The 57,671-nt window shown below is 42.6% G+C and carries 57 protein-coding genes (2 of these 57 running past the window's edge); 14 read left to right on the top strand and 43 right to left on the bottom strand.

The window, feature by feature from the left end; genetic code table 11:
• Both IYN84_RS01995 and IYN84_RS01990 read right to left on the bottom strand, forming a co-directional pair.
• Nucleotides 1-296, bottom strand: the beginning of a protein-coding gene (locus IYN84_RS01995; RefSeq protein ID WP_196137491.1) for an ATP-NAD kinase family protein. It extends 823 nt beyond the left edge of the window; the window shows 296 of its 1,119 coding nt (coding positions 1-296); it begins with the start codon at nucleotides 294-296; its stop codon lies beyond the left edge, outside the window.
• A complete protein-coding gene (locus IYN84_RS01990) occupies nucleotides 289-828 on the bottom strand; it encodes an elongation factor P hydroxylase (RefSeq protein ID WP_196137490.1) in 540 nt (179 codons plus the stop codon). The genes IYN84_RS01995 and IYN84_RS01990 overlap by 8 nt, the downstream gene beginning before the upstream one ends.
• A 149-nt stretch (nucleotides 829-977) precedes the next feature.
• Between IYN84_RS01990 and IYN84_RS01985 the strand changes: the two genes are divergently transcribed.
• Nucleotides 978-1,226, top strand: a complete 249-nt coding sequence (locus IYN84_RS01985) for a hypothetical protein (RefSeq protein ID WP_196137489.1) — start codon at nucleotides 978-980, stop codon at nucleotides 1,224-1,226.
• Between the two features lie 31 nt (nucleotides 1,227-1,257).
• On the opposite strand, the gene fabR is transcribed toward IYN84_RS01985, so the two are convergent.
• Nucleotides 1,258-1,878 carry an HTH-type transcriptional repressor FabR gene (gene fabR / locus IYN84_RS01980; RefSeq protein ID WP_196137488.1) on the bottom strand — a complete coding sequence of 207 codons (621 nt, stop codon included), beginning with the start codon at nucleotides 1,876-1,878 and terminating at the stop codon, nucleotides 1,258-1,260.
• A gap of 243 nt (nucleotides 1,879-2,121) precedes the next feature.
• On the opposite strand from fabR, the gene IYN84_RS01975 reads away from it, so the two are divergent.
• Nucleotides 2,122-3,306 (top strand): fatty acid desaturase, encoded by a 1,185-nt coding sequence (locus IYN84_RS01975; protein ID WP_196137487.1) that lies wholly within the window; start codon nucleotides 2,122-2,124, stop codon nucleotides 3,304-3,306.
• Between the two features lie 61 nt (nucleotides 3,307-3,367).
• On the opposite strand, the gene IYN84_RS01970 is transcribed toward IYN84_RS01975, so the two are convergent.
• From IYN84_RS01970 to IYN84_RS01880, 19 genes are all read right to left on the bottom strand, one after another.
• Entirely contained in the window at nucleotides 3,368-4,000 is a 633-nt protein-coding gene (locus IYN84_RS01970) for a PepSY-associated TM helix domain-containing protein (protein ID WP_196137486.1), read from the bottom strand.
• 51 nt (nucleotides 4,001-4,051) lie between these two features.
• On the bottom strand, nucleotides 4,052-4,522 hold the full coding sequence (locus tag IYN84_RS01965) for a DUF4920 domain-containing protein (RefSeq protein ID WP_196137485.1): 471 nt from the start codon (nucleotides 4,520-4,522) through the stop codon (nucleotides 4,052-4,054).
• A gap of 317 nt (nucleotides 4,523-4,839) precedes the next feature.
• Nucleotides 4,840-6,582 carry a hypothetical protein gene (locus IYN84_RS01960; RefSeq protein ID WP_196137484.1) on the bottom strand — a complete coding sequence of 581 codons (1,743 nt, stop codon included), beginning with the start codon at nucleotides 6,580-6,582 and terminating at the stop codon, nucleotides 4,840-4,842.
• The gene (locus tag IYN84_RS01955) at nucleotides 6,582-7,646 is read right to left on the bottom strand and encodes a hypothetical protein (protein WP_196137483.1); all 1,065 of its coding nucleotides are present in this window, start codon (nucleotides 7,644-7,646) and stop codon (nucleotides 6,582-6,584) included. The genes IYN84_RS01960 and IYN84_RS01955 overlap by 1 nt, the downstream gene beginning before the upstream one ends.
• Nucleotides 7,647-7,680: 34 nt before the next feature.
• Nucleotides 7,681-8,916, bottom strand: a complete 1,236-nt coding sequence (locus IYN84_RS01950) for a hypothetical protein (RefSeq protein WP_196137482.1) — start codon at nucleotides 8,914-8,916, stop codon at nucleotides 7,681-7,683.
• A 74-nt stretch (nucleotides 8,917-8,990) separates the two neighbouring features.
• Nucleotides 8,991-10,355: a hypothetical protein gene (locus IYN84_RS01945; RefSeq protein ID WP_210330264.1), complete on the bottom strand. Its 1,365-nt coding sequence runs from the start codon at nucleotides 10,353-10,355 to the stop codon at nucleotides 8,991-8,993.
• Between the two features lie 14 nt (nucleotides 10,356-10,369).
• Complete coding sequence (locus tag IYN84_RS01940) at nucleotides 10,370-11,425, bottom strand: hypothetical protein (protein WP_196137481.1); 1,056 nt, start codon at nucleotides 11,423-11,425, stop codon at nucleotides 10,370-10,372.
• Between the two features lie 34 nt (nucleotides 11,426-11,459).
• Nucleotides 11,460-13,193 carry a hypothetical protein gene (locus IYN84_RS01935; protein ID WP_196137480.1) on the bottom strand — a complete coding sequence of 578 codons (1,734 nt, stop codon included), beginning with the start codon at nucleotides 13,191-13,193 and terminating at the stop codon, nucleotides 11,460-11,462.
• Nucleotides 13,194-13,320: 127 nt separating this feature from the next.
• The gene (locus IYN84_RS01930; RefSeq protein ID WP_196137479.1) at nucleotides 13,321-14,757 is read right to left on the bottom strand and encodes a S8 family serine peptidase; all 1,437 of its coding nucleotides are present in this window, start codon (nucleotides 14,755-14,757) and stop codon (nucleotides 13,321-13,323) included.
• Entirely contained in the window at nucleotides 14,754-15,845 is a 1,092-nt protein-coding gene (locus IYN84_RS01925) for a hypothetical protein (RefSeq protein ID WP_196137478.1), read from the bottom strand. The genes IYN84_RS01930 and IYN84_RS01925 overlap by 4 nt, the downstream gene beginning before the upstream one ends.
• Complete coding sequence (locus IYN84_RS01920) at nucleotides 15,835-16,185, bottom strand: hypothetical protein (RefSeq protein WP_196137477.1); 351 nt, start codon at nucleotides 16,183-16,185, stop codon at nucleotides 15,835-15,837. The genes IYN84_RS01925 and IYN84_RS01920 overlap by 11 nt, the downstream gene beginning before the upstream one ends.
• Nucleotides 16,185-17,348 (bottom strand): hypothetical protein, encoded by a 1,164-nt coding sequence (locus IYN84_RS01915; protein ID WP_196137476.1) that lies wholly within the window; start codon nucleotides 17,346-17,348, stop codon nucleotides 16,185-16,187. Before IYN84_RS01915 ends, IYN84_RS01920 begins: the two co-directional genes overlap by 1 nt.
• Nucleotides 17,349-17,361: 13 nt before the next feature.
• Nucleotides 17,362-20,985 (bottom strand): papain-like cysteine protease family protein, encoded by a 3,624-nt coding sequence (locus IYN84_RS01910; protein WP_196137475.1) that lies wholly within the window; start codon nucleotides 20,983-20,985, stop codon nucleotides 17,362-17,364.
• 14 nt (nucleotides 20,986-20,999) lie between these two features.
• Nucleotides 21,000-21,323 carry a hypothetical protein gene (locus tag IYN84_RS01905; protein ID WP_196137474.1) on the bottom strand — a complete coding sequence of 108 codons (324 nt, stop codon included), beginning with the start codon at nucleotides 21,321-21,323 and terminating at the stop codon, nucleotides 21,000-21,002.
• Nucleotides 21,324-21,692: 369 nt separating this feature from the next.
• Nucleotides 21,693-22,736 (bottom strand): BTAD domain-containing putative transcriptional regulator, encoded by a 1,044-nt coding sequence (locus IYN84_RS01900; protein ID WP_196137473.1) that lies wholly within the window; start codon nucleotides 22,734-22,736, stop codon nucleotides 21,693-21,695.
• A 723-nt stretch (nucleotides 22,737-23,459) separates the two neighbouring features.
• Nucleotides 23,460-24,389: a 50S ribosomal protein L3 N(5)-glutamine methyltransferase gene (gene prmB / locus IYN84_RS01895; RefSeq protein WP_196137472.1), complete on the bottom strand. Its 930-nt coding sequence runs from the start codon at nucleotides 24,387-24,389 to the stop codon at nucleotides 23,460-23,462.
• Nucleotides 24,386-25,141 carry a 1-acyl-sn-glycerol-3-phosphate acyltransferase gene (locus IYN84_RS01890; RefSeq protein ID WP_196137471.1) on the bottom strand — a complete coding sequence of 252 codons (756 nt, stop codon included), beginning with the start codon at nucleotides 25,139-25,141 and terminating at the stop codon, nucleotides 24,386-24,388. The genes prmB and IYN84_RS01890 overlap by 4 nt, the downstream gene beginning before the upstream one ends.
• A gap of 44 nt (nucleotides 25,142-25,185) precedes the next feature.
• Nucleotides 25,186-25,656: a phosphohistidine phosphatase SixA gene (sixA, locus tag IYN84_RS01885; RefSeq protein WP_196137470.1), complete on the bottom strand. Its 471-nt coding sequence runs from the start codon at nucleotides 25,654-25,656 to the stop codon at nucleotides 25,186-25,188.
• 97 nt (nucleotides 25,657-25,753) lie between these two features.
• On the bottom strand, nucleotides 25,754-26,764 hold the full coding sequence (locus IYN84_RS01880) for an adenosine kinase (RefSeq protein ID WP_196137469.1): 1,011 nt from the start codon (nucleotides 26,762-26,764) through the stop codon (nucleotides 25,754-25,756).
• 126 nt (nucleotides 26,765-26,890) lie between these two features.
• Here IYN84_RS01880 and IYN84_RS01875 point away from each other — a divergent pair, with 126 nt between their 5' ends.
• Complete coding sequence (locus tag IYN84_RS01875) at nucleotides 26,891-27,742, top strand: 6-carboxytetrahydropterin synthase (protein WP_196137468.1); 852 nt, start codon at nucleotides 26,891-26,893, stop codon at nucleotides 27,740-27,742.
• Nucleotides 27,743-28,067: 325 nt separating this feature from the next.
• Here IYN84_RS01875 and IYN84_RS01870 read toward each other — a convergent pair whose 3' ends face one another.
• The 5 genes from IYN84_RS01870 to IYN84_RS01850 form a co-directional block, all read right to left on the bottom strand.
• Nucleotides 28,068-28,661 carry a hypothetical protein gene (locus IYN84_RS01870; protein WP_196137467.1) on the bottom strand — a complete coding sequence of 198 codons (594 nt, stop codon included), beginning with the start codon at nucleotides 28,659-28,661 and terminating at the stop codon, nucleotides 28,068-28,070.
• 31 nt (nucleotides 28,662-28,692) lie between these two features.
• Nucleotides 28,693-29,520, bottom strand: a complete 828-nt coding sequence (rluB, locus tag IYN84_RS01865; protein WP_196137466.1) for a 23S rRNA pseudouridine(2605) synthase RluB — start codon at nucleotides 29,518-29,520, stop codon at nucleotides 28,693-28,695.
• Nucleotides 29,521-29,609: 89 nt separating this feature from the next.
• Nucleotides 29,610-30,743 (bottom strand): SMC-Scp complex subunit ScpB, encoded by a 1,134-nt coding sequence (gene scpB, locus IYN84_RS01860; RefSeq protein ID WP_196137465.1) that lies wholly within the window; start codon nucleotides 30,741-30,743, stop codon nucleotides 29,610-29,612.
• Nucleotides 30,744-30,820: 77 nt separating this feature from the next.
• Nucleotides 30,821-31,912 carry a ScpA family protein gene (locus IYN84_RS01855; RefSeq protein ID WP_196137464.1) on the bottom strand — a complete coding sequence of 364 codons (1,092 nt, stop codon included), beginning with the start codon at nucleotides 31,910-31,912 and terminating at the stop codon, nucleotides 30,821-30,823.
• A 94-nt stretch (nucleotides 31,913-32,006) separates the two neighbouring features.
• Entirely contained in the window at nucleotides 32,007-33,224 is a 1,218-nt protein-coding gene (locus tag IYN84_RS01850) for a tryptophan--tRNA ligase (RefSeq protein WP_196137463.1), read from the bottom strand.
• Between the two features lie 415 nt (nucleotides 33,225-33,639).
• Between IYN84_RS01850 and IYN84_RS01845 the strand changes: the two genes are divergently transcribed.
• From IYN84_RS01845 to IYN84_RS01815, 7 genes are all read left to right on the top strand, one after another.
• On the top strand, nucleotides 33,640-35,787 hold the full coding sequence (locus tag IYN84_RS01845; protein WP_196137462.1) for a bifunctional 3-deoxy-7-phosphoheptulonate synthase/chorismate mutase: 2,148 nt from the start codon (nucleotides 33,640-33,642) through the stop codon (nucleotides 35,785-35,787).
• 129 nt (nucleotides 35,788-35,916) lie between these two features.
• Nucleotides 35,917-36,426: an RDD family protein gene (locus IYN84_RS01840; RefSeq protein WP_196137461.1), complete on the top strand. Its 510-nt coding sequence runs from the start codon at nucleotides 35,917-35,919 to the stop codon at nucleotides 36,424-36,426.
• Nucleotides 36,427-36,515: 89 nt separating this feature from the next.
• Nucleotides 36,516-37,331: an LOG family protein gene (locus tag IYN84_RS01835; protein WP_196137460.1), complete on the top strand. Its 816-nt coding sequence runs from the start codon at nucleotides 36,516-36,518 to the stop codon at nucleotides 37,329-37,331.
• A gap of 164 nt (nucleotides 37,332-37,495) precedes the next feature.
• A complete protein-coding gene (locus IYN84_RS01830) occupies nucleotides 37,496-38,740 on the top strand; it encodes an HD-GYP domain-containing protein (RefSeq protein ID WP_196137459.1) in 1,245 nt (414 codons plus the stop codon).
• Between the two features lie 141 nt (nucleotides 38,741-38,881).
• Nucleotides 38,882-40,237 (top strand): M20/M25/M40 family metallo-hydrolase, encoded by a 1,356-nt coding sequence (locus IYN84_RS01825; protein WP_196137458.1) that lies wholly within the window; start codon nucleotides 38,882-38,884, stop codon nucleotides 40,235-40,237.
• Nucleotides 40,238-40,313: 76 nt separating this feature from the next.
• A complete protein-coding gene (locus IYN84_RS01820; RefSeq protein WP_196137457.1) occupies nucleotides 40,314-41,666 on the top strand; it encodes a Trm112 family protein in 1,353 nt (450 codons plus the stop codon).
• 157 nt (nucleotides 41,667-41,823) lie between these two features.
• Nucleotides 41,824-42,852 (top strand): GGDEF domain-containing protein, encoded by a 1,029-nt coding sequence (locus tag IYN84_RS01815; protein ID WP_196137456.1) that lies wholly within the window; start codon nucleotides 41,824-41,826, stop codon nucleotides 42,850-42,852.
• 34 nt (nucleotides 42,853-42,886) lie between these two features.
• On the opposite strand, the gene IYN84_RS01810 is transcribed toward IYN84_RS01815, so the two are convergent.
• Nucleotides 42,887-43,873: a GlxA family transcriptional regulator gene (locus IYN84_RS01810; protein ID WP_196137455.1), complete on the bottom strand. Its 987-nt coding sequence runs from the start codon at nucleotides 43,871-43,873 to the stop codon at nucleotides 42,887-42,889.
• A gap of 124 nt (nucleotides 43,874-43,997) precedes the next feature.
• On the opposite strand from IYN84_RS01810, the gene IYN84_RS01805 reads away from it, so the two are divergent.
• Complete coding sequence (locus IYN84_RS01805; RefSeq protein WP_196137454.1) at nucleotides 43,998-44,369, top strand: hypothetical protein; 372 nt, start codon at nucleotides 43,998-44,000, stop codon at nucleotides 44,367-44,369.
• 38 nt (nucleotides 44,370-44,407) lie between these two features.
• Here the strand turns inward: IYN84_RS01805 and IYN84_RS01800 are convergent, their stop codons facing one another.
• From IYN84_RS01800 to ffh, 12 genes are all read right to left on the bottom strand, one after another.
• On the bottom strand, nucleotides 44,408-44,698 hold the full coding sequence (locus IYN84_RS01800; RefSeq protein WP_196137453.1) for an antibiotic biosynthesis monooxygenase family protein: 291 nt from the start codon (nucleotides 44,696-44,698) through the stop codon (nucleotides 44,408-44,410).
• Nucleotides 44,699-44,816: 118 nt separating this feature from the next.
• Nucleotides 44,817-45,080, bottom strand: a complete 264-nt coding sequence (locus IYN84_RS01795; RefSeq protein ID WP_196137452.1) for a hypothetical protein — start codon at nucleotides 45,078-45,080, stop codon at nucleotides 44,817-44,819.
• Nucleotides 45,081-45,223: 143 nt separating this feature from the next.
• Complete coding sequence (locus tag IYN84_RS01790; RefSeq protein ID WP_196137451.1) at nucleotides 45,224-45,526, bottom strand: hypothetical protein; 303 nt, start codon at nucleotides 45,524-45,526, stop codon at nucleotides 45,224-45,226.
• Between the two features lie 91 nt (nucleotides 45,527-45,617).
• Complete coding sequence (locus IYN84_RS01785; RefSeq protein WP_196137450.1) at nucleotides 45,618-46,607, bottom strand: SMI1/KNR4 family protein; 990 nt, start codon at nucleotides 46,605-46,607, stop codon at nucleotides 45,618-45,620.
• A gap of 108 nt (nucleotides 46,608-46,715) precedes the next feature.
• A complete protein-coding gene (locus tag IYN84_RS01780; RefSeq protein ID WP_196137449.1) occupies nucleotides 46,716-47,750 on the bottom strand; it encodes a DUF2157 domain-containing protein in 1,035 nt (344 codons plus the stop codon).
• A gap of 285 nt (nucleotides 47,751-48,035) precedes the next feature.
• A complete protein-coding gene (locus tag IYN84_RS01775) occupies nucleotides 48,036-48,362 on the bottom strand; it encodes a hypothetical protein (RefSeq protein ID WP_210330263.1) in 327 nt (108 codons plus the stop codon).
• 539 nt (nucleotides 48,363-48,901) lie between these two features.
• Nucleotides 48,902-49,222, bottom strand: a complete 321-nt coding sequence (locus IYN84_RS01770; RefSeq protein ID WP_196137447.1) for a hypothetical protein — start codon at nucleotides 49,220-49,222, stop codon at nucleotides 48,902-48,904.
• 248 nt (nucleotides 49,223-49,470) lie between these two features.
• Complete coding sequence (gene rplS / locus IYN84_RS01765) at nucleotides 49,471-49,827, bottom strand: 50S ribosomal protein L19 (RefSeq protein ID WP_196137446.1); 357 nt, start codon at nucleotides 49,825-49,827, stop codon at nucleotides 49,471-49,473.
• A 43-nt stretch (nucleotides 49,828-49,870) separates the two neighbouring features.
• Nucleotides 49,871-50,611 carry a tRNA (guanosine(37)-N1)-methyltransferase TrmD gene (gene trmD / locus IYN84_RS01760; RefSeq protein ID WP_196138533.1) on the bottom strand — a complete coding sequence of 247 codons (741 nt, stop codon included), beginning with the start codon at nucleotides 50,609-50,611 and terminating at the stop codon, nucleotides 49,871-49,873.
• Between the two features lie 7 nt (nucleotides 50,612-50,618).
• On the bottom strand, nucleotides 50,619-51,146 hold the full coding sequence (gene rimM, locus IYN84_RS01755) for a ribosome maturation factor RimM (protein ID WP_196137445.1): 528 nt from the start codon (nucleotides 51,144-51,146) through the stop codon (nucleotides 50,619-50,621).
• Nucleotides 51,147-51,165: 19 nt separating this feature from the next.
• A complete protein-coding gene (rpsP, locus tag IYN84_RS01750) occupies nucleotides 51,166-51,411 on the bottom strand; it encodes a 30S ribosomal protein S16 (protein WP_196137444.1) in 246 nt (81 codons plus the stop codon).
• A gap of 219 nt (nucleotides 51,412-51,630) precedes the next feature.
• Entirely contained in the window at nucleotides 51,631-53,004 is a 1,374-nt protein-coding gene (ffh, locus tag IYN84_RS01745; RefSeq protein ID WP_196137443.1) for a signal recognition particle protein, read from the bottom strand.
• A 270-nt stretch (nucleotides 53,005-53,274) separates the two neighbouring features.
• Between ffh and IYN84_RS01740 the strand changes: the two genes are divergently transcribed.
• The 3 genes from IYN84_RS01740 to IYN84_RS01730 all read left to right on the top strand — a co-directional run bounded on the left by IYN84_RS01740 (nucleotide 53,275) and on the right by IYN84_RS01730 (nucleotide 55,928).
• The gene (locus tag IYN84_RS01740; protein ID WP_196137442.1) at nucleotides 53,275-54,063 is read left to right on the top strand and encodes an inner membrane protein YpjD; all 789 of its coding nucleotides are present in this window, start codon (nucleotides 53,275-53,277) and stop codon (nucleotides 54,061-54,063) included.
• A gap of 93 nt (nucleotides 54,064-54,156) precedes the next feature.
• Nucleotides 54,157-55,440, top strand: coding sequence for an HlyC/CorC family transporter (locus IYN84_RS01735; RefSeq protein WP_196137441.1), 1,284 nt, complete (start codon nucleotides 54,157-54,159; stop codon nucleotides 55,438-55,440).
• A 212-nt stretch (nucleotides 55,441-55,652) separates the two neighbouring features.
• Complete coding sequence (locus tag IYN84_RS01730) at nucleotides 55,653-55,928, top strand: DUF6316 family protein (RefSeq protein ID WP_196137440.1); 276 nt, start codon at nucleotides 55,653-55,655, stop codon at nucleotides 55,926-55,928.
• A 90-nt stretch (nucleotides 55,929-56,018) separates the two neighbouring features.
• Here IYN84_RS01730 and IYN84_RS01725 read toward each other — a convergent pair whose 3' ends face one another.
• The 3 genes in view from IYN84_RS01725 to IYN84_RS01715 are tightly spaced (at most 8 nt apart) and all read right to left on the bottom strand, a layout consistent with a single transcriptional unit that may run on beyond the window.
• Entirely contained in the window at nucleotides 56,019-57,167 is a 1,149-nt protein-coding gene (locus IYN84_RS01725; RefSeq protein ID WP_371734721.1) for a DUF3570 domain-containing protein, read from the bottom strand.
• Nucleotides 57,154-57,387 carry a DUF4266 domain-containing protein gene (locus tag IYN84_RS01720; RefSeq protein ID WP_196137438.1) on the bottom strand — a complete coding sequence of 78 codons (234 nt, stop codon included), beginning with the start codon at nucleotides 57,385-57,387 and terminating at the stop codon, nucleotides 57,154-57,156. Before IYN84_RS01720 ends, IYN84_RS01725 begins: the two co-directional genes overlap by 14 nt.
• 8 nt (nucleotides 57,388-57,395) lie before the next feature.
• Nucleotides 57,396-57,671: the 3' portion of a TlpA disulfide reductase family protein gene (locus IYN84_RS01715; protein ID WP_196137437.1), read on the bottom strand. 222 nt of this gene lie beyond the right edge of the window; the window shows 276 of its 498 coding nt (coding positions 223-498); its start codon lies off the right edge, out of view — the gene reads right to left on this strand; it ends in the stop codon at nucleotides 57,396-57,398.

The raw sequence follows: 57,671 nt of genomic DNA, 5'->3' as shown, positions 1-57,671 counted from the left end.
ACTGCGCCAAGCGTATCGTCTTCATTAGATGGTGATTTCGCTTGATAGACAACCTTGTGGTTGAGGGCCATTCGCTGGCAGAGCGACTCCCCCATATCCCCAGATACAGTCAGTATCTGATATTTTCCTTGCAGTTCAGCTAAATGCTCAAGACAAATTCTGGTTTTGGGCTCGGCCAATTGCGGTGCTCCCATAGCCAGAGCTTTAGCACGAATGTCAGCTCCGTCACTTCCTTTAAAGCCCACTCTTCCGCCGATACCGGCAAAAGGGTTGATAATCAATCCTAGTTTAAACATTAGCATTCACCTGCATGGTCGATACTTCCCGTCCAGCACAGAAATATGAATTGAGTGCTTCAAACAATATTTGCCCTCTCCGGGGTAAGCCGTTAGCAAGATAGATATTTAACTGGTTACTAACATTGAGTTTGAAAGAGTCTGAAGCTTCTATTGCCTGACTCAAATTGTCAGCGGAAAAATGGAATGGATGATCACATGCCATATGGAACGCCCACTCTATAGCTTGAGGTTTTACTTCCACTTGTTCAAAAGCCAGCTGCTCTTCAATACTTCGCCCTTCAGGCTTATACCAATATCCGAAGTCATCAATTTTACGGCGTTCATTACCGGCAATGCACCAATGCGCTATCTCATGTAGAGCACTGGAAAAGTAATCTTCTCTTGAGTAAATAACCGCCCCTTTATTGTTACTGGGAGCCTGATAAAAAGGTTCATCGGCACCGGGTTGCAAAACGGTATTTTCAGTGTTCTGGAATAGTTTATTAAAAATTTCTACCAGCGTATTCAGCTTATTTACTTCATTTAACATATTTTTTGGAAATATTGTCGGCTTTTGCCTTCTAAATAGGACTATTTTCGCTGCCGATGTCAGCTAAATTGACTATAATTATATCGGTAATCAGGGGATTATACTGGTTACCCTGAAGCTTTATCTACACCCTGTTATTAGAATTTGATATGAGTGAACAAATCGTTAAAGTGGAATCCGATCCTAAAGATGAGGGATGTATCCAGATTACTTTGCGACATCTGCCTAAAAAATATCAATTCTGGCGCACCAACAAGCCCAGACTGGTTGTATACAAGGGGCATGGCGATCATTGGTACAGACTTCCATCATTTGCTCCGGCGCCTCAGAGAGTTGTTTCACTGTTGAAAGCCATTTCCTATTCACCACAATACAAACATCTGCGTTACAAGCTCTAAAGCTACCAATAAGACAGAGCTAGGCCAGGTATTATTGATCTTTTCCTTTAAAAGGTTTTAACTGCTGTGCCGCCCCCGATGCAATGAAGCGTAGCTGCATTTTCGCTCTTCTTGCAATCTCCTTGCGCTGAGCAGGCTTGGCATCCAGAGACTCTGCTCCAGCGTTAAAAACGATTGCAACCATTGCTTCAGCTTGAGCATACGCGGACTCGGCTTCATAGCCGACAGTTTCGATATAATCGCTGAGTTCCACAATAAAATACTGTATTTCACGGGCTACTGCAGTCCGCAACCCATGGCTTGTTCCTGAGCGTTCATGAAACAGCAAGCGAAATATATTAGGGTTTGCCTCGGTAAACTCCATAAAAGTATCCACTGAAGTACCAATTACACTACCTGCATTTTCAATTCGCTTTCTGCCTTTACGCATTATTTGCCTGAGTGCCAAACCACACTCATCTACCAGTGTCAGCCCCAACTCCTCCATATCTTTAAAATGACGATAAAAAGAGGTTGGAGCGATATCTGCTTCTCGTGCGACTTCTCGCAAACTTAGGGCATCAAAGGACTTGCCGGCACTTAATTGCCTGAGAGCAGCGTCAATAATGGCTCTTCTGGTCTTTTCTTTTTGCTCTGCTCTGGACAGGGTCATAGAGAATATTTTCTAGTAACTCATTGAATATAGGGAGTTTACACAAAAACTCATTAAAATTCAGTTTTAGCTAACATATGTTTTGGGCATTGCCTTGTTGTGACTGACTCGATATACTTGCGCGACAAATAAGCGTACACTTGTACGCTGAAATAAAATTTGATTAGCTATAATCAAAAAGCGAATTCAGATTTTAATCGAATCGCATTTTCGAATTAAAAATAGATAGTAACGGTTTTATCAATGCAGAAAGATCATTCAGATACAAAGTCCCAGCAAAACTCTTTTAATCATTCTCCACACAATACCCGGCCACCGATCATTTGGCTAAATGTTGCGGTATTCAGTTTAACTTTCTTGATTGCGATAGTTGGTCTGCCAGTCTATCTTGCATTTTATGATCTTGACTGGCAAACCTGGCTGATTTTCATACTGGCAACAGGGTTTTGTGGTATGTCCATAACTGCAGGCTATCATCGCCTATGGTCTCACCGAGCTTATGAAACGCAGAGCTGGATTAGGATAATTTATGCGATTGGTGGCGCATTTGCTATTCAAAACAGCGCACTGCACTGGAGTTCAGATCATCGAATACATCACCGCTATGTCGATGATAATGACAAAGATCCCTACTCAGCCAAGATGGGATTCTGGTATTCACATATTGGCTGGATGCTAAGGGAGTATCAGGCGCACCGTTACACTGATTACAGCAACGTCAAAGATCTTCAGAGAGATCCAGTCGTAATGTGGCAGCACCGTAATTATCTATTGCTGGTACTTCTGACAAACTTTGGTTTTCCGCTTCTTTTCGGGCTAATCAATGGCAATGTTCTGGGTAGCATAATTCTTGTTGGCTTTGTGCGACTCGTAATCAGCCACCATGTCACTTTTTTTATTAACTCGCTTGCTCATATGTGGGGCTCACAACCTTATAATGCTGAAAATACTGCAAAGGATAATCCCCTTGTTGCACTACTTACTTACGGCGAGGGGTATCACAATTTTCATCATGCGTTTCAATATGATTATCGAAATGCGATTAAATGGTGGCAGTTCGATCCAACCAAGTGGTTTATCCGATGTCTCGCTTTTCTTGGCCTGGCTAAAAATCTGAAACGTATTCCGGAAGCAAAGATCGCCAAGGCTATTGCAGCACAACAACTAGCAAAGACCACTAAAAAACTAACACAACTTAGCTTGCCCGAAAAAGAAGAGCTGATTGAAAGATTACAAATAGAATACGAGTCATTGATTTTGAAAATGAATGACTACTATAAAATAAAAAAGGACTGGCTCGAATCAACCAGGACACAGCTAATGGAAAAAGCAGAGTTAAGCCAACTTAATCAACGCTATAAGGAATTTAAACTAAACCTGCTACAACAACAAAGAGTATGGAAAAACCTTGTTCACCAATATGCTTGATTAGCAAACTAACTGGAGCCCTTACCTGGGCTCCCGATTGTTCTGTCTCTATTAAGATAGTCTAGATAAAGAAAAATATACCCGGCACCATCAACCCTGCCAACACCCAAAGTCCTTTTGGCCCCTGTACGCCTTTTTTGCCTTTTAGCATAAAGAACGAAGAAATGGCTAAAAACAATAAAAGGACAGCAAAAATATCGGAAAAAATAACCCATGCTTTGTGAGCATCATTAAGGTGTAGTCGATTAAAAAGGCTTAACACTGGTCGAGGTTTTACAGACTCGATAACCGCAAGCTGCTTCGAAAAATCTACGTCTATAGTCATATCTTTCTGGGCAAAAAGCTTATATCGATTTTCCGACTCCCAGAACTCTGCTCGCAACTCAATATCCAGTTCTAATTGCTTCAACAGGATCGAATTAAGTTGTTCACTTTCTTTCAACTGAGGCAATATTTCTATTGATTTGGTTAGACGGCTAACTTCGTAATTTGGATTCCAGTCGTCAATATGATTCACTGCCAATCCAGAAATGGCAAACACAATAGTCATTCCGACGCAGAAATAACCAATATCTCTGTGTAAGGCTCTGATAATCCTGCGAGCGTTTCCCTTACTCTTATTCACGCCCAATCGTATTTTTGTAAATTCGATTGAACGAGAATCGCCTTGTTGTATAATTTCTGATTGATTCATGGTGGATTCTACTGGACGTAATGAAAAAATGCTGGCCACGTCAATAAACAATTAATTAGCGTACTTGATAGTCACACCATTAGGCGAAAGCTGGTAGATGGTCATTCCACCGGTGACACTCTCAGGATCAAACTTCTCTTTAGCTTCTTGTGCCAGATGAGACAAATAGGCAATAGCCTTTTCTTTCGTTAATTCAATCGGCTTTAATATGCCAGTTGCGTATGCTGTCTGTCCTTTTGCATTAAATGGAAACACCATATCACCATCTCTGACCTTAATTCTCATTGTCTGAAACTTTTTATCTGATGCCAGTTTCATCCAACATCCTCTTTTACTACATACAGAAACAATTGTTCCTGCCACTGTAATTTCTTTCTCTAAATAATTATTCGGGGACGCCAGAACTGTTGAAATAGGTACGAGCTTGTCCATCTTGGCTCCTTCGCCAAAAGAACGCTCTTCCTGAGCGTAAACCGATGAGCAAAAAAGTATTAACAGGATCAAGTTAAGAGTTTTCTTCATTATTCATTTCCCTTAGTTGGTAGTTTACAGCTGAGATGAGCAGGTTAATCATCTAATTGCATACTTATTCAAGCTTCAAACTTACTCATTCTTATTCTCCAGGCGCGATATTTTGCTCCTGTTTTTGTATAAGTATCTTAAATCATTTTCAATGATGGATATAGTCGTAAGCAAGAAATGAGTATTTCAACTGCACCGACTGAAAGATAAGTTTAAGGTGCAAAATAGTTTTCGGTTTAGATAGTAAAGGTAAAGAGAAAAATTAAAAGTCAACCGCGATCAACCTATCATTTTTGGGACAGGCAGGCTTACATCAATCAACGTCGACTGGATGTTCTGCCACTTGATGTACTGCCACTGGATGTACTGCCACTGGATGTACTGCCACTTGATGTACTGCCACTTGATGTACTGCCACTTGATGTACTGCCGCTGGATGTACTGCCGCTGGATGTACTGCCACTTGATGTACTGCCACTTGATGTACTGCCGCTGGATGTACTGCCGCTGGATGTACTGCCGCTGGATGTACTGCCACTTGATGTACTGCCGCTGGATGTACTGCCGCTGGATGTACTGCCGCTGGATGTACTGCCGCTGGATGTACTGCCGCTGGATGTACTGCCGCTGGATGTACTGCCGCTGGATGTACTGCCGCTGGATGTACTGCCGCCAGACGCATTTCTGGGTGAAGAACGGCTACTGCTAGAAGTACCACTGCTGGCGGACTGCCTGTTTTGGCTTTGGTTATTAGAGCTAACAGAACCTGAGGCAGGAGGGGTGAGTGGAGTGGAGGCAGTATTAGGCTGATTAAGTTGCATTCGATTCGCCCTTTCTCTCTCAGCAGCTCTCTGTTCTCTTTGCCTCGTTGCTCTGTCTCCAGCACTCGTATCATTGGCGGCTGAAGGATTTAGAGATGCCCGACGTATTCTGTCCGCTTGCGCTTCAGCCGCCATCTCATTTAGCGGCAAATAATCAGTTCTAAAATTCAATTCAACTGACGAATTTAACTCCAGATCAGTATTAATTTCTTCGGTACGTTGGCTCCTCTGAGTTGAAACATAACTGATATTATTTTCAACTTCGGCCGATGCTCCCCAGGGTCCCATGCCAAATCTTCCGGCAGCCTTAACTCTGTTCTGCATGCCAAACTCTCTGCCGCGATCCTGATTTGCAGCGCTACGCGTATCAATGTGAAAACGCATCGAGGCATTAATTTTACCGCTATCAATAACAATGCGCTGCATTCCCATTTGCACCATTGTGGCGAGCATCTGCTGGCGCTGTCGAGCAACCTGTCTTCTAGCATAGGGAACCAGCTGCTCAGGATTGCTAGCTGAAATATTTTCTCCCGGAGTCAAGCCAAAGACAGCCCTCATAGCATCCTGACTCGGCATACTACCACCATTGCGCAGAGCAAGCCTTGGTGGTTCGGCATCCTCGTCAGGCTCATCATCCTCATCGTCAAAACCGAAATCGTCATCCCCCCCTTGCAATACAAAGGCATCAGGAAACTGTTCAGTAAGCCACACTCGAATACCATGTGCCGAAAATTGGGTCTGCTCAAACCCTTCTACTGATGCAGAAACATTGTTAAGCAGCTCAACATACATTTGCATTTGTTGTGATGTCGAATTTAACATTGCTTCGAATACCCCGTTTACCAGGTCGGTTACAAACCTTGGAAAGGACACAGCATTTAGCACGTTTCTCGTTACGCCGGCAATTCGATTAGCGGATTCACCAAACTCAGGTTGACTTTGAGCGTAAGCCAATACCGGTGCATCTTTTAGCTCTGACAGCCCTGACTCAAAAGTTCCATCGCGCGAAATTTCCGATTGATTGACTTTTTGTTCAGCCAGGCTTTCCTCTGCGATTAACTTTGCTGCCATTGAAGAAACCTTGACCATGGCTTGCGCCAGGCTTCTCTTCTTCTCAGGTTCTAACTGATGAAAACCATCTGACTTGTCAAGCACTTCGCGAACAGCTGAACGCAACCATATTGGAGGAGCCCCCTGCTCTTCACTATAAAGCTTCTGCGCTCTGGCTAGTTGACCCATTAACTTATCCAGCTTGACAACATTTGACTGTTTGCCTGATCTCGAGCTGCACGGCTATAGGTCACAGATTCATATTCAGTCGACTCAAATGTTGAAGTGCTAAAAGGAGTCGCCCCTAATTGATTTCGAGAATTTTGACCAAGACTTTTGTGCTGAATAGACTCCAGAGCTGAGAATGCCAAAAGCCAGCGATGGGCTGCTGAAAAAATTCGCTGCGAAATATCCTTATTCTGAAGTTGTAGCTGACCAGCCTGCGGAGATGAAACCCAGTTTATTAAATACATTCCTGCACTCGCCATTTCTGCGTATTGTCGTATCTTATACTGGTTTTCACTTGTACTGACCGAAAGTAATTCCCATAGACTTCTTACATGAAATGCTCCTAGAACATGAGGTTGTTTGAGAAAAGTCAGTGCGGATGTAATGGCAGAGAGAATATCTTCCGCAACATAAGTGACCATACCAAACGAACGAGAAAACAAGTATTCTCGTAAATTTTGCAATGCGAAATCCAGCTGTACCTCCTCTTGAATATCCCTGTGAGTATTATCCGCTAATGCGACGATAGCCTGACACAGTCGACTAAATTGAGGGTAAAAATATCGATATTCAAAAGTCTGTTGAAATAGGGATTCTCTCTCTTGCCTGTTCAAACGTTGACGCCTGTTTTGCCAGAACTCTCTAATCAATGATTCAGCTTCCCCAAGAGGCTGGGTTATCGCACCGCTAAAAAACAAACCAGAAATTCTCTCTGCAGTCTTGAGTACCCCAGCCTGCTCTAACTCGAAGGCCAGATATAGTGGTGACAATGTTTTGAGTGCGGAATAGTCACGCGCGGCAGAGTTGCCATCAATATTAAGGTCTGGCAATGCTACGTCACCGACTTCTTGCATGCTCATTGCAAGACTCGATGCGTTGTCAATCACCAGGCCATGAGCAAAGCTCACCGCCAGTTGTAGCTGCTCAACATTAATTGGGGGAGTACTACGGATAGTAGAATCACTGAAACCAGAATCAGCAGCTTCAATTGCTGAAAATTCTTTGAATGCTAATTTATTATCCATAGTCATCAACTCCTTATCTAACAACCCCTAAACTTTAAGACGAACTGGTATCGCCACTATTGGAAGTTTGAGCCTCTCTTTTACCCGGCAAATAATTAGGATCATAAGGAGTAGCATTGCCTTGAATTGCAGAAATCATACCCGGGGACGCAAGTTTTTCCATCGGGAAATAATCCGATTTAAAATTAACGTTCACTTCGCCGGTAAGCTTACTTTTTAATTCTGCTTTTGATTCTGAGTCTTCATCTACTGCCGAAGAAACTGCAGTCATATGACTTTGAACATTAGTATTTTTTGAAGCTGCGCCTCCCCAGCCAAAATGCGCGCCAGCGTAAGAAGTATTTCTGTTGTAGCTTGAATCTCTGTCATAGAGTGACGCTTTGGCTTCGCGTTTCGCGCTGTCTTTTGCTTTTAGCTGAAAAACCACCTTTGCTTTTATTGCACCGTCAGTAACGACAATCCTGTTTATGCCTAGAACAACCATAGAAGCGAGCATTTGTTGTCTCGACTTGGCCATTTGAAGACGAGCAGCCTGAACCAGGCGAGATTCTTCTTCAGGATCTGACAAATCACTCACCGGACGAGCCAGCTCCATTTCCTGATTAATTTGCGAATAAAAGGCATCTTCATCTTCTGTTGCAACAGCAAGTTGTGGACTGCCTGTATCTTCGATATTTTCTTCGCTTAATGTGAGCTGTCCCGGAAATTTATCCGTTAACCAATCTCGCGCATTATTCAGGCTAATATTTTCCTGTGCAAATTGATCAACAGTTTGCGCGACAGCTTTTAGCATTTCAGCATAAGCTTCCATTTGCTGAATCGATGCATTAACTATCGCCTGAAAGACATTCTCTATTAAGCCTCCAACGAACATTGGAAAGTCAACAGCACCTATCAGTTCTTTGTATTGTTCAACTCCTTGCTTTAACGCCCCCGCTTCAAAGTCTGACCCAGCAAAAGTTCCAATTTTATCGGAAGCCTTATTTTTGGCTTGTTTAACACCGTCCGCTTGCGCGTGAGATAGTATACTTTGCCCCGGCGTCAGTTCCTGTTCCGCTAATCCCTGAGGATTACTCATATATGCAGCAACATGAACCATATTTTTTGCAATCTCACGTTGTTTATCCGGAGCCAGCTCTCTAAATCCAGGAGATTGTTGAAGCAACCGTTTAACATGTGGACGTACGGCAGACAAAGTTGAATCAGCTAACCAAGCAGGTTCATTCTCATCATTTTTTTGAGCGGCTAGCGCCAGGTTATTCTGTGACATCTGCAAAGTCCTATCGAAAAAATTTCTCTAACCTAAGGTTTTGTAAATCGACTTAATCTAGTCTGATTAAAGCCTTAAGAACCGGAACTCCCGCTTGAATTTTGTGGCCGATTTGCCAGATTTTTTACCATTCCTGGTTGAGCATTCATTTGGATCGCCGCAATAGACTCAGGGTTGGCTAACTTTTCGAGTGGCAGGTAGTCACTTTTGAAATTAACTTCCACTGTCCCGGATAATGAAGCTTTGGTAGACAAGTCCGCGTCAATATCGGTTTGTGAAGCTGATGCAAGCTTAAGTACCGGCTGAGACGTATTTTTATACTGCCCTTTCGAGTAATAGCTACCACTTCGCCTGCCGCCATTGTAGTCACCATCGGAACTCATACTTGCCCCTTGACTATTGTAGGCACTATCCGATTCGTAAGCTCCTTCACTTGTTGTGATTCGCTGATCACCGTAATCAAACTGTTGAGCGCTATTACGATATTTCATGTTATCTCTTGCTCGGAAGTCATACATAACCTTGGCAGCAATTCTACCATCAGTTACGACCACCCGATTAATTCCCATCATTATCGTTGTAGCCAATAGCTGTTGTCTGCTGGTTGCCAGCTGGGTTCTGGCCGCAGGAACAAGTAAAGCCTCCACTAAATTATCATCAATTCTTGTTAACGGCTCTTCCAACGGCAGTTCGTTATTAATTCTTTCAACTGCATCTCTTTGATTAACTCCATCCCGTAAAACTACGCGAGGCCCCGGTCTTTGACTTTCACCCTCACCGTCAAAATTTCCAAAATCTGAACCAAACTCTCCGGTATCAACGCTGAGTTCAAATATATCTGGAAAGCTGTCTACCAGATGATCTCTCCCTTGATTCTGAGTAGTGTTTTCATCTCTAAACTGGTTGATACTTTTGGAAACATCGGCGACCAGTTTTGCGTAAGCTTCCATCTGTTCGATTGAACTGGAAACGATCGAATGAAAAACTCCGTCAATTAATCCGGAAACAAACTCAGGAAAATTTACAGCTTCTAATAGAGCACCCGCTACAGCGGCACCTTCTCGCGCAGCTTGCGCATTGAATGTACCGTCACCCGACTGTTGGCTATTCCTTCTTACGCCATCCTCTGCCATTGCTCTTACTGGTTCACTCTGTTTATTCGGATTAATCCGCATTCCATCCGGCTCTGCCAGATAAGTGCCAATATGAACCAAGTCATTCGCTAGTGCTCGACGTTTATTTTCGTCTAGCGCATTAAATGCTTCGCTTTTATTCAGCAGTTTATGAACAGCATGCCGAGTTGAATCAATATTCTCCTGGCTCGCTACAGGTCGCAAATTTCCCTGATTGGAACCTCCCTGGTTGTGGCTACCGCTTTGTATGTTGTTACCATTAAGCGCAGAATGACCACCTGGCAAATTTGACACATTAGCAGACATTGGCTTCTCCTCTATCAGGCTAGCGCCCTGGCTTCTTCAATTGTATCTTTAAGTTCGAACTCTATCGGACGAACGTAAAGACTTATGCTCGCTTCCCTCTTTGGACTAACTCTCACACTTAACACTGAGAAATGTCCTTGTTCAGAAGCATTATCGACACCAAAAGCTGCAAGCCATCTATCCATTGCGCTGAGTTGCCGTGGTCGTTCGGCTAAACCAAGTCGTAACAATTCAATAAATCGACCAGGCAAATCGGGTAAAGATGCCAATAAGATTTCAAGCTTTAACTCGACTCCCTCAGGCGTATGACGTAAACCGATCAATGCACCACCTTGCGGTAACTCAAACCGCCCCCCCAAAGCCAAACCAACGACTCGCATTAAGCTCGGCAACCGATGGCCGATTCCCAACCGGTTCATCAAAGGTCCTAAATTACTCACATTGAGTGGACCCCTGTGCATAAATGTAAGTCGTTGACTTGCCAAGTCACGCTTACAACCTATCGAAGTAAAAATGGGATACAAAGTTGGCATTTCAGCCATTACCAGTTTGCTGGTTTGAGCCAGTTGTGGTGACAAAGCATCAATCTGTGAAGGCAATAATTCATAATAGATTTTGGTGGCATATAACCCGTCTTCGTCAAACGCGCTACCAAACCATGCACCGTAAGACATCCAGCCCAAGCCATTAAAGCCTCGCCATTCTTCACTTAGCGCGTCAAACCAATGCAAGGTATCTCGACCAAAAGTCGGTAGAATCATCCTTCGCATTTCACGGGTGGCATCATCACGCCTTGCGATAGGTGGCGCCCCTGGCCCTAATGGCTGAATAGTGAACCTTAATTTGTTGGGCTCGGTTTCCGAAAATGACGGTTCGTAAGGAACCGCGCCAGGTGCTAGTTCATTGTTTGCATAGGCAATGTCATTTTCGGGCAAACTGAAAGACCTATTAATAAAGTCATCCATATAATCGGTTGGCGACTTGATTCCTAGTACTCGCGAAGCAGAATTCAGTGAGTGCTTCACATAATCAGACATAGGTCGAGTTGTTCTTTTATGATGGTGTTGCATAACAAACTCCGTCCTCTAAAAAGTTGTACCAGTTCTACATTCCGGGAAGCTCAATACCGACACTATCTAAAACATCTCTCGCTACTCTGGGCATAGATGTTGGCCTTGTAGATATTGCTGGAGATTCAATTGGTTGCGAATATAAATCAACTCTATCATCATGCACTCCACCAACAGCAAGCCATTGCTCACAAGCATTAATAAAATCCCAATCAGTTGGATTAACCAGTGGACGATGAGTATGTAAACTGCGCAAATTAGGATTCGACAATATTTCAGTTGAAATGACATCTAGTCCTGTGCGTCCAACAAGTTTTTGATGATTGTTGGCTAGCCATCGAATAATAATTGCACCAGAATGCGCCTGGATTCGATATCGATAGGTATTACGCAATCCATTCAGATAATTTGCATTTACCTGATCAACAACTTGCCACATATCCCTCGCTCCGAAAGCTCGCAAAATTTCAGGATCAGAAAGAAGGTCTCGATACTCAAGGATCGTCTGTTGCAATTCAATTGCTGTATAGTGAGCCATACCATAGCCATGTACAGATAAGTTGGCAGCAAGTTCTCGACAAGCTTTTCTGATTCCTTCCTGAGATAGAAAAACATTGTGAGTAGAAAACTCTCTAAAGTATTGCGACACTGAAGACGTTGTTCTTAACATCAGCTCATGAAACATAGAGTTTTCTTTACCGTACTCAGGATCACCTCCAGGAGTTCCAAAAGTCCCCATAAAGAAGTTTCGCCTTTCAATTTCACTTAGCCTTTCATTCGCCTGACGGTGATGTTCGTATAAAGCATCGCCAGCAGGGCCTTTACCTAAAGTGATAGCGCCACGTCGCCATGCCTCAGAAATATACTCAACAACTTGAGGCAAGCGCGCTTCTTCAAGCATCATAAAAAAGTACATCGATTGTACCGCGTACAAATTATCTTTAATGATTTCTATATCAACTGCATCTTCTAAATCTGGCAGCATTATTTCCATTGAAGAAAGCGGTCCACCATCCTGATATCCTGCGGTATTTTCAAAGGTTGCTTCGATTTTAGTATCAAGAAAAGCGTCATTCGCAGAAACTCTGTCTGCCACCAGTTTTCTAACGACGCTCGCGGCAAGTTTAGTTGAAATTACGTTTATTTCATCGGCTCTTACCAGAACAGATTTATTCGTTTTTTTATCATCTCCATAAGTTTCTCTCATCTCTCCAGTTTCGGGATCTCGACGAGAACTTATTGCGCCTCCCGGGCGGACACACCCAACAATTCCTTCATATATCAGATTCTGCTTAATTTGACTCTCGACAGTAACTTTGTGACGTTCTGCCAGCCATTTGAAAACCTTTAAGAATACCTCAGGATTAGTTCGATACTCTCCCTGAGCCTCACTTACTTTTTTCTGAAAGTGGGCTCTTTTAGGATCAGTAATCCCATCAAGTTGCATAAGACCGCAAATCGATGCCACCTCTATTTCTCGCGGAGACAAGTCGTTACCTACAGCACTTTTTTGCGTTCCCATCAAGCCATATTCATGCAAATATTTTTTGATTTGGTCTTCATCTTTTTGCAGATAAGTAGAAAGAACTTCTCTGTAAAAAGGATCAATTACGACATCTCGGTCTAGAGCACGCTCAATAGTTTCCAACTCCTTGAGTTGCTGAGCTGTCGGTTTATCTAACACCCGAATATTTTGGGCTTTTTCTTCCAGTTCAATCCGAACACGGTAGTCCCGTTCGCCCAGATCCACTAACACTTTGCGGGTCATGATGTTACCTCCTCTAAGGCATTTAGTTTAACTGTATCTATCGTTTACGGTTTCTACCGTGCTTTGAGTTACTTGATAAAAGCTTCTCGACTTACTTCTCAATTTCTTTCCAAAAATTTACAACTAGCTAAAAACCGATTGACTGTTGCAAATATCGGTGACTATTCAATTTACCTGATAAGGTTTGCAACGCACTCAGTGCATCCAGTACACCAGCGCCATAACCTTGAACTTTCGGCTGTGCAAAAGGTCTCGCTGATTCTCTCAGGACTTGTGCCGCATCAAACGAATTAAACGGCAAAGCCCTTTTTAACGCGAAAGAGGCCATCAGCGCACAAACGCCTGCGACAAAAGGTGCTGCGAAACTTGTCCCTGAAACTTGTTGATATCCGTCGATGCCTGATGTCCAGATCTTTTTCCCTGGAGCAGACAAAGTTACGTGTTTTCCTCGAGTACTAAACTGGCATGGATTTCCTAAATCATCGACAGCACCTACAGCGATCACGCCGGGATGGGCAGCTGGAAAATATTCTTCTTCAATGCCCGAATTTCCACTTGCGGCGACTAAAATCACATCTCGTGACAATGCATAATCAACGACTTCTTTATGTGGTGTAGGTGCGTTGTCATGTAGGGAAGATTTGGCAGTACCAAAACTCATATTGATAACTTTTACATTGAGATCGATTAAACGCTTCATACCAGCATCAATATTCGATAAAGCCCCTATCCCAATACGTCGACGATTAGATAGACCTGCGCCTAAAACTCTCACCGGTGTTAATCCACAGTTGCCTCCGACACCGGGCGGAAGTTGAAATCCGTATGCACTTAAAATTCCGGCACAACCGGTACCATGCCCCACTTCGTCTGCAGGCGACTCATCGAAGCGGCGGTTATCTCCTACCAGCTGCAAACTACCAACCATCGCCTGGGTTAAATCAACTGTATCAAAGCCACGACGTAATCCTTGCGTAAACTCATTGTGGGTTGAAAAAACTCCGGTATCAGCCAGGCCGATTACAACCGATGGATCACCGGGTTCAAATCCCAGTGCTTGAGGTAGGCGGACTAATTCACGAGAGCGCCAGGACTGAACTTCGTTAACCCTGTTATCGACACTCTCAAGTGGAGTTAAATCTTCCGAATAAAATGGTGAAATACAAATTTGATCCGGACTCACGCTTTCAACAATTGGCACTTGCTCCAAAGCATTCAGTAAATGCTGTAATTTGCTTGAATCCTGAATTTCAATTCTTAAAACACGCGCTACCCCTGAAATTTGCTCTGCCTCGTCATAACGTCTTGCGCCACACACATGTGGCCTTTCGCTCACTCGAGTTCTCGAGTTATGTAATCGACATGCTCTGGCTCCTCCAGCAAAAGATCGGAGAATTCGATCAATAGGTCCGCCATCAATGTTTGCGCATTGATGTACTCCATATTTTTTGCATGCTCGTAAGCTAGGTATAGCTTCTGGCATCTCTCCCAGACTAAGCGTTAACAGCAAACGATTAGGTATCGTAGAAGTTAAAGCATAACCAGAAGACAAAGGAGCAATCATTTTGAACTCTCCTCGGCATTATGAATATCATTTGATGCTCCATCAGGCTTGATGGGGTTGCCATTAGCGACAAAATGGCGAGTTCCATCGTAGCCATCAACCAGGGTCAGATTCACCTTTTCGCCACCAACTAACTCAAGTGTTGCCTCACAACCCAACTGAGAAGCCAACGGCTCTAACAATAGTTCACCAGTCTTAAGCTTAACAATTGGGACAGGTCGTCCATCAGCAATCACTTTAGGCATTCTTTTATGACTAATCAGCGGAGTCTTTACTCTCAATCTAGTGGGTAACTGTTGCTGACTTGCACCCGATTGATTCTGACGAGATGAATTTGCTTGTAAATCGATATTGCTCGTTCGCAAGCTATCCTTCAAATTTCGTGTGGGGTGACTCGGACCTGAAGGAAGTTTTCCTGGAGATAAATTTTCTCTAAGCCCTGGCTGTATATATTGACCATTTTGCAAATGAGAATCTTGTTCAAAGCCATTTGGCCTAACGGAGTCAAATTTATTTTGTGACGGATTTTCAAAGTTATCTGGTTGAAAACCAGAATAGTCAACGCGATCAACTTTCGGTGCATCAGCGACTTGCAAAAGACGCTGCATTCGATTTTGAGGTAGTCGAGCCAATCTTGCGATAACATCAGAGCCTGCAGTTTTTCGTAATTCAACTAGCTGATTAACACTTCTTACGCCTATTTTTTCCAGGCGTCTTTGCAAATCCTCACTTTCCTGATCCCCTCCTAAAGCATCTCTCAATGATACTTCTGGCTCTTCTGCTTCAAAGTCGATGGCATTCTCTTCGATCATTGGTTTGGTAATAGTTGTCAAACCAAGCTTAATTGTACTTGCATTGGAAACCCCGGGTCTCGCAGGTTGGATATAAACTTCATCATCCATCATTTGAATATCAGCCTTTAGGTCCAACTCGATATTTTTAACGGCAAATGTCAACGGAAGTTTTCCAACTCTGGACTTAAGTGCCATTGCCGCCTGGGCACGATCCAATTGATCTGTCAGAGACTGAATAAACAGGTCAAATGGAACACCGTTCTCCTGAATAAAAGGAGGTATATCAGAAGCCATTATTTTCCTCCTGAGAACTTGTTGAAGCATTTTCTCGAGTTAGAACTGGTTCGTCATCTGCTCTAATATTTTTCGAATTTCTAGTACAAGCTTGCTCCGACATATCTGTTTGCTGCCAACAGATTTTCAAACTAGAAAGCTCGTCAAACCAATTGGCATCTTCAATCGAGCGAGGAACATCTCCTAACAACACAGCTTCGCCATCTCTGAAAATTACGCGCATATCAATTGGAATTTTCATTTCAGCATCTAGTACGGAAATCATTCCTTTCGATTTTTCACTAGCTTCAACCAAAGCCTGTTGAAGATCGATCAGAACTGTCGAAAAATCTCTAAGCATTAGTTCTGTCCTCCATTAACAATGGAGGGCTGTTGATTTATCGACTGAGAATTTTGCGGTGCGTTTTGCTGAGTCAGATTTTGACGACTTATGGCAGGGGTTAAACCTTGTATTAATGCAATAGTTTCAGCACCGGTCAATTGATCTATTGGCAACGCTTCGCTTACGAAGTTGAGCTTAACTTCGCCAAATAAGTCGGCTCTTACGCTCGACTCATTTTGCGCATTTACCGCCAGCGTCGATACCATCGTACTGGCCTGGTTGTAGGTTCTGCTCCCTCTTTGTCCCCAGTCCTGGGTAAGTGCTTGTTGCGGATCGCTTCCTGTAGCGTAGTCAACCTTCGCCGTATCTTGAGCGTTCGCTCTAAACATTACTTTGGCGGTAATCGAGCCATCTTTAACGGCTATACGATTTATCCCCAGCATCACCATACTGGCTAGCAGCTGTTGTCTTTCGGCACCAACTTTATTTCTAACTCTAGGCAATAGTTCTCTTTCCAAAATTTCGCTGGTAAGCTCCTCTCCCTGCATATCAAAATCAGCAAGCCAGTCAGGACTTAAGCCGTCACTTTTGGGAAAAAGTTGCGGTTGACCACTTCCAGGTGTAGAAGGTAAAACCAAAGAAACGTCACCTGTATATTTTTGTGCGAGCCAGTCCCTTGCTTGATTGTCCGTTACATTTTCAGCAGTAAACTGGTCAACACTTTTACTGATCGCTGCCACTAAATCACTGTAGCTTTCGAGCTGGCGGATAGAGGCATCCACTACAGCATCAAATGTTCCATTGACTAATGAAGAGACAAACCCGGGAAAGTCTAATTCATTAACCATGGCTCCAGCTTTCGCTGCGATTGTATCGGTCGCCTGCTTCTTAACTTTGGGTACCTGCTGTTGTTCTACTTCTTCTGCCAGCGCTCTTGCTCTGACGGGCTGACTGACATTCTTTTGGTTATTCATTTGAGAACTGCCAACATTTGCGGAACCTGTATTTCGATACTCGATCTCATTGTTGGCGCTATGATTGATACCATCATTACCTAACCCATTTGAACGGCTCTCCAGGTTCTGGTGACTCCCTTCGCTCAATGAAGAGTTGTCTGCCGAAATCGTATTGGCAAACCCGACAATGGGCGGAGGTGGAGCAGAAAGGCGAACGTCATTCATGTCTGGTTCCTACTTAAAGCGTATCAGCCTGTTCCCATCGACCGCTAATGTTATATCGTCCGTTACCAAACAGGTGCACGTCTCTAATTGCGATGTGGTCACTACCAATAGCTCGGGTAAACCGATACTCGAATCTGATCCGCAATGCTGCAAATTCAGGCGCGTTTTGTGGATAAACAATGTTGTCATCCATAATTTTGGCCTTAACGGTTAAACCCCAACCTATCGCATCATTAGTTGCTACATTGCTAATCAAAACGTTACCGACACTTTTTCCGTTGTATTGCCAGTTAATTTCGAAACCAGCACTAATTTGATCTCCAGCAAGGTTTACAACTTCCGGCCAATCCGTCAGACGAATAACTTCTCCATTATGTGCTCCAGGCATTGGCGTTGGGGCTGTATCATTTGGATGTTTCATTCCGCGAAGCTGATCTAATTCCCAGGTAATATCTCCCTGGTTGTTCACGATCCTTTCCATCGCTGCACCAGCAACTACAGAAGCTATTGCGACCGTCGCACCACCATCCATCGCTTTAACAATTTGCCCTTGGATTGGCTGCTGGCTAATTGGCTCAGGTGATGGAGCGAGCACAGGCTCTTGTTGCTGTAGTTGACTATTATTTTTTGGCGCGAGAGAGCTCGATGAATTTTGGTTTTGATGTGCTGCTTGCTCGAGATTTGGACTGTAATTCTGTGATAGCTCTTGATTGGACTGGATGTTTTGTCCGTTTGTCTGACCATCAGACTGAGCGCTAAATGCTGAAGCTAGAGCCGGCTGTAATCCACCGGGAATTGCTGCAGCGTGAAGAATTTGATACTCAAGATATCCTCCGGAATTATCAGTACGCCCTTCGTAAAGGTTTAGGAAATCTGCAAAACTGAGTTTAAGTTTACCTTTAGAGCCCGGCCAGGGATCATACATAAACATGGTGGTATCCGATCCATCGGCCGCACCATCACTCTCCATACCGACTAACACGCGAGCATGTCCACCACTATTGGGAGAAAAATTCATATCTACATAAAGCGGGCCATATGATTCCAACATATGGCGCCACGCCTCAATAGTGTACGATGCAGGAGCTTCAGCAACCAGATTCCAACTATCCGCAAGTACTTGCCGCTCTCTCGGCCAAAGTCCATTTTTATAAGCATCAATAACAGGAACCTTGGCAGCAATTTCACTGTCAGGAATTGATATGCTGTCACGCCAACCTACAATCATTGCAGCACAGGCAGCCCAACAGGAGCGATTACTACTTTGTGCCTGGAATGGAACCGTATCCCAATGAACGGCAAAGCTGGAATTTGAAAAAGATTGAGCTTGATAGTTTTGTCCGCGCGCAGAAAAGCGGCTCGACTCTTGTCCTAGCGACAACGGAATACCAAAGGGTACATCCGCCGCTAGAAGATGCCCAACGTAGTTCAGTTTATCCTGAAACAAATCGACAATATCGTCGGGTGTACTTGTTGATGGTCTTACGCCAAGCGAAACATTCGCCTGTTCGTATGCATCAAAAACCAGCTCAGAACAATAGGTTGCCCCCGCTTGACCAATTCGAATACCCAGCCTGTCCGCTATAGCATTTATTAATGCTGATTTTCCGGGGTTGAGAATGCTATAGCCAACATAGGCAACACCTGCATAATTATAAGGATTTCCGACTCGAGTCCGCGCATAGTTCGCAATCTGTGAAGCAATGCCTGGGTTAACTCTGGGATCACGATAGGCAACGGCAATAAGTGCGCCTTCAATCGCTTGCGCAAGCGGAATTTCTCTTACGCCATCTCCGACCGCTTCTATAATGTTTCCATTGCCGACATACAGCATAGCGTGGCTAACAGCTGATAGTGTACCTACTCGGATAGCGTAGGACACCGGATGTCGCGCAGTGGTAACAATAATATCGCCTTGTTGCAATGCATCGAGACCAATTGAGCGCCCGCCCTGCCCGGGATCTAGAGGAATGGCCATGGCCTGACTATGACCAGCTCCCTGAGGAACTCGTTGTCCACAAGGCAGGTTCATATCATTACGAAAGCTCGTGTTGCTGCTTGCTTCGGCACCTAGAGAGAATGACTGAGCTCGTCCCTCAATCCAGTCAATTTTAGAAGGCGTTAAAAAACAGCCTCTATTCAATCCATCACTCGCCGGCTCACCAGTAACATGAACTGCAGTAATTAATGCTTTGGGTTGACCGCTTGCATGATCAATTTTGTAAACAGGCGAGCCACTTGCGCCCCTTAAAGTCAGGATTGGATATTCAATCACTTGTGGCGCACTTTGCCCATGAACCAGTCCACCATGTAAATGTTGCTTATGACCATCAATGGCACGTCTCATTTCGGGAAGCACACGTGAACTTGATGAGTAGCCACAGACAATAACTCGCATTCTGTTGGAGGGTGTCTGGTGTAAGAACTCAAAATAATGACCATTTGGTGCTGTTAGTGGAACATTATCAATAACTGCCAAATCATTTGCCCAGTCCCCAGAACCACTGTAATTTGGAGCTATTCTCCAAGAGGATGATTGGACTGTAGTTTCCCCGAATGGCTTGCTGGATTCACCATTTCTGCCAGGTATTATGGTGACCGAAGACATTCCATTAAGATTGTGCGCACAAGTTAAAATTCTGTTGTTACTAATATAAAAGCCAGTGCCACGATAACGCTTACCATCCGGTGCCGTCATTCTTAACTGACAAATGGCTGAATGGGGAAACAACTGCGTATTAGGTACCCCGGCAAACCACTCTTCAGCCTCCGCACTGAACGCATTATCCTGACAGGTGAGTGCCGAAATTGGATCTTGCGGGTCATAAAAGGGCTCTATCAACTCTAAGGGCTGACTGGTATTAGCGGAGCCGGCAATGCCTTCTGAGTTGGCTCCATTTTGAACTGATGAGTTCGGAAGAGTGGTATCGACATTTGAAGCGTCCACACTAGCTGAGTTGTTCACTTCAATAGGGTTTACAACGGCCGAGCCGTTACCACCGTTTGAATTTGCAGCATTGTTTACCTCTGGTGAAGCAGGTTCAACCGAAGGAAGTGGTCCAAAACCATCATCATATACTGGCGCTTCAACATTTCCTCGCACTCTTATCTGATCATCTCTGGATGCAGAGGCTTGTCCGCCATTGGTTGGCACTCCAGAAAGGGCTCTATCCCCCCCCCATTCAAGGCCTGTATGCCCATTACCGCCCTGTCCATTAGGATGTATATATCCAGGTGGTGAGTATTTGTTAACTAGCCTTTGAAGACCTTTTCCAGTAAGCCCTGCAATTCCCACATACATATTTCCGCTAGTTGGAACTTGTATATGAGAGGGCCGCTCCTGAGTGTTTTCGGAATAGGTAGCCAATCCAAAATACAGCCGCTGGTTTCCAATGAAATTGGACATAACCTTGGGAGGTAGCAGGTAGACCGCCTCACCGCGATTCGCTCTTAAAATCCCGGCGGCACGACTCGAATAGAAATTATTACGATTTCTAAGCGCTCTGTTTTCCGGGTTGAATAAAATAGGATCGGTGGCTACTCCAACTTCGAATAAGGGATTTTCAGTTCTTACGGTAAAACCGAGAACGCTAAACCGGTCATCGATAGACTCACGGTTTGGTCGAATCTGTGGCATGATTCCTCCCGCCATTACTTTTGGCTACTTTTATTTAAATTCGGTTTATCTAACTGAGAATATTTACCGGCATCAGCCTGCAGCTCTTCTTCAGTCAAAATATTCATATCTGAATCAGTAATTACTTCCCAGAAGCTTTCCGGAGTGGATATTCCAATCGCTTCAATAAAAGGTTTCATAAACTTTGGGATTTTTCCTAATTCACAAAAATAACTTTTCTCACCTGTTTCTATCTGTTCGATGGAGCCTCGCCATTCAGCTTTCTCTCCAGAGGACTGTCCACCTTCGCGCCAAACTCGAATGATAAAAGAGGCTGATTTTTCGTCGGTTAATGCCATCGTTTTGGATCTCTTGGTTATCTTTAGTATCCTCCCTGGACATCACACGATAGTCACATGGGCATCACACGAGCATCACAAAATCAGCTAAGTGATAAATTAGTGCGTGATTCTATTGAGATGAGAGATAAAAATGGCGAAGCAGACACCCCATGTAGCTGAGGGCTAGGTCTATTTCAAAGTCTTCTTTTTTGAAATAAAGTTGGTAGCAAAAGGATTCAAAACTATGAAAGTCGTAGCAATGTCCGGAGAGTAGTTCGACGAAAACGGCTAGTTATCTGCTGGTTAGAAGCCAGAAGAAAGATGGTTTTTAATTTTAAAATCAAGGAGTTGAATATAATATTCAAATTTCTTACAGATCAATTTCAGTTAGTTGAAATCGACATCTAAAAGCTCAAGACCTGATTTCAATTGCTCATCTGCGATAGCCAGGTGCTCACGAGCACTCTGCATAAGCTTTCTGGATTGTGATTTAGTTTGAGAGTTAAACTGAGAGTTGAATTGAGAATAACCTTCGCTTTGTTCTGCAGTGTTTACGCTGAGCACATCAAATTTTTCTAGCGCAGAATCTTCGCGCTCAAGACAGGTACTAAAACTATTTAACAGTTTAGAAGTGTGACTCGAGTTAGCATTAACTTCCGGGTGCAATGCTGTGTTGGTAATTGATTGATATAATTTCATTGTTTGCTGCATTGGAGGGATCGCAAGTTCCTTGCGCAATAAATTCCGGCAAGTTTCAAATTGCTTTAAAGCAAGTGCCCGCTGACCACTCAATTCATATAATTCCATAAGTTCACGATGAACATCTTCTCTTAAAGGCTCGCTGTCCAAAACCATTTGCGCATAACTAATGCTTAGATCGAAGTCACCACATAATCTGGAGTATTCAATAAGCCTTGCTAAAACACTAAAATATATTCTGCGCAACTTTTCTCGCTCACGAATTGCCCACTCAGCGGTAAAGTTACCGAGTATATCGGCTTGATATAAAGTAATAGCCCTGTTTAGACTCGCAATATCTTGCTCAGTTAATTGATTAACAGGTCGTCCACTAGCGGCTTTGGCCTTTTGCTTGAATTCTTCAATATCAAGGTAAACATTCGCTTCTTTTCGGAAACAGATAAACCCTCTGCCATCGCGCTCAAATAATTCACCATTTCTAAAATGCTGTTTTTCAATATTTTTTCTTAAACGCCACAAGATAGTATTGAAGGCACCCTGACTGACTGTATTACCACATAAATCATCCCATAACTCGGCGACAAGTTCGTCCCGGCTGAAATAACGACCACGATAAAGAGATAAAAATGCGAACATATTAGCCAGTTTACTAGTTAACAGTAGTGCTTGATGACTTCCATCTGCGCGAGCATATTGGATGGAAAGAGTTCCGAATAATTGTATTTGAAGCATTTTTCAGTCCATTTAATTTTCATGATATAACTGACTACTACTACAATCTTCTTCCCCTGAAAGCTTATTTCGTTGCGATAAAAAAATACTTCCTCCGCCAGAACGAAAACTCGGGCGTCACCTTAAAACCGCTTGCAACTACTTAATTCTGATAATTATTCTGGTAATTTGATTACGGTAACTTTTTCTGAAAAGGAGATAAACTGCTCCAAGAGGACTTGTGTAACTTATCTTCCTTGATAAACACCATATTCCATAATTATTCTAACGAACTCAATAATGGCTCCGAACATCTTACTCCAAGATACATGGTGCAATTGCATTATCTTTGATGCAGTGCCTGGCTGCTTTAGAAAGTGTACACTTTATGATTTTTATTTTGCTCTTTTATTACAAGCTGATGTGACTAATACAAAGTCTAAAGACAGAACAATTTTTATAACAAAGAGTTCTGGAGAAAACAAGCCATAAACATTCAATATCTCAGCAGGATAATAATTAATTTCAATTACATCTCATTTTACTTTTAAGCTGCTCTTTTATCAGTTGTTATCTCTATCTGCCTTTTATTATTCTAAATAGATATTCCATCATTGTTATTAGATGATAACAAGCCTCGCAATTTATATAGGATACAAAAATTCATGTCGAAAAAAGAGCGAGGTTCGAATATGCAATAGTGAGATTAGAACTGTTTCTTAGTGATTATAGTAATCACTATATCTAAAAATATTCCTCAAGTTGTTCTTTTGTTAGCAAGAAAACGCCCAGCCCGCCTCTTTCAAACTCCAGCCAGGTAAAGGGTACTTCGGGATAGGCTGCATCCAGAGCTGCAGCACTATTTCCGACTTCCACTATCAAGATGCCCCCATCAGTTAGGTAATTTTTGGCCTCGGAAAGAATATTTCGGGTAATATCTAATCCATCAAAGCCAGAAACAAGCCCAAGTTTTGGCTCAGCAATGAATTCTTCAGGTATTTCGTCATAATCTTCTTCATCAACATAGGGTGGGTTGGAAACTATGATGTCATATTTTTTTTCAGGAATATTCTCAAAAAGGTCAGATTGATAAAAAGCGACATTGTCCTGCTCAAATCTTTGACGATTTATTTCTGCGACTTGCAAACAATCAGCAGAAATATCGCTGCCATCGACAATTGCGTCGGGGAAGTGCTGCGCACAAGCAATAGCAATACAACCAGACCCCGTACAAAGATCAAGAATACTTTGGACTTTCTCGGGTAATACAAAGGGTGTAAAGTGACGTTCTATCAATTCAGCGATCGGCGACCGAGGAACCAGAACACGTTCATCGACGTAGTATTCATTTCCACAAAAATAAGCTTTATTGGTAATATAGGCCAGAGGCTTTTTCTCATTAATCCGCTTAGCAATTCGATTAGCCAACTCACGTTTTTCACTAGTGGTCAATCGCGACTGTAAAATCGCATCCGGTGTGTCATCCGGCAATTCCAGAGTTTGTAAAACCAGAGAAACAGCTTCGTCCCAAGGATTATCAGTACCGTGCCCATAAAAAAGCTCGGCCTGGTTAAATCTCGCATACCCCCAACGGATAAAATCTTGAATACTGGACAAGTCTGCAATAGCTTCATTAACCAGAATTTCTTCTAAACCGCTTACTTCTTTCGTCATTGTTCGTTCTCCAGTTTTGAATGGCTCAAAGCATCCAACATTCGGGTTCTAACTGTTTCAACCAGCTCAGCTCTGGAATCTTTATTATAGTCAGCGACATCTACCGGTTCACAAACTTCAACCTCGATAGTTTGATTTAGATAAAGGGTTAAATCATTTCCCGCTTGAACCTTATGAATATCTTTGACAACTATTGGCACAATTAAAGCGCGAGTTTCTAACGCTAAATGAAATCCCCCTTTTTTAAATTCTGCGAGTTGACCATCTTTAGATCTGGTTCCTTCAGGGGCTACCCATAGAATAATACCATCTAGCATTTTTTGTTTTGCATTAGCCAGATCTTTTAGTGATTGCTCACGGTTGTGTCGGTCAATAGATACAAACTCTCCCCGGCGTAAAGCTGCCGAGAAAACAGGAATCTTGAAGAGCTCTTTCTTGGCCAACATTCTAATATTGGTATTTAAAGCAACCGCGCTAATGGGTATATCATATAGACTACTATGATTGCACATAACAATAATCGGTCGCTCAAGGTTTTCCTTCAGATTATCTCTTCCAAAAACCTTAACTCTCACTTGAATCAAGCCGAGCAAGTGCTTTGACCAGGCAATCATTTGACGCGTTACAAAAGGGCGAAAATTTTTTAATATAAATGAACCGGTAACTACTTTGGAACAATACCAAAAAGTATAAACACCGGTCATAAACGCGATCCAGTAAAATCTGAGTTTACTCGCTTTCTTAGCTCTCATTCTTTCTAAGCCTTAAACTTCTATGGCAACTTATAAATTCTCGTTTAATCTTTTGGTAGATAGACTCGGGCAACTCGACTTTCGCCGGTGCTATCAAAATCAATACGCACCAACTGAGCAGTTTGAAAGCCGAAAATATCACAGCCAGGAACCAAATATTGGGTCAAACGAGCAACAATAGGCATATGGCTCACAATCATCACATTAGTCTCTTCAAGTGTCAGCAGATAGTCGCCCAGAACTTGATGGTCTGCGAAATGAACAAGCATTTCTTCTGTTTCAAAAGCTTGTTCCAGACCAATTTTTTTATGAATGATAGTCGCCGTTTCCTGGGTTCGTCTAAATGGACTTACCAACATTCTTTCTGGTAGATTTTCTCCATTAGCCAAAAACTGTTGCCCGATATCTTCCGCCTGCTTTTCTCCGACAGGAGACAAGGCACGATTAAAATCAGATTCAAATTCTGAAGCGGCCAAACCATGCCGCATAATCCACAATGTATTCAGCCCAGACATTTTTATCCTCCAGGAAAAGAATTTTCAATCAGCATGCCAAACGGTTCGTGTCCCTGCCTGTTTCAGATGCTATTTGCCAATGGTAATCCGGTAATAGTTAACTCTGTTGAAGTTCTTTGGCAAATGCTTTAACGATCGCCAGCTTACTATCCGTTAACCTCGGTCCAAACTGGGTAACCAGTTGGGATGAAGCGAAACTAGCCAATTTGCCGGCAGATTCCAGAGGCATTCTCTGACCAATCGCATGTAAAAAACTTCCTGCGAACAAGTCTCCAGCCCCATTGGTGTCAATCGCTTCTACGGGATTCCCTTCAACTTTGATATGACTTTCCCCGTCAACAATCATGGCTCCGTCTGGCCCCAGAGTTATTACCACTGTTTTGGCTAATAGGCTGAGCACTTTGACTGCTTCCTCAAGACTTTCGGTACCAGAATATTGAGTAGCTTCATCATAATTACAGAATAGAATATCGACGCCTTCACCAATCATTTTCTCCAGCCCTTCACGACAAAACTTTACCATATTGGGATCAGACAATGAAAAAGCTACTTTAACCTGATTCGCCTTAGCCAAAGATTTGGCTTTTAATACCGCGTCAACAGCTACCGGAGAGCTAGCTAGATATCCTTCTACGTACAGATAGTCGGAATTCACCAAGGCATCTTCGTTGATTTGCTCGAAACCAATATCTCCGGTAATGCCTAGAAAGGTATTCATTGTTCGATCAGCATCAGCGGTAATCATCACCAGGCACTTCCCGGTTTTACCTTCCGCCAGGGATTCGGTGGAGAGGTTGCTGTGAACCCCATGTTGAATCAAGTCGTCCCGATAAAAATTCCCTGTTTCGTCATTTGCTACTTTACATGAGTAGAAGCACTGTGAGCCCAGAGTTTGAGCACCAATGATGGTATTGGCTGCCGAACCGCCACAAGCCCGGGAGTGGTGTTTTCCATGGAAAGCCCTGGATAACTCTTGTTGACGCTCTTCTTCGATTAAGGTCATTACTCCTTTTTCAACACCTAACTCGGCCAATTCATCTGGAGTCGTCTCTATTTCAAAATCAACCAGCGCGTTGCCTATGCCATAAATGTGGTATTTTCTGCTCATAAATTCCTCTGTAACCCGGTTAGTCCATTTACCAACAATAATTCATCTATTTTAGAAGTGGGAGAATTCTACCAGAATAGTGTGCTAAAATTGCACAAACCAGTAGAAATTTAATCAAAACCTTTCATGCAAGCCCTTTTTGTCGATAATTTAACCGTTATAGATTTCGCATACTTTCATCCGCTGCGAGGAATAGTTGGAGAAAGCCTTATTTTGGACGTCGAGCTTTTCGGCGAGTTAAATGACGAGGGTATGCTATTTGATTTTAGCTATGTCAAGAAGCGTATCAAATCATGTGTAGATGAGCTGGTTGATCATAAATTTTTAGTACCTATTCAGCATCCGCACGTTTCTCAAATAGCTACTCCACAAGAGCTGACCTTACAATTAAGGACCGAAAATGATGATCACTATGGACATATTAGCCCGCATCAAGCGGTTTGTCTGATTGATGACGAGCAGATTACTCCGCAGTCAATCGCTGACACCATCAAAACGGACATAATGAAAATTCTTCCTAGTAATGTAACCGAGTTAAAGCTCAATCTTCGAGAGGAAAACATTAACCGAGCCTATTATCACTATGCTCACGGACTCAAAAAGCACTTTGGCGATTGCCAAAGAATTGCTCATGGTCATCGGTCAAAAATACAGGTTTGGGAAAATGGCAATTACTCTGAGAAGTGGAGCCAACATATCGCGGATATGTGGCGGGATATCTACCTGGCTACCGAGGAAGATGTAGTTGAAAAACAACAAATCGATAGTAAGGAATATTATGTTTTTCAGTACCATGCTAATCAGGGAATGTTTCAACTCACCATTCCGCAAGAGCGCTGTCACCTAATTCAATCAGATACGACTGTAGAGTTGATTGCGGACTATCTGGGCAGTTACTTAAAGTCTCAAGCACCGAAATCAACTTTTACAGTTAAGGCCTATGAAGGCGTGGACAAAGGCGCTATTGCAGAGCGCTAAGCAATTAAAATAGTTTGACGCTGACGGTATCAAATAGTCCTTTGAATCGTCCTTTGTCAGGAGTTTTGCAGAGAATACCCTGGAGAATTACTTAGCTAAATCCAGGGTAGGCAGATACAGTAAACAAGTTCATGTCAAAAAAATGAAATTTGCCTTGATAAGAGACAAATACGTTAATCGTAGCAATTCACTCCCCAGCTTTCGTTTTACTCCAGGTTCTCTTTTAACTTCCATAACTATTAGCATTATTTATCCAGCCTTAAAATTTAAATGTTTATATCAATGGAGAGTTAATCGTCAGTTATGATTCAGATTATTTTTATCATCATTTTTCGGATTCTTGCTTATTGTCGCTAGCACGCTGCTCGATAAGAGTCTTTATATCTTCATCAGACAACAACCTATTCACGCAAGCTCGAAAAGGCGCATCATCGCTGTCGAAAAAGAAATTATAGATTTCTGTTTCATATTGAGCGCCGACTTCAAGACGGCCATAAATAGTCAAGTCATAGCCTTCTCTCAATGCGGCATAAATTTCTTCTGTTTGTTCCGAGTTAAAAGTAAATGCTGGCCCCCAATACTGCAACTCGGCTTGAAGATAATTACGATGGAATTCAGGGTGATATTTCTTATCCGCAATCTCTACCGTATGGACACTACCAGGCTCAAGCTCAATATGTGAAGGTTCACCAATAAAGATCGACATCATTGGATCTGAATCCAGATACTGAAGAGTGGAAGTAATATTAAAATAACCCACGTATTTGCGGTCAAAAATTCCTCCCGCAAATGGAAAGCTAAGTACACAGTATTCCTGAGATTGATCGTAACGGTAATCGGGGAAATCTCCACAACTTGATAACGCAACGCACAAAACTGCAGTAAATAATCCCTTTAATATACGAGCTTTCTTAAACATAGTTTACCAATTTTCAATATCAATTCATTATCTATTTACGACGAATCTTTCTCGCCTTTAATCTTTTCTTGACCTGTCGCTTCTGAGCATTCTGATTAAGTGTTTTTGCGACAACGGTTTTCTTCAGACCAACCAATTCCTCAAAAACGCCCAACTCTTTCGGTTCTAATTCTTTCCATCGCCCACGTTTGAGTGAACGCTCCAGTTCAAAAGGACCATATTGAATTCTATGTAATCTCGAAACCTGAATTCCTTCAGACTCCCAAATCCGTCTCACTTCTCGGTTTCTGCCTTCTCGTATGGAAACATGATACCAGTGGTTGCTGCCTTCTCCACCTGCATCATGGATCGTTTCAAACTTTGCTATACCGTCTTCCAGCTCAACACCTCGAGAAAGTCTTTTCAATACTGCGTCGTCAATTTCGCCTCTGACTCTTGAAGCATACTTACGAATCAACTGATTTGAAGGATGCATCAATCGATTAGCCAGCTCACCGTCATTGGTAAAAAAAATCAAGCCGCTGGTATTAATATCCAGTCGTCCTACATTAATCCAGCGACCATTTTTAATGCTGGGTAAATTATCAAAAATTGTAGGTCTGCCTTCTGGATCTTTCCGCGAACAGATTTCTCCTTCTGGCTTGTGATAAGCTAACATTCGTCGTTGAAACTCTTCTCTCGGAGTGGTCCGCAGTATCTTGCCATCAACTCGAATTTTATCTTTATCACTTGCTCGGTCGCCCAACTCAGCGATACTACCGTTAACACTGACGCGACCGGCTTCAATCCATCGCTCAGCGTCTCTTCGAGACGTCAGTCCGGCGTTGGCGATTATTTTTTGCAGTTTTTCGTCTTTCATAGAAATGACCAATTATGAGAAAGATTTACCTATAACTTACGACAGGTAAATACATAGAATAGCTAAATTAACTTCAAACAAAGAATAGACTAGCGTTCTCGCGCTTGCTCACTATCTTCGCCAGCTTCGACAGTAGATGGTTCAGCTTGCCCTTCATCCATATTGGAATGCAACATTTCTTCGATGCTTTCTTCAACCATGGATGATTCGGAATTTTCTCCATTATCACTCAGTTCAGCGGTAGCCATTTCATTAGATGCAGATTCAGACTGCTCCAATGAAACTGTTAACGACTCAACAGAGTTATCGGGGTTAGCTGTATGATTATTTATTTCGTTTGCGCTTTCGCTTTCAAAGCCAGAAAGATCCGACTCAACATCATTCAGGTCAGAGTTCTCCACAGAGCTCAAGCTTGACTCAATGAAATCCTGGGTAACTTCAGACTCAAAATCTTCATTGACCGCCGAATTTTCTGACAGGTCAAAAGTATCCTGCTCATCTGATTCGAACTCTTCAGATTCATTCTGTTCTAATTCAGGCTCTTCAGATTCCAGAGAATCAACACTTATGTTCCTTTCATCACCCTCAAGCTCATCACCCTCAAGTCCATCACCTTCTTCGACTCTATTTTCTGTTTCATCGCTACTAATGATACCAGGATCGCCCAATTCCAGCTCCGGATTTAAATCTTCCAGATCCCTTATTTCCGCCAAAGAAGGAAGCTCTTCAAGGCTTTTCATATTGAAGTAATCGAGAAACTGTTTGGTTGTTGCGTAAAGAGATGGACGGCCGGGGACATCACGATGACCGACAACACGGATCCACTCTCTTTCCAACATCGCTCTAATAATATTACTGCTCACGCTAACGCCACGAACTTCTTCAATTTCCGCGCGAGTAACCGGCTGACGATAAGCGATCAGTGCTAATGTTTCCAAATAAGCACGTGAGTATTTTGGTGCTCTTTCTTCCCACAGACGGCTCAACCACTCTGAGTAATCCTGTCTTGCCTGATAACGATAGCCGGTTGCCACTTCTTTTAATTCAATACCCCGACCTTCACAATCTTGCTGCAACTGCTCCAATGCATCTTTTACTCGACTAGCAGACGGTCGCTCTTCATCGGTAAACAGCTTCATTAGCTGCTCCATGCTCATTGGCTTACCCACAGCCATCAATGCGGCTTCAAGAATATTTTTTAGCTTGTTATCATCAATTTGCATAGACAAGTTGCTCTATTAATTCACTTCTAATAATTCTTATCGTCAGATATAGGTATATTTTTTAGATTCCTGCGACTTTAATCGTCGTTTACCTGACTGTCATATTCATCGACATTATCGAGAGAGTAGTCACTACCTCCACCTCTCGCTCTGACATGAATGGGTGCATAAGCTTCAGATTGAACTAATTCAATCATCGACTCTTTGGTCAACTCCATAATAGCCATAAAAGTAACGATAATTCCCATACGACCTTCTTCTACCCGAAAAAGCGATACAAAGTCGGTAAAATTATCGGTCGAAACAATCGCCAGAACATGCCCCATTTTTTCGCGGATAGAGAGAGTCTCTTTCTGGATGTGGTGGTGAGTAAACATTTCCGCTCTTTGCAGTACGTCCTTTAGTGCAGATAAAATATCACGCAACTCCACATCTGGTAATGGCTTGGATAAGTGAAGCTCCGGCGTTTCGGCTTCCACCTGAAAAATTTCTCTTTCCATTCTTGGCAGCTCGTCGATATCTAGCGCAGCTTTTTTGAATCGCTCGTATTCCTGTAAGCGGCGGATCAGATCTGCTCTAGGATCATCTTCCTCTTCTTCAATTTCAGGACGTGGCAGAAGTACCCGACTTTTAATTTCCGCCAACATAGCGGCCATCACCAGATACTCAGCGGCAAGCTCCAGATTAATCGATTTCATTAACTCAACATATTCCATATATTGCTCAGTAATATGTGCAATTGGAATATTCAAAATATCAACATTCTGTCTTTTGATCAGGTAAAGTAACAGGTCTAGAGGTCCTTCAAACGCTTCCAGAAAAACCTCTAAAGCATCTGGTGGAATATATAAGTCTTGCGGAATATCATTGACTGGCTCTCCGCCAACAACGGCAAAGTGCATTTCTTCCTGTGATGGTATTTCGCCAGAAAGAATTTTTTCAGATTCAGCATGCTCTGAAGACTCAGATACAGCTTCAGCAATCTCCGGTATTTGACTCGTCTCGCCGAGTAACTCCTGTTGCGACTGCTCACTTTGCTGTACATCAGCCGCGTCAACAACCTCTTCAGTTTGTCCAACGAGTTCTTCTACAGATACCTCTTCTACTTGAAGATCACTTTCCTCAAGTTTATCTGATTCTGTATGGTTATTGTTTTCTGGATTGCTCATTCACTTCATATTTCAAATCGTCTGTCTGGTCCCGCTCACTACAAGCAGGCCAGGCAAGAACCAGCTTCTATTTACACTGAAATACTGAGGCTTCCTAACGATAGGAAAGCCCCATAACATTGCGCACATCTTCCATTGTTTCACGCGCTATATCACGAGCCTTTTCAGATCCTTCGGCAATGATACCGCGAACAATTTCCGGATTCTCTTCAAACTCCCGTGCACGCTCCCGGAACTCTCCGGTTTCCTTCATAACACAATCGATTACAGGTTGTTTACATTCAAGACAACCAATACCAGCACTGGTACAGCCTTTTTGCACCCAATCTTTTACATCTTGCGGTGAATAGACTTCGTGTAACTGCCACACCGGACAGTTTTCCGGATTACCAGGATCACTCAGACGAACTCGCGCCGGATCGGTCTGCATACGTTTAATTTTGTTCTCAACGGATTCAGGCGCCTCACGCATTTCGATTGTATTATGGTAAGACTTGGACATCTTCTGACCATCCAACCCTGGCATTTTTGAAACCGGTGTCAATAAAGCCTGTGGCTCTGGCAAAATAATTTTACCGCCACCCTCTAGAAAACCGATTAAACGCTCTTTATCGCCCAGAGAAATTGACGCATGACCTTCAACCAGTGCACGAGCTTTTTGCAAAGACTCTTCATTGCCGTCTTGCAAGTAGTCTTTTCTCAGATTGCTATACAACTTGGCATTTTTCTTTCCAAGCTTCTTAACCGCAGCCTCTGCTTTTTCTTCAAAACCAGAATCCTTGCCATAAACGTGATTGAAACGACGAGCAATTTCTCTAGACATTTCAACATGCGGTACCTGATCAGCTCCAACTGGTACAGCACCAGCTTTGTAGGCTAGAATATCGGCTGTTTGCAGTAATGGATATCCCAGAAAACCATAGGTGCTAAGATCTTTATCTTTTAGCTTTTCCTGCTGCTCTTTATATGTTGGCGCTCTTTCCAACCAGCTTAAAGGAGTCAACATCGATAATAACAAATGGAGCTCCGCATGCTCTGGAACTTTAGACTGGATAAACAAAGTAGCCGAACCTGGGTTAATCCCTGCAGCTAGCCAGTCGATGACCATATCCCAAACCGACTGCTCGATGATTTCTGGCGCATCATAATGGGTCGTCAAAACATGCCAGTCAGCCACGAAAAAGAAGCACTCATGCTCATGCTGCAATTTTGCCCAATTTTTAAGCACACCATGATAGTGTCCCAAATGCAATCGCCCGGAAGGACGCATCCCTGAAAGAACTCGTTGGTTCTGGAGGCCTAGACCACTCAAGCTGTTTTCCTCAATTTGACTTTTTCTAATAGGAACCCGGCATTATACCCAAGCTGACCTAAAATGGTTAAGGATTAATTAATAATTTCATAATCCCCCTGATTAGAGGCTTTATTACCAAAGGTAATTGGACGAGACCAGGAGACGACGTTAACTTGAGAGCATGAAATCTGCGTTACATCATCACAAACACCCTGAAGTACAAATATTGAGCATTCGCTCGATAGCAAGGGCGTTGTTTTTTATTTATTTTGAACCACCGGGTCCGTTTCGGAGGCATTAACGCGGCAAGAATCCCCAGAAAAAACCTCCAATTCAGGAGGTTTTTTTGTAAAGGCAAATGGCATTGCCAGTTTTGAAACAGCCCAGATGCGGGTATAAAGCAAACTGCAGGCAAATGACAGAGACATAAGACATGGTAGACAAATCAGCAGACGAACTTTCTATGACCGCTAGTAATAGTCCCACGGCCAAAATACCTTTATCCGAAATCAGGACAGAAATCACTTCGCTAGATTCAAAATTGTTGCAGCTTTTTGCCCGAAGAAGAGAGCTCAGCCTGTCGGTAGCCATGAATAAAGAGGCTTCAGCCAAACCTATCCGCGATCAGGTGCGCGAGCAAGAGTTGCTAGAAACCCTGATTGCCAAAGGCGCAGAAATTGGCCTTGATGCTCACTACGTAACGCGACTATTTCACCTGATTATTGAAGATTCACTGGCGGTACAAAGAGACTACCTACAATCTCGCTCAAATCCCCAGGAATCTATCAGCAATGTACGCTCAATCGCGGTCCTTGGCGGCAAGGGTTCATATTCTTACCTGGCTGCAGGCAAACACTTCAGTGCAACGGAAAATACCTATCTGGGCTTTTCAACTTTCGATAAAGTGCTACGTTCAGTAGAACAAGGCAATGCTGATTATGGTGTTATTCCGATTGAAAATACGACTTCAGGTGGCATCACCGAGGTCTATGATCTGTTGCTGGATTCAAAGTTATCCATTATTGGCGAAGAAAAATACCCAATTAAACATTGTCTTGTTGCCCAACACTCGACAGAGCTTTCGCGTTTAACCAAGATCCATGCTCATCCCGAGGCAAGCCGCCAATGTAATAAAAATCTTCCCCGGCTTACATCAGCGGAAGTCAGCCTTGTATCGAGTACAGCAGAAGCACTCCAACTAGCAGCAGAAGACACGACAGGTACCATTGGTGCAGTAGCCAGTGAAAAATCTGCTGAAGCATTTGGACTTAAAGTGTTACTTACCGATGTTGCCAACCTCAAGGAAAACACGACTCGCTTTCTGGTGGTTTCGCGTCGTCCTCAAAAGGTCTCCAATCAGGTAAGCTGTAAAACCTCGATTGCCATATCCACGGGACAAAAGCCAGGATCGCTAGCGGAAGTATTACTGGTATTTAGAGATGCAGATATTCCCCTGAGCAAGCTGGAATCAAGACCGATAGCAGGCAAACCCTGGGAACAAATGTTCTATGTTGATCTGGCAGGCAATGCAGATGATCCCAAAGTCGCACAAGCGTTGGAGGAAATCGCTAAACTCTGTCGCTTCCTGAAAGTTCTGGGATGTTATCCAACAGAGGATATTGACGCCACCAAAGTCTCGCCGCAGGCCCTTAGCCGCACCAAGATTTCAAGTTTTAACGGCTCGCTCTCGGGCCAAAGCGAGAACACTGTGCAGCCAGCTCCGTCGGAATCAGCTTCAGAAAACCAACAGAGCGAGTCCAACTCAAAAGCCAGAAATTACCGGCTCGCAGGTCGTCCGCATAAACCGGAAGATACCGTAATTGAATTCAAAGGAGTCAAAATTGGAGGCAATGACTTTGCGGTTATTGCCGGTCCTCATCAAGTAATCGGTCAAGATCAGATAGACGCGGCAGCAAGGTTTGGCAGTGATACCGGAATTTCAGTGCTACGCGCAAGCTGTTTCAAACCTCAAACTTCCCCCTATGGGTTTCAAGGGTTGGGGATCGAAGGCGTCGAATTGCTTCAGGCGGCAGGCCAGAAATACCACTTGCCGGTAATGACTGAAGTGACAGAAACTGAATCAGTCAGATCTATTGCCGAAAAAGTCGACCTGTTGCAAATAAGTGCTCGAAATATGCAAAACTATTCTCTATTGAAAGCGGTTGGCGAAGTTAACCGCCCGGTAATACTAAAAAGAGGACTAATGGCGTCGATTGATGAGCTACTTAACGCTGCAGAATATATCCTTGCCCAGGGCAACATGCAGGTGATTTTATGCGAACGAGGTATTCGAACTTTCGAAACCGCTACCCAAACTACCCTGGATCTGAGCGCCATTCCATTGATAAAAGAAAAGAGTCACCTGCCGATCATGGTTGACCCAACCTATGCAGTAAAAAATAGTGCTGCATTATTTCCATTAGCAAAGGCAGCCAAAGCCGTCGGAGCTCACGGGCTTCTTCTGGAGTTTTCACTGGAGCAAGAAAATAGAAGTTCCCAAACTCTATCACCGGATACTGTGAGCCAGACGGTGCTGGCAGCAGAAGAGTTTACCCAGCTCATCCATTCACTCTACCAGTAAAGAGATTATGACCGAACGGGATTTCGGCTTATAAGAAATCCCTTTCCCATTCACAAACGCATTTGATAGACTTGGCGGCCACTGAAATTGCACCGATTTACCCAAAAGGTAACAAGAGTAACCACAGGCATGTCGTCAAAAGCTAAAACTGCTCCTCCCCCCCAAAAAATGGTCGAAGTTACCCTGGCATCTTGCTGGAAGCGGATAATCGCATGGGTTTATGACTTGCTTGGCGGTTTAGCGGTATTTATTCTTGCCCTTGTAATAGGACTGCTTGCGAGCACTCTGATCGCACTACCGTTCGGCTATAGTGGCGCTGAAGTTTCACAATCTCTATCTAACAACCCTCTCTGGCTGGTTTATATATTTGCCTGTGTTCAGTATTACTATGTATGGTGCTGGGTTAAAGGTGGCCAGACGGTAGGTATGCGAACCTGGCGTCTGAAGTTGTGTAAACCTGACGGTCAGCTCTTAACCTGGCAAGAAGGATACATCCGCTCATTTGCTTCACTCGGCGGAATCGGAACCTTATGGTGTATTGTTGATAAAGAAAACAGAGGTCTGCAGGACCTCGCCTGCGATAGTCGAGTAGTCCTTTTACCGAAAGAATCTCGCAAAAAGGAGAAACCGCTTCTTTAGATATCAGCCAGATAGGAAGTGAGTCAAACTGGACAAGTATTAGCGCGGTGTATTAACCTCAGATCAAAGACTTAACGAAAGCTTTCGATATGAGCAAACCCCACCTGCCACCTCTGGACATAGAAGAAGAGAAAGAAGACCAGCTCAGAGCAGAGCGCCTTTCTCAGGAATGGCTACTGGTAGAGGAAGCGCTTGATACTGCAAAAATATACAAAACCATCGTTTTTTTCGGTAGTGCCCGAATTGAAGACCGACGCACCGCCGAACTTATGCAGGAAAAAGCCGATAAACTGTCTCGTGACAAAGCCCTTCTCTCCAAGACCAACAAGCACCTTATCGATATTGCCAAGCAAAATGCTCAGCTCTCTCTAGCGCAAAGTCGATATTATGAGGATGCCCGAACTCTGGCCAACTGGCTGGCCAAACACCTTTATGACTGCAATGAAGTGCACACTCGACTGGTAACCGGTGGCGGGCCGGGCATTATGGAAGCAGCGAACCGCGGCGCCAGCGAGCTGGGTCAGAAAAGCATCGGACTTAACATTACCATTCCCAGTGAACAAAAGCCTAATCCCTATATTCCGGCAGAGCTTTCGTTCCAGTTTCACTATTTCTCTGTAAGAAAGATGCACTTTCTTAAAAGAGCCAGGGCCATCATCGTATTTCCGGGTGGATTTGGCACCCTGGATGAGCTGTTAGAAGTATTAACCCTGATACAGACCAGAAAAATTGAACGTATCCCTATCCTGCTCTACGGAAAGGAGTACTGGCAGAAAGTGATTAATTTTAACTATTTGGCCGCCCAGCATTTGATCGACAAAGAAGACCTGACCTTCTTCTCTGTGGTTGATGATCTAAAAACAGCTCAATCGATGCTGCTAAATTATCTGCAATGTGAGGTGTGATTAACAATTTGAGATACTTATTGCTTCCCTCATGATTATTTTCACGGTATCTTTTAATTGCCGGGGGCTCGTACTTAAAGAATGTAAAGTCTCTCTAAAGAATCACCAATAGCAAGAACAAGTGTTCTTATGCCAAGTTCGGGGAACTCAGATAAATACAGGTCATGACTAGCGAATATACTTACCTTAAAAGAGTTAAAGTCAATACAGCAAATCTTGAGCTGGGTATGTATGTGAGTGAACTCGACAAAAAATGGAGCGACTCTCCCTTTCTGTTCCAGGGATTCCCTCTTTCTACAGAAGATGACATCCTCGAGGTCCAGAAAGAGTGTCGCTGGGTGTATGTCGACTTTAAATCGCGTGAAGCTTATCACGCTTACCTGAAAAGCAAAGCCAATCCTGACTTTTCTGGCTCTCAGGAAGAGGTTAAAAGCCGTTTAAACAATGAGTTAAGTTTCGAGCTGCCCAGAGCCAATAGCTATTACAAGAGCTCTCGAAAGCTGGTCAAGGATGTCATGCAAAGTGTACTCAATGATGAAGATTTTGATCTGAATTCAGTCAAGGTTGCGGTGGAAGACTGTATCGAGAGCATTTTGAGTAATCAGGATGCGCTTTTACTACTAAGCAATATTAAAAATGCAGATGAATATACTGCCGAGCATTGCCTTCGAGTAGCAATAATGGCAATCGCATTCGGTCGCTACGTAGGCTTTGAAGAAGAGGATCTGAAATGCCTTGGTATAGGTGCCCTGCTGCATGATGTCGGCAAAATGAAAGTCCCGGATAAAATACTCAATAAACCGGGAAAATTGACACCAGCAGAATTCAATATCATGAAAGATCATGCTATCGAAGGCTTTAAGATTCTTAAGCGAAAACCAGCGCTATCCGAAATAGCGATTGATATTGCACACTCTCACCATGAACGCTTGAATGGTGAAGGTTATCCCAGGAAAATTCAAAGTCATCAGATATCAAAATATACACGACTGGTTACCATAGTGGACACCTACGATGCTGTAACCAGCGAGAGAATTTATTCATCCGCCAAGTCACCCTCAACCGCGTTTGGTATACTCAGAGATAATGCCGGGAAACATTTTGATAAAGAATTGGTAGAGAAATTTATTGAATGGATGGGTATCTATCCGGTAGGCTCTCTAGTCGAGCTGAAAACAGGCGAAGTTGGTATCGTGCTAAAAGTCTATCAGGCGCAAAAACTCAAGCCCAGAATCCTTTTAGTTACTGATGAAAAGAAAGAATCTGGTTATGAAAAAGTTGTTGACCTTAGTCATATGGCAGTTCACTCTTCAGGCTCTCTCTATCAGGTTAAATCCGTTCTCCCTAATGGGGCCTATGGAATTAATCTGGAAAATTTCATCACTGATGGGCTGGTCGCGCATCAATAAATCTGTTTTCTAAAATATTTCCGCCTCTCATTGTGGTAACAAAGGAATTCTCGACTAAATACGAAAAAGTAATTTATGTCTGACTATTCTGCACAAATTTGTCAAGAGTTGCGGTAGAACACTATGGAGTTTACGTAACTAATGAAAATAGCCTCTCCCGCTTTATTTTTTTCTTTTTTTTGTATGGTCGCGCAAGTCCAGGCGAACTCTATCTCACTGGAAAAATTGACGAATGATGTAACTGAATTAGCCAGTGATGAAATGTCGGGCAGAAAAACAGCTACTTCTGGGGCCAATAAAGCTGCCGAATATATTGCAAAAAGGTTTCATGAAATTGGTCTGGATAATTTTGATGGTCTTAAAAGCTTTGAGCAGAAATTCAAGCTTTACCAAGTTTTTCCCAAAACAGTTAATGCTACGCTCAATGGAACCACTATTGACCAGGCTAAAATAATTCTGATGACAAACCATGAAAGTCTCTCCTGGAAAAAAACTTCTTCTGTAAAGCAATTACATATTGGGCCCATAGATAGTTTCAGAGACGAGGTAGGAAAAATCAATCAGAGCCCAGATAATTATCTGGTTACTGTTGATCCAAGCCATCAAGAAATCTTTTCAAGATACCAGAAATTTTTATCAAGAGGACTAAACCAGTTTCAAATCAATAGCGGTCCTTCAGCCGTTTTTATCTTGTCCAATAGTGCGGTTAAAAACTCTTACAGTATTAGGGCCCAAATGGCGATTGAGCACCAAACCTTAACCAATGTTGTAGGTGTGCTCCCGGGAAGAAAACTTGCTGATGAATTTGTACTTTTTTCTGCACATTATGATCATCTGGGAGTACATGAGAATAATGCAGATACTCATGCACACTCATCATCCTCGGAGAAGCCAAAACACGAAGATAATATTTACAATGGTGCCGACGATGATGCCTCAGGAACAAGCGCGGTTATTAATCTAGCCGAATACTTTGCGCGAAAAGGCAATAACGAGCGAACCTTGATTTTTGTCGCTTTTACCGCAGAAGAAATCGGAGGCTTTGGCTCTCGCTACTTTTCAGAGCAACTACCGCCAGAAAAGATCATTGCCATGCTGAATATCGAAATGATTGGCAAACCATCGAAATTTGGAAAAGGCGCACTGTGGATGACAGGTTTTGAACGAAGCAGTCTGGCGCAAATCCTGAACAAAAACTTGAAGCGTTTGAATAAAGAAATTTTTCAGGACCCATATCCTGAACAGCAGCTGTTCTATCGTTCAGACAATGCCACTCTGGCGCGGCTGGGAGTTCCGGCTCATAGCTTCTCAAGCTCTCAAATCGATAAAGATCAACACTATCATCAGCCCAGTGATGAGATAGGTACTCTGGACCTGGAATCAATGCATCAGGTAATATCGACCTTAGCCGAAGCCGTTGAAAGCCTGATCGACGGCTCTGATAAGCCAGACAGAGTCGATACGAGCAAAGTTCGTCCAAAAGGAAATTATTTTTAGTCGAAAAGGTTTATACTGGTAATCCAGGCTGAAAATAGACTAGCACAAGCACAACCTAACAAAGGAATGGCTGATAATGGCACCCAATGTTGACCAACATCTCCTTTCATTATTGGCCTGCCCGGCAACGGGCTCCCAACTTTGTCTCGATGGTATTCAGCTTTCCAGCGAAGATAATCTTCATCACTACCCGATCATCAAGGGCATTCCCTGGCTGTTGAATAATCCTCTTCATTCAATGGTAGACTGGAGCGTAAAACTCAATCATTTTAATCAAGTAATTCAAAATGAAATCAGACTACTTCAGAACGAGTTAAAAAATGCAAAACCATTGGTTATTCCACGCTTAGAAAAACTGATAGAAAGCAAGAGCCTGTTCGCGCAGTCAGTCAACCAACTGGTTTCACCGATTCTCTCAGCAAAAGTCGCCGGAAAACCTGTTTATGATGCGCTCAGTGATCGGGCTCCAATCACGCTCAACCTGTTAAGCTATGAGGCAAATATTTATAGAGACTGGGTTTGGGGAGATGAGGAAAACAGTGAAAGTCTGGCACTGATACTATCTCAGACGATTGATATACCGGTAAACAAACTTCTTATACTTGGCGCCGGAGGCTGTCGTATTGGTTATGACCTACACATGGCATTAACCCCGGAGCTGACCATCGCGAACGACATCAACCCACTTCTACTGTTTGCCGCTCAGAAAATCATTCAAGGTAATGGTATTTTACTACCCGAATTTCCTGCTCAGCCACGGAACGCAGAGTCTGTTGCGGTTAATCATAAAATTCTTCCGACAAGTACGAAACCTGATAACTTTCATTTTGTATTTAGCGATGCCAGCCGACCGGCTATAGCAGCGCAAGCGATCGATACTTTAGTGACACCATGGCTTATTGACGTACAGCCACAGGAATTGACTTGTTTTGCGCAAACACTAAACCACTATTTGCCCGAAGGTGGCAGCTGGATAAACTTTGGAAGTTTGGCATTTAACCAGTCAAAGCTGGCTAATTGCTACACTGCAGAAGAAATAAAAGCGGTTATCAAAGAAGCAGGGTTTGAGCTGGAAAAATATGAGCAAAAAGAAATTCCCTACCTTAAGTCGCCCTATAATGCCGGGTATCGAATGGAAACCGTTTTTGCCTGGCGCGCGCGCAAAGTCAGCCAGGTCTCGCTTCCACCAGTAAAGCAGAATTTGCCTGACTGGCTAATCGATACAGCCATTCCGATCCCTAACTCTCAATCTTTGCAAGCATTTACTTTTAATCATCGGATGTACGCTGATTTAACTGCCCGAGTGGATGGTAGGCAATCAATCCAGAAGATTGGTAAACAGCTGGCAAAGGAGCAGAAAATGGATAGCAAAGAGGCTATCGCCATGGTTAAAAGCTTCTTTTTAAGAATCATTCAGGATAACTTCTAGTTCCACCAGGATTTTTCCATCATTATCGAAAACGATTATTGTAGAATAAGATTTACCATTCAATTGAGTATATACAATGGAAAATGCTGAGATTTTCCCACTATTTAGCCAGTAATAGTCTAGTATAAAAATTACGGCAACCGAGTCGCTTATAGCTATGGCGGAAGATTCTCAAGACGAAAATTTCAAGAAGGTGATCAGGTCATCTGGGGCATTGTCCAGACAAGCCCTGGCAACCCTGAGAGATTTACACCTCCCGGCAGATCCCTACTGCTACCATGTTCTATTTGAAATGCTCTCCCGTCCCAGTCCAGAACTAAAAAGTCGTATTGAACAATTATCAGGCTCTCCAGAAGATCTTTATGAGCAAATTAAACAAATCTATGAAGATTTCATCTCTTCGAAACAGGAAGCCAGGCTACGCTTGTTCTCACAGAAAATTAACAAACTTGCCAATAATGCTATTCACAATGTTTCCGATACCCAAAACCATTTGAAGAGTTATTCTGGAGCACTGGAAGAAATGCAGCCGCTTTTGATTTCTACTTCGGGAGACTCTCGAATCAATGTAATCTCGCTACTAATCGCTGAAACAGAAAAGATTCATGAAAAAGCCCAAGTTCTTGAAGAGCGGCTAAAAGAAGCCACTCAAGAAATAAAACAGCTTCAAAACGAGCATCTGGAAATTAAAGATAAAGTTAACCGAGACTCACTCACTCAGGTATTGAACCGAGAAGGCCTGGAAGAAGCCTTCAGAGAACTACAAACTCAACGTAAGAGTTTTCCGGTATCTGTAATTTTGGCGGATATCGATCACTTTAAACAATTTAATGACAAGCATGGGCATCTGTTCGGAGACAATGTTCTAAAACAGGTTGCCAATACATTGGCTAAAGGCGTAAAAGGAACAGATGTTGTTGCTCGCTTTGGTGGAGAAGAGTTTGTGATACTACTTCCACAAACCAAGAAAGAGCACGGAGCAAAAGTTGCCGATCAACTCCGCAAAAAAATTGAACATCTTAGAATAAGAAAAAAATCAGACCATAAAACACTGGATGCGATAACTCTTTCTTTTGGTGTTACTCAGGTCAACAGTGCGCAAACACTGACCGAAGGGTTAGATGAGGCGGATAAGGCGCTTTATCGTTCAAAACATAATGGTCGAAACTGTGTTAACACAATGTAAGCTGAGTAGGACGAAAATAAGCCAGTTCCTCTGTCTATCTGGCAAAGCGTAGTCGATAGCTTTTCGGGGTCAGACTGGTTATTTTCTGGAACACTTTTCTAAACGCACTGACATCATCGTAGCCCACCCTTTCAACAATTTTCTGCAATGTTAACTCTGAAGTTTCCAGATAGCGCTTTGCGGCTTCTACTCGAATTCTTTGTAAATAGACATTCGGGGTTTCACCCACCGCTTTTTTAAAGCGTCGGATATAGTTTCTTTTACTCATAGCAACGTTGTCGGCAAGCAAATCAAGATTAAAATTTTGATGATAGTGCTTCTGGATCCATTGCTGACTTTCAGCAATAACCGAGTCACCATGATCGATTGACTCTGGAATAGCCAAAAATGGAAGCTGCGAGCGTTTCTGCGTATCCTGTAACATAATTTTCGATAACATATTGGAAATTTCCTGTCCGGCTAACTGTTCAATCAGGTTAAGGCAAAGATCCAGATAGGAAGTCGTTGCTCCTGCAGTCCATACTCCATCCTGCTCAACAACCAGACGAGACATGTCAATTTCAACTTTTGGGTAAGTCGAATGAAAATAATCTTTGAACCACCAGCTGGTGGTAGCCTTTTTATCATCCAACATGCCCAGACCGGCAAGGGCGAAAGTCCCCGAACAATATGCTGCTATCCTGCAGCCATCGGCATGCAGTCTTTTGATGCTTTCAGCTTTGCTCGCAATCGACTGACAATAAGCTTTTAATGCGGATTTCACCGTAAAATTGTGAGCGGCAATAAACAGCAGGTCAGCTTGTTCAATTTCGTCGATCGCGATAGCAGGAACAACATCCAGCCCGCCAGAAATCTTGATCGGATTCTTATCTAGACCCGCCAACTGAATATCAAACAGGGGGTCAAACTGATTCCTTTGCTGCTTGTGCCATAGTGTATTCGCCAGGTTAAACATATCCATAGGCCCGGTAACCCCGGTCGCCAGAGCTTCATTTGCAGCAAGTACATATACTTTTTTCATCGCATTTAACCAACCAGAATGCCATCAATTGTCCATATAGACACATTAAATGTCATTATTGCCACTTCTGTCAAGTGTCGCGGCGGCGTAGACTGGATTTATCCACTCAGATAAGGAGAAAGTCATGAGAAATCTGATTCTGTCGTTCGAAGGTTGGTTAGCGCTCATTAAGCTAACCATTATTCTGATTATCGCCAATCAGTTAATCGAAAGCGGAGTATCTTTAAACTCCCCTATTACCGGTCTGATTCTGATTCCTTTATTACTATTGGAGACTGTTGGCAGTTTTGGCTGGACAGCAGAATTGAAACAAAGAGTTTTTTGTCTAGAAAGGACTCTTGAGCAAGCAATAACAAACGAGTTAGAAGCCCCGGATAACATGGTGCCGCAACCTTTTAACGCCAGTATAGAAAAAAATCATACAAAGCCGGAGAGTGACAGCTCGCTTACTTCATTTAAAAAAGAATCTTGCGAAGAAGGAAAAGTGGCCGCATGATGACATCAGAATTCAATGTTTCGATCAGGTTATCGGGTTTATTCTGATTCATAGTGATAAACCCAACACTCCTTTATGTATTGTTCCATACCATGTGGAATCATAGCCTGTTGCCAGGAATCACCAGCAAATTGCTTTAGAGAGTCAATATCAGACCAATGACTAATCATGATGTATTCATTATCAAAGTCGCTCAGAGCTCTCCCAAATTCAACAGAAATAACACCTGTTTGTGATTTAACAAGAGGTACAGATATGCTTTCAAAGTCCCTCTCAAATGCCTTCGAGGACTCCTTTTGAACTTTTACTCTAAATACTCTTATTATCACAGACTCTCTCCTGCTCTTTGCTATCTGTGCTTTGATACACAGTTTTAGTCGGATAAAAAGTTTTATTAAAATACAGTGTACTTTAAAGCCGCACTATCATTTTTAATCTGTAAAAAATTTATCCTACTTTTTCGTAAATACCGGAATAGGATTCCCAGTCATCAGGATCAAGATGTTTAAGCGTTAACTGATTATTCTTGAACTTGCCTTTAAACTGGTAGTAATCAACCTTAGTTTCTTCGATCACATCTTGTTCGATTTTATATGTTCGGTATAAATTCAAACTCAGCCTGCTCAAGAATAACTTATAGTTGCCAGAGGTAAAAAATTCTGATTTTTCGAGCTCAGCAATCTCTTCAGGTGAGGATGATTCTGTAGTCAAATAAGCCTCTCCAGATTTTAGCAATACTAGATAATGCCAGTAACTGGAGGGTCCCCGTCGAGGATCACACATGCTTTTAGATCTATAAATCCCTTCAACTTTCATAGCGTCAACAACACTCCAATAATCTGCCTATGGCATTCTTACTCTGCAGTATTTTTTTTCGAAGCTTTTTGGTACTGTTTCAACCATTCTTTGCACGCATTTACAAATTTGCTTCTATTTAAGCTAGACTTATTTTCAGCTATTTCTGTCGCTAAGGAGTCTTTACACACGGAAGCAATATGCTCTTTTTCATCTATATCAGATCCACATTCGTAAGGTTCTCCAGATAGATTAACAACGAGTTTTCCATGTTCATCCAGACCAACCCATAAGTCACATGCACTAGCTGATGGTACTGCCGCAAATAATATAACGAAAAGTAAGCTTTTTATGCTTTTCATTTTTTATCTATTCCTGTAAAAATTTATCAAGAAGGTTCCACACTCTGTATGCCATGATGAATTTTAAACCTGATTATTTGTTTCGAAGCCCCTAGTAAACCTTATAGGCTCCCAAAAATAAAACGCCGTTTCTCTCCCTAATATTATTCTGGCGTAATTCATAATTATAATCCTTTATCATCAAAACTACGCTTGTTTGAGAAATATTGGCTTTATTACAGGCTTCAAGAAGTTTCTCTTTATACTTGTCAATATACATTTCAAACTTCAATCGCTCTTCAATATCGCCCACGCAACCATCCTGCATCATCGAACGACTTACACTAACAGCATCTTCTGTTGAGACATTGAAATCCTTGTAGAAGTTAATTTCATCTTGCACATTACTATCAAAGTAATTATCAGGAAGCGAACTTAATGAATTCGGACACATCCATACCGAAAAACAACCATAATCGGGTGAACGTTTTGCGACAATTAGATCCAGTTTATTCGCTGATTTGACTGCATCTATAAAGTGCATCTCGGCAACATGAAAGCTGCCATTGTCATTTAATCCTGCATAGTCCTTTTTACTCAATCCCAGCATAAGGGTAAATAGACTGCCCAGTGTTTTTGATATAACCCTTTTTGCTTCTTCATCTCTACCAAAATTAATTATTTGTCCCGCTTTCCCTTTAGGACCTGGGTCAAAATCCATGCCCAAAAAGTTACCAGCGCCATCAGAAAAAACAGGTACCCATTTATGATTAGCATATGCCAGCTGGATAGCATTCCTGGGTGTTGACTTACATTCATCATTAAAGTCTTCCATTCCGTCAGCAATGATTTCATCCCAGCTATCCATCTCCGAATGTATTTCTTGAATTGACAATAGCCGCAATCCGAACCCAATACCTAAACCTTCATCGTTTTCACCATTGCAGTCTTTATATAACTCAATAAATTCTTTGGGCATGTTACACCCTATTCGTTGCGCTATAGATTGAATCTCTTCATCACAAGCTGGAGGATTGAGGTGCTTAAATGGGGATTTAAATTCATCCTGAATCCCCTCTTTAAATGCATGCCATTTGGACATTAAATTGCTCCGGAATTAAGTTAACTTTTCAAGTAAGTGTTTCGTTAAGCGGTAGAAAAAATTAGCGGAGCCTCAGGAACGAAATATGCTAACTTTAGTCAGAAAAGACTAACCTCTTTGCTTAGCTTCCAATAGCTCTTTAATTGGCGTAGGTAGAGCTTTGCGCATTTTAAAAGTCAGTGATTTCTCATGTTTTTGCCAGAGAATTCCTAAATAAATTACAATAAAACCGATTGCTGTTAATGAAATAGGAAATAGCCAGCTATCCTCGAATACGCTTGATGCAAGGTATCCCAGATATCCGCAGCTCCCCAGCGCACCAAACACAACAAAAACTCTACGAATCAAAACCACTCCCACTCCAATCATAATTAAATTAATACTGAAGTAGATAAACTTGGATAATTCACTATCAGAATGCTGCATCGACATTCCACCCCAGAATGCAATTACGCCAAAAATATATAACCAGAAAGCGTAATCAGCTTTATTCCTTGATCTGACATCGACCCAGAAAGCCAGGCCTATCATCAGCAGACCACTATACATTGACACAAGCTTCCTAAGCTCCCAATCGAAATCACCACCAGTGATGATTGCGGTGATATCCATCGTTAAATACCAGAGTGTTACCGCGATCGGCATCATCAAGAAAGGATATTTGTATTTCCAGGCAATGATAGCACCGACCGCTAGTGTGCCTAGCTCCATGTATAACCAATGCCATTTTACATATCGATGGTAATCACGGTAGACCGTGTCATCAGGCCATAAGCCTAGCATTTGTTCGAAACCATAAATGGCCAGAGGTGTTAACGCCACCACAAAAGTGGCACAAATACCCGCGGGAATATAATAGCCTTTTCGATCGAGAATTTGTGTTAATTTTAACCCAATAATGGCGTAGACTATTGACGTAACCAATATTCCCGCCCCGCCGAAAGTTTCCCAACCAAGAGTCATAAACAGAGTCATTGCGCCTATTGCGATTAGTCCGCCTAGATAATAAAGGACATGAGTAAAGTCAAAACTAGGTGCTGTGTTTGGTTGACTTTCCAAAAATGATATCAGTTTCTCTGCTTGATCTGACGAAATAATATTTTCGCTGACCGCATCATCCAGATTCTTCCTTGTTATCTTCATAATCTTCTCTTATTTTTAAGCTCTTATCACTAGTTTACTATGTATGGTTGCTAAAAACTGAGAGAGCATAAACAGCTGTCATTAAACACGCAGGAAATTTTAGCTAAATTTCCCTTCAGCGAATCTGGCTCAACTTCAAAATATGATAATACAAATTAAAGATTTCTGTTGCGAGAACCTTTTTGATAATTTATGTCGCTACTCCAGTGGTTTTAAGTAAATAGACTATCCACTAAAGTGGTGCTAGTTCAGAGTGAGGAACGAATCTCTCTCAACTAATACTTTTTATTTTTCACTATCAAACCATAGTGACTTTGTCCTATCACTTATAGCTTTGGAGGAAACGCCTGTGACAATAAGACAATTATTATCATCCCTGATAACTCTTGCAAATATTGGAGTTCCTTTATTGCGATCTTTCAGATGAAACTCTAGATATTGAACTCCTTTCTCTATTAAATCTATGTTTACCTTTTCTGCAGGCTCATCTACAGCGTTCAACAGATAGTCAATTCGACATTCGTGATCAATAAATAGCGCGAAAGTACCTACATCGTCGAAGTAACAGTCCAGTCTCGATTTAAGGTTTACTTTCTTATGATTTGTAACCAAAACGCATGAATCCGAACTCAATTCAATTATCTTATCGAAAACGACGACTTCAAGTGAATACACATTCAAGGATAAAAAGAAAAGCAGTGTCTGGGTTAGATATTTCATATTTAGTAAAAATAACGCTTATTAAATTGTGAGGCTGCTTTTTAGCCGAATCAATCTTTAATCCTTGTTAGAGCTTTACATACTTTACTTGATACTCCTTAGAAATCGTATAAGTAAGCTTTGGATAATTTTTCTGAAATATTTTTTCGACCATACATGTTACAGCTTCATAATCTTTAACGTCATAGTAGTTAAACTCGAACTGAAATCTACCACTACTATCCCCATCAAGTTCACCACTGTCTTTATGACACGCCCAGTTATATAAGAACTCAAAGATACCTAGTTTTCTACTAAATCTGATGGTCGATTATTATTTATTGTTTGTTTTTTTGAGCACATCTTTGCACCTTACAAAAACAGACTAGATTAAACTGCACCATTTAGTCTGCCAATGTAAAAACTATCCAGAACGATGACTTTGCTATAATTTAATCTATATACACACCCCATATGCGTGGCCGAGAGTTCACACAGCCTTCAACTACAATACTGACTGACTTGCCACTCATATAAGCTGCGAGTAAAGCTGAAGTATGAGTTTTAAAGCCTTTATTATCAGACTCAGAAGTCATATAACCGTCCTTTACCGGACAATCACTTTCTGCATACGTAGCGCCCTCTATTCTTACCCGGACCGTATCCGAACCCCAACCAGTGTAATAGCCAGTGATCTTCCCTTTAACGCTAGTTTCTGCAGCCAAAAGACTTACTGATATAGATGATAATATTGCAAAAATTATATATTTCATTTTTTTTCCTAAATAATATAACGCTTAATAAAGACACGCATTGTTTTCACGTCTTTCTCAAATGTTTGATCAACCTTAATAAGTCTCAACATATTCAATCGACTCCCTTCAAAGACCCGATTCCATTAGATTACTATATAATGGATTATCTAGTAAGAAGCTATGTAGTACCAAGGTATAGCAAATTTACTCCGGCAATCAAAACAAAAAGGCGCCACAAAGGCGCCTTTTTCACAGTAAACTTAAGCTTACTTTTTAACGTCAAGCTTCTCTTTGATTCGAGCAGACTTACCACTACGCTCACGTAGGTAGTAAAGTTTAGCTTGGCGAACGTCACCACGACGCTTAACAGTAATGCTGTCAACCATTGGGCTGTAGGTTTGGAAAACACGCTCAACACCTTCGCCGTAAGAAATTTTTCTTACTGTGAAAGAAGAGTTCAAACCACGATTTTTAACCGCAATAACAACACCTTCAAAAGCCTGAAGACGCTCACGGTCACCTTCTTTTACCTTCACCTGAACAACGACAGTATCACCTGGTGCAAATTCAGGGATCTCTTTACTCATTTGTTCCTGTTCCAGCTGATCAATTATTTTACTCATTGTTCACTCCTGGTTTTGTTCAATACTTAAAGTTTAAAAATTCTTACTTGCTTTCAGCGTGTTCCAGCTGAAACGCTTCGAGCAAACGCTGCTCTTTTTGGGTTAATTCTTTCTCGGCCAGCAAATCAGGTCTTTTTAACCAAGTTCTGCCTAACCGTTGCTGTAATCGCCAATCTTCAATACGCTGGTGATCACCGCTTAATAATACTTCCGGAACCTTCTCACCGCAGTATACTTCTGGCCGCGTATAGTGAGGATGGTCCAACAAACCATCAACGAAAGAGTCTTCTTCTGCTGAGCTCGAATGTCCCAAAACACCAGGAACCATTCTGGTGACCGAGTCGATAACAGTCATTGCCGCCAACTCGCCACCGCTTAAAACAAAATCCCCCAGAGAAACTTCCAGGTCGACTTCTCGTTTTAAAAGTCTTTCATCAATACCTTCGTAGCGTCCTGCTAATAAAATGAGATGCGGCGTTTCGCTTAACTTCTCAACTAGCTGATGATTCAGTTTTTCTCCCTGAGGAGAAAGATAAACAACCAAACCAGGTTGGTTTGCTTTAACCGCACCTATGGCTTTTTCCAGAGGCTCTACTTTCATCAGCATTCCAGGACCACCACCATAGGGCCTGTCATCGACAGTTCTATGGCGATCAGTGGTAAAGTCTCTCGGATTTACGCAATCAAATGCGACCTTACCCTGCTTTATCGCTCGACCCACAACACCTTGTTCAGTGATTGCATCGAACATTTCAGGAAACAAGCTAATAGCTGTAAACCTGATTGCAGTACTAGAGGTACTCGTCATCCCAATCTACCGTAATTATTCCCGCGTCCAGGTCAATTTTCCTGATCACATCATCCGGTATATACGGGATCATCATTTCTTGTTTTTTCTGGCCTTTCTCAACTTTCTTTTTCACCACTAACACATCATTCGCGCCAGTTTCAATCAAGTGAGAAACTCTGCCGAGTTCATTACCTTCGAGGTCAACTACATCTAAACCTTCAAGGTCACGCCAGTAAAATTCATTTTCTCCCAGCTTTTCAAGCTGGTCAGGATTAATCGCGATTTTACACCCAATCAATGCATGGGCCTGCTCGCGGTCATTAATCCCGTCTATTTGAGCGACAATGGTTTTACCCTGATTACGCCCTGATATTAGCTTTAAAACCTTCCAATCCTTACCTTGCTTGATTAACCAGGGGTTATATTTGACGATATTGATCCGAGGTTCAGTATGTGAAAATACTTTTACCCAGCCTTTTACGCCAAAAACCCCAGTTATTTCACCAATAATAACTGGAGAATCACTCATCACGGTAAGTCGAGAAGAATTAAGCAGCTTTGCTTTCTTTAATTAGCTTTTTAACTCGGTCGCTTAATTGCGCGCCTTCACCAAGCCAGTGTTCAACACGAGCTTCGTCAACGCGAATACGCTCTTCCTGACCTGTAGCTACAGGGTTAAAGAAACCAACACGCTCGATGAATCGACCGTCACGTGAACTACGCTTGTCAGTTACAACCATGTGGTAAAAAGGGCGCTTTTTAGAGCCACCGCGAGCTAAACGTATGGTTACCATGCGTTATATTTCCTCTAAAATCTTAATATTTTTCCGGGAAAAGCCTGGCAAATGTTATAGCCTACACCGGCCCCGGTTCACAAAGGACGCGCATTTTATCCTTAAAAGGCTGTTTTGGGAACCCTTTTTAAAGCTAAAATTCGTGTTTATTACTGAATTAGCAAGCTTTGCCCTTATTTATAATCAAAGCCTGCTATTTCAAAGCGTTCTTAAAGCGACTTAACGCCCCATTGGCGGCATTCCGCCACCCGGCATCATTCCTTGCATGCCACGCATCATTTTCATCATGCCACCCTTTCCTTTGAGCTTCTTCATCATTTTCTGCATCTGTTTGAACTGCTTCAGGAGCTTATTAACAGCCTGCACATCGGTACCGGAGCCAAGCGCAATACGGCGCTTTCGCGAACCTTTTATCAAGTCCGGATTCGTTCTTTCCTGCGGCGTCATTGAATTAATGATGGCTTCCATTTGAACCGTCATCTTATCATTCACCTGATCTTTTGCTGCTTGAGGGATATTACCCATCCCGGGAAGCTTATCCATTAATCCGGTCAAGCCCCCCATATTTTTCATCTGCACCAGCTGCTCACGGAAGTCTTCGAGGTCAAACCCTTTTCCTTTAATAACCTTTTTGGCCAGTTTCTGGGCTTTTTCCTTATCAACTTTACGCTCGACTTCTTCGATCAATGAGAGCATATCGCCCATGCCGAGAATTCTCGACGCAATACGCTCCGGATGGAAAGGCTCAAGAGCATCCAGCTTTTCACCAACCCCGATAAACTTGATTGGCTTACCGGTGATATGACGAATAGAGAGTGCCGCACCGCCACGCGCATCACCATCAGCTTTAGTCAAAACCACACCAGTCAAAGGTAAGGCTTCGTCGAAGGCCTTGGCAGTATTTGCCGCATCCTGGCCGGTCATACTATCGACGACAAACAATGTTTCAGCAGGCTTCACCGCGGCGTGTAAAGCTTTGATTTCATCCATCATATCTTCATCAACCGCCAGTCGTCCGGCAGTATCAAGAATCAAAACATCAGCAAAAGTCTTTTTCGCTTCTTTAATTGCGGCATTGGCAATATCTATTGGTTTCTGCGAGACGTCACTGGGAAAGAAAGCTGCTCCGACTTCTTCTGCTACTTTTTCCAGCTGATCAATCGCTGCAGGACGGTAAACATCAGCACTGACTACCATAACCGACTTCTTTTCGCGCTCAATTAGGTAGCGAGCCAGCTTGGCGGTAGACGTTGTTTTACCCGCCCCCTGTAGACCGGCCATCAAAACCACTGCAGGAGGAGTTGCTTTTAACTCCAGAGACTCATTTGCCTGACCCATGGCAGCGATCATTTCATCGTTTACAATTTTGATGAATGCCTGACCTGGCGTCAGGCTGGATTTGACCTCTTTACCTAAAGCACGATATTTGATCTTGGTTATAAAGTCTTTCACTACCGGTAAAGCAACATCTGCTTCCAACAGAGCCATGCGCACTTCACGCAGGGTTGCTTTGATATTGTCTTCGGTAATGCGTCCTTTACCACTAACCTTTTTCAATACACGGTTTAGACGATCACTTAGATTATTAAACATTCAAAAATCCTAAACTTAAGGTCCAAGTACACTATTTGGCGGCTATTATCCTCTATCCGGCGTGCAATCGCAAAAACTTCCGCCCTCGCCGCTCTACTTGCTGCTGCAACCTTGATATCTAATCACGACAAAACGACAGAAAAGCGCCCGGAATCAATCTAATGCTTGAGATAGGTCACTAATTGAAACTGCTTTTCTCACTCCAAAAGGTTTACACTAAATCTTGCCTGGTTGATAATAACCCCATGTTAATTATTGGGTTTTAGCCTTTTGATTATTTTATTGGAAGTTGCCAGTATACTGATTTATCTGGCCATTTTTGTGTACACATGGCGTAATCTGACTGCCGGCAGAACATTAAGTAACTATACCGTCGTTGCACTGATTATTGCATTGCTTGCGCATGGTTTTCTCTGTTACAAGCTGATTGATGGCGGGCAAGGCCAAAATTTAAGCTTGTTTAATATATTTAGTATGACCACCTGGCTCGCCATGTGGATGGTATGCTGGAACCTGATAAAACACCGGGCTCATTCACTTTTGTTGGTCACTCTGCCCATTGCAGCTATATCTATTCTCGAAGCAACTTTGCTCAACAGAAGCAATATCCTTATCCTGGAAGGTAAGCCTCTAAATTTACTACATATTTTTACCGGAATAGCGGCTATGAGCATACTTTTGTTATCAGCTCTTCAGTCTATTCTGGTGCTTTATCTCGACAGAGGGCTTAAACACCATCCGGCCAATATCCACCAATGGCTCGGCCCTCTACAGGGAATGGAACGATATTTGATTCAACTTCTTACTGTAGGCTTTATTTTCATGTCTATTTCGTTGGCATTAGTTATCTGGTTACCAATGGAGTTGAAATCAAACCAGGCGATACATAAGGTTGTACTTACTGTAGCCTCGTGGCTGGTATTGTCAGTATTGATGTTTGGGCGATATGTACGTGGATGGCGTGGAGTTTTTGCCGCACGCTGGAGTCTGGTGGGAGTTTTACTGTTACTGACCGGTTATTTTGGCAGCAAACTGGTTTTAGAGTATATTGTTAGTTAAATTCTGTGATAAATTCCGTTTTTGCTAGTTTTTTATCAAAATGAAGCAGAATAAACCGATCAACCTAGATTACAGCATAGAGCCTTTACTGCATTGGACAGCATTTCGACGACGACCTTATCGGTCATTTTATTCATCCTGATTTTACTCTCAGCCTTTTTCTCAAGTTCAGAAACGGGAATGATGTCTCTCAACCGCTATCGATTGAAGCATCTGGCAAAAAATAAAAACAGAGGTGCCCTGCTAACCCAGAAACTTCTTAAACGCCCGGAGCGGTTGATCGGATTGATTCTGATTGGTAATAACTTTGTCAATCTGTTGGCTGCATCCATTGCAACCGTTATCTGTATTCGCCTCTGGGGTGAAATGGGCCCTTTGATCAGCACTCTGGGTTTGACATTCATTGTTCTGGTATTTGCAGAGGTAACCCCGAAGACACTCGCAGCATTACATCCCGAAAAAATTGCCTTTCCAGCGGCTTTTATCCTGACCCCGATGTACAAAACACTGTTTATTCTGGTGATTGGATTAAATGCAATTACAAACGGATTGTTGAGATTAATCGGAGTCAAGGTTGATGGCAGAGACGGAGATAATCTGGACTCCGATGAACTTAAAATCATTGTGAATGAAGCTGGCGCATTAATTCCGAAAAGACACCAGAAAATGCTTTTGAGTATTCTCGATCTTGAGCAGGTCACAGTTGAAGACATAATGATCCCACGCAATGAGGTTGCCGGGATTAATATTAACGAGCCAATGGATGCTATTTTAAAGCAGTTAAAAACAGCAGTTCATACCAGACTTCCTGTATACAAGGATGAAATTGATGAGATTCAGGGATTCCTTCATGCGCGACAAATCATCAAATTGATTGCCAACAATGAGGACTCATTAACCAAGGAAGATCTGTTAGCGGCAATGACTCCGGTCTATTTTATTCCGGAAGGTACGCCGCTAAACACCCAACTACTCAATTTTCAGCGCAAGAAAATACGCATAGGTCTCGTTGTAGATGAATATGGAGACATACTGGGATTAGTTACCCTTGAAGATATATTGGAAGAAATAGTTGGGGAGTTCACCACTGACTTTGCCGATTCCAGCAAAGATATCCAACAGGATGAAGATGGCAGTATTATTATTGACGGTTCTGCAACAGTAAGAGATATCAATCGCACACTCGACTGGTCACTACCAACTGATGGCCCTAAGACTCTTAATGGACTAATTCTGGAGTATATAGAATCAATACCACAGGCTGGCACCGGATTAAGACTGGCTGGATATCCCATGGAAATACTTCAAATCAAGTCAAACATGATAAAAAGTGTCCGTGTATGGCCAGAACTATACGTAGAACCTCAAGAAAGTTAGGCTGCCTGTACCTTAGATAGGGCGTTACCGTAACCTGATTGCTATATATATAATTTAAGATTATTAGGATTTTTTTGTTCTAACAAGCGAGTTTTACTTGAACTAACAGGAATTTGTAAGCTATTTTTAACTTTAGCTGTATAAAAACCGCTCAAGGCCTGCTGCAGTTCGGTTATGTTTTGCTTACAGACTTAAGAAGGATGGTAATCAGGATGTCTCAATATTCTTATCGCAATGGTGAGCCTGAGGCTCACGAGTTTTCCCGATCAGGACGTTTTTTTAAGAATAACGGTTACTGGTTTTTTAAGACTCGTGAGGGGGTAGACTATGGTCCTTATTCTGATCGGGTAGAATGTCGCTACGCCTATAACGAATTTATCGAAATGGTTTCCAGCCACATTGAACTAGGAAGTGTGCCGATTGATTTCGGTGAAACCGAAAGTGAAAAAGCTCGAGATTGGCGAGTCCCGAAAATAGACTTCAATTAACAATCGCATGCGAAAACAGTAATACAAAAAAGCGGCTTGAAGCCGCTTTTTTGTATTACATTTTCACTCTACTCAAGCCTGACTAAAGAGCTAATAAAAAACAGAAACAAAGAGCCTGATTACATTCGCATTATAGCTATACAGCGGTTCGGTTCCCGGAGTAGCTGAAACTCGTAAATCCCTGAAATCGTCAAAATCAAACTGAATATGATCCAGGCTTAAGTTAACAATATACTTATTCAAATATCGCCAATCCTTTAACTCTTTTTCGTAGCTCGCGCCAAAACCCAGGGTAACGGAGGAAAAAGTACTCATTTCCTTGTCTCTTGCACGAAAGTTCTGCTCATCTATTCGTTCAAACAGGTCACTATAAAAATCCGCACGGTCTTGCTGATAAAAGCGCAACTTTCCGTCGAAAATCCACTCGTCTTTATAGGGATGCACATATTCGACCGAGAATGTGTTTGCATTGATACCCCATGTATCAGCAAAGCGCTTAGCTTCGAGCTTAACTGCAGCACGATAGGGAAGATAATACATCCCTCTAATGGCAATCGCATCACTGGTACGAGTATCGGGATAAACTTCATCTTGATAACTGTATCCAGAACCAACCGAAGGATCCAGGTACCGAATTGCGCGATAAGGATTATTCAGGTACTGTCCCTGGTCGGTAACAGTTTCCCAGGACAGCGCCAAAATACTATTTTTGGTGATAACCTGGGTTACACCCAGACGAAAATTTCTTCTATCAGCATCATATTTAAAATCATCTTCATCACGCTTACCAACTTCATCCCAACCTTGTGAGTAACCTAGAGTTAAAGTAGTCAGATCGCCGAAGAAGTCTTGCGATACATTGAAGTGTGCCGACCTCGCAGAAAAGTCGTTTTCGTCACTCGCAGTATAGTTAAAGCTCATGATAGTTTTATCATGTAAATAGTCAGCACCAACACTCTTTTCTATTCTTTGCTCTGTGTAGGCACTTGCAGTGGTAACAACATCAATCGACGCACTGCTAACATTATCTACATAATAGTTCGCCGATACAGATACCTTATCCTTGATCGACTTTCTAACCAGAATTGAAGGTCCCTGAATAGTTACTCCGCCACCATCGTAATAATGATATAGAGCATCCGCACGGTCTTCAGGTAAAACCGCAGAATTTGAATCCAGACAGAAAAAAAACAGGCTGAATCCAGATAAAACGACAGCGAGTCGGCTAATTACAGCCACAGCCACCTCCAGCACTACCTTCAGCACCTCTGGCACCTTCCCTTGCCTGATATACATGGTGTAAATAGTTATCAGACACAGGTGCGCGGCTGAACGCCATTATGGGGTCCGCCAGATTCTGTCTCTCGTAGGGTTTAACCCAGGGTTCTATTGAAGAACAGCCACTAAGTAATACTATTGCAGCGCCTACAATAGAGCGTATTATGAACTTTGGTTTCATGCGGATTATTACTCTCTCATCAATTCCTTGATCATTTTCTTATACTTATCTTCGTCACCTGGCTTATAACCTGCGTGAACAAACCGAACATTACCATCGCGATCAATAAATGCTGTACTCGGCATTGCAGAAACACTATAAAGCTCACTCACTTTGCTTTCTGGATCATAAAGCACAGGAAAATCTACCGGTGTACCTTTCAAGTACTCTTTGGCCTTTTCGGATTTACGGTCAACATTTATTCCTAAAACAGTGAACCCAAGCGCTTCATATTTTTTATGGAT

The organism is Aliikangiella sp. G2MR2-5, assembly GCF_015687155.1.
Classification (GTDB): domain Bacteria; phylum Pseudomonadota; class Gammaproteobacteria; order Enterobacterales; family Kangiellaceae; genus Aliikangiella.
Note: the sequence above shows the minus strand (reverse complement) of the source record. Positions and strands in the feature narration are given on the sequence as shown.

Bases quoted from the DNA above. Each gene is read 5' to 3' on its own strand.
- IYN84_RS01945 (WP_210330264.1), bottom strand. From the start codon at position 10,355: ATGTCTGCTAATGTGTCAAATTTGCCAGGTGGTCATTCTGCGCTTAAT.
- rluB (WP_196137466.1), bottom strand. From the start codon at position 29,520: ATGAAAGACGAAAAACTGCAAAAAATAATCGCCAACGCCGGACTGACG.
- IYN84_RS01905 (WP_196137474.1), bottom strand. From the start codon at position 21,323: ATGGCATTAACCGACGAAAAATCAGCCTCTTTTATCATTCGAGTTTGG.
- scpB (WP_196137465.1), bottom strand. From the start codon at position 30,743: ATGCAAATTGATGATAACAAGCTAAAAAATATTCTTGAAGCCGCATTG.
- ffh (WP_196137443.1), bottom strand. From the start codon at position 53,004: ATGTTTAATAATCTAAGTGATCGTCTAAACCGTGTATTGAAAAAGGTT.
- rpsP (WP_196137444.1), bottom strand. From the start codon at position 51,411: ATGGTAACCATACGTTTAGCTCGCGGTGGCTCTAAAAAGCGCCCTTTT.
- IYN84_RS01940 (WP_196137481.1), bottom strand. From the start codon at position 11,425: ATGCAACACCATCATAAAAGAACAACTCGACCTATGTCTGATTATGTG.
- IYN84_RS01835 (WP_196137460.1), top strand. From the start codon at position 36,516: ATGAGCAAACCCCACCTGCCACCTCTGGACATAGAAGAAGAGAAAGAA.
- IYN84_RS01830 (WP_196137459.1), top strand. From the start codon at position 37,496: ATGACTAGCGAATATACTTACCTTAAAAGAGTTAAAGTCAATACAGCA.
- IYN84_RS01930 (WP_196137479.1), bottom strand. From the start codon at position 14,757: ATGATTGCTCCTTTGTCTTCTGGTTATGCTTTAACTTCTACGATACCT.
- IYN84_RS01820 (WP_196137457.1), top strand. From the start codon at position 40,314: ATGGCACCCAATGTTGACCAACATCTCCTTTCATTATTGGCCTGCCCG.
- IYN84_RS01950 (WP_196137482.1), bottom strand. From the start codon at position 8,916: ATGTCACAGAATAACCTGGCGCTAGCCGCTCAAAAAAATGATGAGAAT.
- IYN84_RS01915 (WP_196137476.1), bottom strand. From the start codon at position 17,348: ATGAATGACGTTCGCCTTTCTGCTCCACCTCCGCCCATTGTCGGGTTT.
- IYN84_RS01785 (WP_196137450.1), bottom strand. From the start codon at position 46,607: ATGTCCAAATGGCATGCATTTAAAGAGGGGATTCAGGATGAATTTAAA.
- IYN84_RS01805 (WP_196137454.1), top strand. From the start codon at position 43,998: ATGAGAAATCTGATTCTGTCGTTCGAAGGTTGGTTAGCGCTCATTAAG.
- IYN84_RS01990 (WP_196137490.1), bottom strand. From the start codon at position 828: ATGTTAAATGAAGTAAATAAGCTGAATACGCTGGTAGAAATTTTTAAT.
- IYN84_RS01815 (WP_196137456.1), top strand. From the start codon at position 41,824: ATGGCGGAAGATTCTCAAGACGAAAATTTCAAGAAGGTGATCAGGTCA.
- IYN84_RS01900 (WP_196137473.1), bottom strand. From the start codon at position 22,736: ATGCTTCAAATACAATTATTCGGAACTCTTTCCATCCAATATGCTCGC.
- prmB (WP_196137472.1), bottom strand. From the start codon at position 24,389: ATGACGAAAGAAGTAAGCGGTTTAGAAGAAATTCTGGTTAATGAAGCT.
- IYN84_RS01910 (WP_196137475.1), bottom strand. From the start codon at position 20,985: ATGCCACAGATTCGACCAAACCGTGAGTCTATCGATGACCGGTTTAGC.
- IYN84_RS01840 (WP_196137461.1), top strand. From the start codon at position 35,917: ATGTCGTCAAAAGCTAAAACTGCTCCTCCCCCCCAAAAAATGGTCGAA.
- IYN84_RS01875 (WP_196137468.1), top strand. From the start codon at position 26,891: ATGCAAGCCCTTTTTGTCGATAATTTAACCGTTATAGATTTCGCATAC.
- IYN84_RS01935 (WP_196137480.1), bottom strand. From the start codon at position 13,193: ATGACCCGCAAAGTGTTAGTGGATCTGGGCGAACGGGACTACCGTGTT.
- IYN84_RS01925 (WP_196137478.1), bottom strand. From the start codon at position 15,845: ATGGCTTCTGATATACCTCCTTTTATTCAGGAGAACGGTGTTCCATTT.
- IYN84_RS01825 (WP_196137458.1), top strand. From the start codon at position 38,882: ATGAAAATAGCCTCTCCCGCTTTATTTTTTTCTTTTTTTTGTATGGTC.
- IYN84_RS01970 (WP_196137486.1), bottom strand. From the start codon at position 4,000: ATGAATCAATCAGAAATTATACAACAAGGCGATTCTCGTTCAATCGAA.
- rplS (WP_196137446.1), bottom strand. From the start codon at position 49,827: ATGAGTAAAATAATTGATCAGCTGGAACAGGAACAAATGAGTAAAGAG.
- IYN84_RS01730 (WP_196137440.1), top strand. From the start codon at position 55,653: ATGTCTCAATATTCTTATCGCAATGGTGAGCCTGAGGCTCACGAGTTT.
- sixA (WP_196137470.1), bottom strand. From the start codon at position 25,656: ATGTCTGGGCTGAATACATTGTGGATTATGCGGCATGGTTTGGCCGCT.
- fabR (WP_196137488.1), bottom strand. From the start codon at position 1,878: ATGACCCTGTCCAGAGCAGAGCAAAAAGAAAAGACCAGAAGAGCCATT.
- IYN84_RS01845 (WP_196137462.1), top strand. From the start codon at position 33,640: ATGGTAGACAAATCAGCAGACGAACTTTCTATGACCGCTAGTAATAGT.
- IYN84_RS01985 (WP_196137489.1), top strand. From the start codon at position 978: ATGAGTGAACAAATCGTTAAAGTGGAATCCGATCCTAAAGATGAGGGA.
- IYN84_RS01810 (WP_196137455.1), bottom strand. From the start codon at position 43,873: ATGAAAAAAGTATATGTACTTGCTGCAAATGAAGCTCTGGCGACCGGG.
- IYN84_RS01855 (WP_196137464.1), bottom strand. From the start codon at position 31,912: ATGAGCAATCCAGAAAACAATAACCATACAGAATCAGATAAACTTGAG.
- IYN84_RS01960 (WP_196137484.1), bottom strand. From the start codon at position 6,582: ATGGGTCAACTAGCCAGAGCGCAGAAGCTTTATAGTGAAGAGCAGGGG.
- IYN84_RS01975 (WP_196137487.1), top strand. From the start codon at position 2,122: ATGCAGAAAGATCATTCAGATACAAAGTCCCAGCAAAACTCTTTTAAT.
- IYN84_RS01920 (WP_196137477.1), bottom strand. From the start codon at position 16,185: ATGCTTAGAGATTTTTCGACAGTTCTGATCGATCTTCAACAGGCTTTG.
- IYN84_RS01890 (WP_196137471.1), bottom strand. From the start codon at position 25,141: ATGAGAGCTAAGAAAGCGAGTAAACTCAGATTTTACTGGATCGCGTTT.
- IYN84_RS01965 (WP_196137485.1), bottom strand. From the start codon at position 4,522: ATGAAGAAAACTCTTAACTTGATCCTGTTAATACTTTTTTGCTCATCG.
- IYN84_RS01770 (WP_196137447.1), bottom strand. From the start codon at position 49,222: ATGAAATATATAATTTTTGCAATATTATCATCTATATCAGTAAGTCTT.
- IYN84_RS01880 (WP_196137469.1), bottom strand. From the start codon at position 26,764: ATGAGCAGAAAATACCACATTTATGGCATAGGCAACGCGCTGGTTGAT.
- IYN84_RS01955 (WP_196137483.1), bottom strand. From the start codon at position 7,646: ATGGATAATAAATTAGCATTCAAAGAATTTTCAGCAATTGAAGCTGCT.
- IYN84_RS01790 (WP_196137451.1), bottom strand. From the start codon at position 45,526: ATGAAAAGCATAAAAAGCTTACTTTTCGTTATATTATTTGCGGCAGTA.
- IYN84_RS01870 (WP_196137467.1), bottom strand. From the start codon at position 28,661: ATGTTTAAGAAAGCTCGTATATTAAAGGGATTATTTACTGCAGTTTTG.
- IYN84_RS01720 (WP_196137438.1), bottom strand. From the start codon at position 57,387: ATGAAACCAAAGTTCATAATACGCTCTATTGTAGGCGCTGCAATAGTA.
- IYN84_RS01780 (WP_196137449.1), bottom strand. From the start codon at position 47,750: ATGAAGATAACAAGGAAGAATCTGGATGATGCGGTCAGCGAAAATATT.
- rimM (WP_196137445.1), bottom strand. From the start codon at position 51,146: ATGAGTGATTCTCCAGTTATTATTGGTGAAATAACTGGGGTTTTTGGC.